Raw genomic sequence first — 56,625 nt, 5'->3', positions numbered from 1 at the left:
GGCCGCGCGGAAGCGGCTCTCGTGCTCGGTCAGATCCTTGCCGACGCGACGCGCCAGCGCCACTGCCATCAGGCTGATCACCAGCACCGACAGGCCGCCAACCATCAGCGTGGCGATCCGGACCATGGTGGCCATCCTCAGCAGCGCCTGCGAGAACGCCTGGGCCTGCACCTGCAGGCGGCGGTCGAGATCCCGCAGCTGCTGCAGGTAGCGATTGCGGTCGGCCACGGGCAGTTCACCTGCCGCATGCCTCCGTTGCAGCTCGGCGACCAGGGCCTGCACAGCCTCCAGATCACCATCGGTCTGCCGCCACAGTGCAGTGGCTTCGCGGAATGCTCCCAGGTCACGGGCGTAGCGGAACGAGAACACCAGGCGCGGAATATCGGCGCGCGCGTTGCCGCCCTGCAGGAAACCCTGCCGGGCCTTCTCCTCGTTCGGTACCGCCTGTTCCAGCGCCAGCCGGGCCTGCAGATCCCCCAACGGAATCCGCAGGGCCTGGCGCGCGTCATCCAGGTCCTGCGCATCGCCACGCGCCAGGTAGCGGCTCAGCGCAGCGGTCGCATCCTGCTGCCCTCGCGCCCAGTAGCCCTGGCCGGCAATCCAGGCCGTCGAGGCCGCCTGCAGTTCCTGGATCAACGCGGACAGCGCGACCAACCCGATCGCCATGCCCGTCAACAACGCAAAGCGCAATCCCAGGCCACGGGTCATCGGCACCCGCCGGCTCTGCTGGTCCGTGCCACTTCTACCCATCCCGGATCCCCCCGAATGTGCTGCGGTGACAACCTCCCTTGGAACCGGCCCAGCCTATGACCGGCAATGTGTTTGCCATGCGAAAAGGGGACGGAGGGGATTAAGTCGTTTTCGGCATAAGCGCACTGCCGGGCATAAACGACTTAATCCCCTCCGTCCCCTTTTCCAGGCCCATAACGGACAACGCCAGCCCGGAGGCTGGCGTTGTTCAGGACCGCAGGTGCGGCTTAGAAGCTGCGCGGGCCGCGCGGCTTGAAGCCGTCACGACGCGGCGGTCGGCTGTCGCGGTCACCGCCGCGGTCGCCACCGTGGCCACCCGGACCGCCCGGGCCACCGCGACGCGGGCCACCCGGGCCGCCCGGGCCACGCTTGTCGAAGCGCGGCTTGAACGGACGCGGGGCCGGGTTGGTGTCTTCACCCGGAGCCAGCGCACGCATCTGCAGCTGCTGGCCGGACACCCACACCTTCTGCAGGTGCGACAGCACGTCCGGCGGCATCTGTGCCGGCAGGTCCAGCAGCGAGAAGTCGTCGTGGATGTCGATGCGGCCGATGAAGCGGCTTTCCAGGCCAGCTTCGTTGGCAATGGCGCCAACGATGTTGGCCGGCTTCACGCCGTGCTGGTGGCCGACCGAAATGCGGTAGGTCTCCATGCCCTGCTCCGGCGCACCACGTGGCGGAACCTCACGGCGCGGACGCTGCTCGAAGCCACCTTCGGCGTCGTCGCGGCGCGGGCCACGCTCGAAGCGCGGACCACGCTCGTTGCGGTCGAAGCGATCGCCACGTTCCGGGCGGTCACCACGGTCGAAGCGTTCGCGCGGTGCGCGCTCTTCACGCGGGGCACGTACCGGCGGCTGCAGCAGGAACGGGGTGTCACCCTGCAGCATCTTGGCCAGCGCGGCAGCCACTTCAATGGCCGGCACGTTCTGCTCGTTCTCGAAACGCTCCAGCAGCTGGCGGTAGAAGTCCAGGCCACCGGCGCCGAGGGTTTCGCTGATGCGCGAGGTGAACTTGTTGATGCGGGTGTCGTTGACCGCTTCAACGCTCGGCAGCTGCATCTCTTCGATCGGCTGGCGGGTAGCGCGCTCGATCTGGCGCAGCATGCCCTTCTCGCGCGGGGTGGCGAACAGGATCGCCTCGCCGCTGCGGCCGGCACGACCGGTACGGCCGATGCGGTGCACGTAGCTTTCGGTGTCGTACGGGATGTCGTAGTTCAGCACGTGGCTGATGCGCTCCACGTCCAGGCCGCGGGCAGCCACGTCGGTGGCGACCAGGATGTCCAGCTTGCCTTCCTTCAGCATGGCGATGGTGCGCTCACGCTGGGCCTGCTGCATGTCACCGTTGATGGCGGCAGCGGCCAGGCCACGGGCCTGCAGCTTGCTGGCCAGTTCCTCGGTGCCGGCCTTGGTGCGCGCGAAGATGATCATCGCGTCGAACGGCTCGACTTCCAGGATGCGGGTCAGCGCGTCCAGCTTGTGCATGCCGCTCACCCACCAGTAACGCTGGCGGATGTTGGCCGAGGTGGTGGTCTTGGCCGCGATGGTCACTTCCACCGGGTCCTGCAGGTAGGTCTGCGCGATGCGGCGGATCTGCGGCGGCATGGTGGCCGAGAACAGGGCCACCTGGCGCTGCTCCGGCAGCTTCTTCAGCACGGCTTCGACGTCGTCGATGAAGCCCATGCGCAGCATTTCATCGGCTTCGTCCAGCACCAGCGTCTTCAGCTCGGACAGGTCCAGGGTGCTGCGCTCCAGGTGGTCGATCACGCGGCCGGGGGTACCGACCACGATGTGCACGCCGCGGCGCAGGGCCGACAGCTGCTGGCCGTACGGCTGGCCGCCGTACACCGGCAGCACGCGGAAGCCCGGGATCTTCGACGAATAGGACTGGAACGCCTCGGCAACCTGGATGGCCAGTTCGCGGGTCGGCGCCAGGATCAGGGCCTGCGGCTTGATCTGCTGCAGATCGATGTTGGACAGAACCGGCAGCGCGAACGCTGCGGTCTTGCCGGTGCCGGTCTGGGCCTGGCCCAGCACGTCGCGGCCTTCCAGCATCGCCGGGATGGTGGCGGCCTGGATCGGCGACGGGGTTTCGTAGCCGATGGCGGTGACCGCCTGCATCACGGGCTCGGACAGGCCGAGCTGCGCGAACTGCAGCGGCGCTTGGGAATCTTGGGACATGGGGAACTCCGAAGACACTGCCGTCTTCCTGGCAGTGCGATAAAAAAGGTGATGGTCCGCGCTTTGGGCGCCCTTCTTATCGCGTGCCCTGGCGCTGCTCGGTTGGAGGAGATTTCACTCGCTCAGAGCGGAATCATACCGCATTGATCCTGAACAAGGCGTACAGCTTGCCGTGCGCGTACCGTCATGCCCCAAGCTGGCGCACAATACGCGCCCTCTTCACCGGCCCGGCCGCTGGCTGCGCCCTTCCCCAGGAACCCCGCTCCATGCAGATTCTCGAATTCGACCTCGACGGTGACTACGTCGAACTCAAGCAGCTGCTCAAGCTGGCCGACCTGGTCACCAGTGGCGGCGAGGCCAAGATGGTCATCGGTGATGGCCAGGTGCGGGTCGACGGCGAAGTCGAACTGCGCAAGGCCTGCAAGATCCGCGCAGGCCAGGTGGTCGAGTTCGCCGACAGCCAGATCCGGGTGCTGGCCGCCGGCTGATCTGAACGGGCTGATCTGAACCGGTTCAGGCCACGCGCTGGGTCAGGTGCGAGGCGATCAGCTGCCTGAACGGTGCCACGCCCTGTGCCAGACGCAGGCCCGCCGCGCGCAGCAGCCGCGCCGGGCGGCGATCGTCGGTATACAGGCTGGCGATGGCATTGGTGGCCTCGTACAGCGGCCGCGACGCCAGCCGGTGACCCCGCTGGTAGCTGGCCAGCATGCCGGCGGCAGCGATGTCGGCACCGCGACGCTGCTGTTCGACGATGCCCTGCGCCAGCCGCTGCGCGCTGGCCAGGCCCAGATTGAAGCCATGTGCGGTGACCGGATGCATGCCCACCGCGGCATCGCCGATCAACGCCGAACGCTCGCCGACAAAACGGTGCGCATAGACGCCGACCAGCGGATACGCCTGCGGCGTCGCCACCGGCTGCATCCGGCCCAGGCGGCGTTCGAAGCAGGCACTGATGGCCTCACCGAAGGCCACCTCATCCATCGCCAGCAGTTCTTCAATCTGGCGCGGCGGCAAGGTGATCACCGCAGACGCCTGGCCCTCGTTGAGCGGCAGCAACGCCATCGTGCGGCCGTAGCCGAACCATTCCCAGGCAGTGTGGTGATGATCACGCTCAACCTGCATGCGGCACACCAGCATCGACTTGCCGAAGTCGCGCATCTGCGCGCCGATGCCGAGCATGCGGCGGGTTGCGGAGAAGCGGCTGTCAGCGGCGACCAGCAGGCGCGCATGAAGTTGGCTGCCGTCATCGAGTTTGACCACGTGGCCCTGCGCATCGGCCTGCACGCCCAGCACCTTGCGCCCGTCGAACAGCTCCAGGCCGTCCTGCCCCTGCACGGCATCCCATGCAGCGCGGCGGATCAGATGGTTGGGCACCAGCCAACCCAGCGGCTGACCGTCCACCTGGCTGCTGGCGAAGGTCAGCGCGAACGGCGAACCGCCATTCATCACCTTGGCATCGCGCAGTTCAGCGACTTCGGCCTGCGGCAGGCGCTGCCACAGCCCCAGCTGCTCCATGCTCTGCCGCGAGGCATGGGTCAGCGCGATCTCACGGCCATCGAAGGCGGCCTCGGCAAGGGCCTGGCGCGGTTGAACTTCGACCAGCCCGACCTGCAGGCCGCTACCGGCCAGCGCACGCGCGAAACACAGCCCCGCCGGTCCGGCGCCGACCACCACCACGTCCATCCTGCGCATGCGCGCCTCCTGCCGTTGATTCAGTCCGCGCCAGCATAGCGCCGCGCACCTGACCGGCCTTGATCTGGATCAGGCCGGGATCACAACAACGCGAACACCAGCGCCAGGATCGACAGCAGCGACACTGCCCAGACCAGGCTGCGCACGTAGGGCACGCCCGCGGCATACAGCGGCAGGTAGACCACGCGCGCCCAGAAGTAGGCCTGCGCCGCCAGCGCCGTGGTGTCGTTGCCGCGCCCGGCCACGACCACTGCGATGGCGGCGGCAGCGAAGAACGGGAACGTCTCCAGGAAGTTGGCCTGCGCACGCTGCAGGCGCCCGGCCAGCGGGCTGAGTGGCCTGGCTTCGCCATCACGCGCCGAGGCATTCCACTTCATCCCGCGCTCGCGGGTGACCACGGTGGAGGTAGCGAAGATGTAGACAAAGCCCAGCAGCACCGACCAGGCCAGCATCGTCAGTTCAGTTGCCATCGATCATCTCCTCAGGGTGCCGACGCACGCAGGCTGTAACCGGCCAGGCGCCACACCTGGTCCTCGTCGAAACGGAACGAGACGAGCTCGCGTACCGGCTGCGCGCTGTTGGCGAAACGGGTCGGGAAGCTGACGTTGATGTACAGCCCCTCCGGCACCGCGGCACCGGCGCTGTACTTGACCCGGGTGATGGTCGGCTGGCCACGCCCGGCCAGCGCGCCCAGGCGTGTGCGCTCGGCAGTCAACTGGCTGACGAAGGCGGCCTTCGGTACTGCACGGCGCGCGACGGCCGAAGCGCCATCCCACAACTCGCCTGCGCGGTTGGCATCGACCAGCTGCGCCGCCTTCACTGCGGCCGCGCCCATTTCCGCATCCTGCTTCTGCACCTGCGCCTGCTGCGCGGCAGTCAACGCCGGAGCGCCGGCCGTGGCCGGTTTCGCAGCCGCCGGCGATGCGGGTGCGGGGCGCGCGGGTGCCGGTGCAGGCGTGGCCGGCGCGGGTGCCTGCGCCAATGCGGTCAGGGGCAGCAGGGACAGCAGCAGGAGCACGCGCTTCATGGACACCGCCGGTTCTCGGGAAAGAACCGCAGTCTACGCCAGCGCGGTGAGCTGTTCGTCAGCGCGCGTGGGCGCTGCCTTCCACCGCTGCGGCATCGGCCTGCGCGGCAGGCGTGCCGGTGTCTGCTGGCGCCTGTTCGGCCACCGGCGGCGGCTCCGACGGTGCCGGCGGCAACGTTGCCACATCGATTTCCGACAGCGGGCTTTCTTCCGGGCACACCGCATCCGGGAAACCGAAGCGCTGCTTCAGTGCCTGGCCGCAGCTGTTGATCGATTCCATGTCGGCGCCTTCGCGCTTGCACTGCTGGTCGAAGGCGATCAGGAACGCATCCTTGCGCTGCACGAAGTCATCGCCGCAGGCGCGCATCTGCTTGATCCGTTCCAGATCGTCCTGCACCGCGTTGGTGCCATCCAGACCGTACTGGCGTAGTTCGTCCGGCGTCAGCAGGCGCAGGCTGCGGTTGGGCACCGTCATCATCAGATCGGCCACGCCCACCGCCACGCCGTTGCGCTGCAGGTAGTCCTTTACGTTGTCGTAGACCTCGTGCAGCTCGCGGTTGAGCTCGGCGCGCGAGGTCGCCTTGGAACTGATGCGCATCATGCGGTGGATGCCGACCTTTCCCGACAGCAGCCGGTTGTCACCAGCGGCCAGCACGAACACGCAGGCGCTGTGGCAGATCGAGCCTTCGCGCACCCAGATGGTCCAGCCCGATTCACCGATGCTGTCACCGGCGACGATCGCCGATTCCACCTGACCGCCGCTGGAGTCCAGATCGAGGATGCGCTTGTGGATCTTCTGTTCATCGGCGACCACGGCAAGTCGCCACATCATTTCGGCGAAGCCCGGATTGATCTTGCCGGCGTAACGCACCCGCATCAGGCCACGCTCGGCACACGGCGCCAGGGCCTGGGCAATCTGCTCGCGCTGCAGGCCCTCCAGCTCGACGCCATCGCCCGCCTCACCGGCGTACTCGGTACTGCAGCTGACCCAGGCGCGGCCATTCTCCAACTGCGCCTGCGGCCAAGGCCGATCCGCCCGGCTGCGCGGCGGCGCCGGCGGTGGCGGTGCGTCAGCCGCATTGATCGACACCATGTTCTCGCCATCACTGGCCGGCGCCCGCGCCGCCTTGTCGGCAGCGGTCACATTGCCCGGATTCTCCAGCTGACTGCAGCCCGCCAGGGCCAGGCACAACAGGGGCAACCAGCGAAATTTGGCGGACATCGGGCAACCGGGATTGATGGGAGCAAGAGGCACAGTCTACCCGTCCAGGGCGCGCATTCAGCGCGTGGCACTGAACCCCCTCTGACCCTTGGGAAAGTGTGTCGACCAAGGTCGACACCTACCAACAGCAAAAGCGTGCCGACCAACGGTCGGCACCCACCAACTGCAGCGACCAACTGTCAGAGGTGGGGCGGTGTGGGCTGACAGGACCGTTGGCGCCATGGATGGCGCCATCGAGCCCCCATGGACGGGTTTACGGCGTGTCCTGACAGCCCACACCGCCCCGCCATCCCACGGACTGCCAGCTTTTGATTGAGACGTTGACGTTGACGTTGCGGGTGCAGGGCTGCAAGCCCTGCCAGAACCCCCTCCAGCATCCATGTCCGAATCCGGCGAGTATCCCCGCCCGCACACGCCTAGACTGGCGCCATGGACACCGCCCTCGCCCTCGACACCGCCGCCTGCGACCGCGCCCGCCTGGCCCGCGACGCACGCTTCGACGGCGTGTTCTACACCGCCGTGCGCAGCACCGGCATCTATTGCCGCCCCGTGTGCCCGGCACCGCCACCGAAGCCGCGCAACATCGCTTACTACCCGACTGCGGCCGCTGCCGCGGCAGCCGGTTACCGCCCGTGCCTGCGCTGCCGCCCCGAGCTGGCACCGCAGGCGCAGCAGGCACTGGCCGGGCAGACCGTGCAGCGCGCACTGGCCCTGATCCATGGTGGCTTCCTGCAGGAACAGCCGGTAGCCGACCTCGCAGAGAAGATCGGACTCAGCGCGCGCCAGCTGCAGCGCCTGTTCGTCGAACACCTGGGCGCAACGCCAGGGCAGATCCACGCCACCCATCGGCTGCTGCTGGCCAAGCAGCTGCTGACCGAGACCACGCTGCCGGTGACCGACGTCGCGCTGGCCGCCGGCTACAACAGCCTGCGCCGTTTCAATACGGCCTTCCTGCAGGGCTGCGGCATGGCACCGACGGCACTGCGTCGCCAGCACCAGCCGCTGGCCGCCGACGATGGTTGCCTGGTACTGCGTCTGGCATACCGGCCACCACTGGACTTTCCACGCATGCTGGCCTTCCTGCGCAAGCGCAGCCTGCCCGGCATCGAGCTGATCGGCGAAGACAGCTACCAGCGCGTGCTCGGCACACCCGAGCGCCCCACCCTGCTGCGCGTCACCGCCGACCCGAAGCGCCCGGAACTGCGCCTGCAGCTGGGCGCGGTCGATCCGCGCCTGATTCCGGACATCGTCCGCCGCGTGCGTCGCGTGTTCGATCTGGATGCCGACCTGCAGCAGGTCCACGCCGCACTGGACGAGGAACCCTTGCTGGCGCACGGCATTGCCGAACGCCCCGGGCTGCGCGTGCCCGGCGGCTGGGATGGCTTCGAAGTGGGCGTGCGCGCGGTGCTCGGCCAACAGGTCAGCGTCGCTGCGGCCACGACCTTCGCGCGGCGGCTGGTGGATGCCTATGGCGCGCACCTGCCGGGCATGCCGCCGGAATTCGATCGCCAGTTCCCGGCCCCCGAGCTGCTGGCCGAAGCGCCACTGGAATCAATCGGCCTGCCACGCAGCCGCGCCGCCACCGTGCGTGCGCTTGCCGCCGCCTGTGCCAGTGGCGCGCTCGACTTCGGCCCAGGCCAGGCGCTGGAAGAGTTCGTTTCCCGCTGCGTGGCACTGCCCGGCATCGGTCCGTGGACCGCGCAGTACATCGCCTTGCGCGGGCTCGGCCAGCCCGATGCCTTCCCCGCCGGTGACCTGGTACTGCAGCAGGTGCTCGGCCACGCGCAGGGCCAGCGCCTGAGCGAACGCGCCACCGAAGCGCGCTCGCAACCCTGGCGGCCGTGGCGCGCCTATGCCGTGCTGCACCTGTGGCACCTGTCCGGCACTTTCGTTGGAGAACCGACATGACCCTGTTGTTCGATCGTTTCGACAGCCCGATCGGCGTGCTGACCATCGCCGGCGACGAGCGTGGCCTGTCCCATGTGCTGTTCCCGGAAAACCGCCACCCGGCACGCGGCCGAGACGACTGGCACTACGCGCCGGATGCGCTGCCGGAAGCACGCGAGCAGCTGTTGCAGTTCCTGCACGGCGAACGCAGCAGCTTTGACCTTGAGCTTGCGCCACGCGGCACGCCGTTCCAGCTGCGCGTGTGGCAGGCGCTAGCTCTGATCCCGTTCGGCCAGACCTGGAGCTACCTGCAGCTGGCGCAGCATCTGGGCCAACCCAGTGCGACCCGCGCCGTCGGCGCTGCCAATGGGCGCAATCCGCTGCCGATCATCCTGCCCTGCCATCGTGTAATCGGCAGCAACGGGGCACTGACCGGCTTCGGTGGTGGCCTGGAAACCAAGGCCGCGCTGCTGCGACTGGAACAACGCCAGGCCCCTCTGTTCGCCTGAGAGGTAGGTTTTCCGGCAGGGCTGCGCCCTGCACCCGCCGAATCACCGTCAACATCAACGTCAAAAGCGGGCTATCCGTGGGTTGGCGGGGCGGTGTCGGATTGCGGGGACGCCGCAAGTACGTCCTTGTAGGCTTGGCCGCGGCATCCATGCCGCGGACACCCCGCAATCCGACACCGCCCCGCCTTCGACAGGTTCACGCGGCTGCTGGTAACGGCGATTATTGGTACGCGCGGCTGTGGGTAGGTGTCGACCTTGGTCGACACGCTCTGGCCGCATCAGGGGTGGAATGAAATCGACGGGGTATGTCTGGTGAGGAGCCCCCTTGTTGTTCAAGGGCGCGCGCCGACAGGCGCGGGGATAAGGAAAAATGCGCGGACACGGCGCGCGATAGCGCCCCGTGTCTTGGGCGCGTCATTGCCCCGGCTTATCATGCGCGGATGACTTCCGTACGCCTGACCTGCGCGCTGGCGCTGCTGCTGCCATTGGCCGCCTGCACCACCGCGCCCGCCCCTTCCGCCTCCGCTCCCATCGCTGTCGCTGCGGCTGCGCCGCCGAAGCTGCTGCTGATCTCCATCGACGGCCTGCGCGCCGATGCGCTGGACCGCGGCCTGACCCCCAACCTTCAGCGCCTGATCGACGGCGGCGTGCGTGCACGCTGGATGACCCCGTCCTATCCGTCGCTGACCTTCCCCAACCACTACACCATCGTCACCGGCCTGCGCCCGGACCACCACGGCATCGTCAACAACAGCATGGACGATGAAGCCCTAGGGCGGTTCGAGCTGAGCAACCGTGAGGCGGTCACCACCAGCGGCTGGTGGGGCGGCGAACCGATCTGGGTCGGCGCCGAGAACGCCGGGGTGCGTTCGGCCACCACCTCGTGGCCGGGCAGTGAATCGGAAATCCGTGGTGTGCGCCCAAGCCAATGGCGCGTGTACGACGGCAAGGAACCGCTGGAACAACGCGCGGGCACCGTGCTGGACTGGCTTGCACAGACCGATGCCGACGCACCGCAACTGACCACGCTGTACATGGAACACGTCGACAAGGCCGGCCACAACTACGGCCCCGAATCGAAGCAGTATGCCGACGCCATCGTGCGCGCCGACCAGATCGTCGGCCAGGTGCTCGATGGACTGCAGCAGCGCGGCCTGGCCGCGACCACCAACGTGATCGTGGTCTCCGACCATGGCATGGCCAGCGTCCCGGTCGGCCAGGTGATCTCCACCGAATCAATGGCCGCCCCGGCCATCGCGCGCAACGTCAGCCAGGGCCAGTCGGTGGGTTTTGCGCCGTTGGCCGGTCACGAAGCCGCAGCCGAGCGCGCCCTGCTCGGTCGTCACGCGCACTACGAGTGCTGGAAGAAAGAGAACCTGCCGCCGCGCCTGCACTACGGCACCCACCCGCGCATTCCCGCCATTGTCTGCATGATGGATGAAGGCTGGGATGCCCTGCACCAGGAGAAGATCGCCAAGCGAGACCATCAGGATCGTGGCTCGCATGGCTACGACAATGCCCTGCCCTCCATGCGCGCGGTATTCGTGGCCAGCGGCCCGTCGTTCCGCCAGGGCCTGGTGATCGATGGCTTCGACAATGTCGACGTCTACCCGCTGCTGGCCGACCTGCTGCAGGTGCCGGCTGCACCGAACGACGGCAATCCGGAAACGCTGAAGAAAACCCTGCGCTGATCCGGTTGTAGAGCCGAGCCCACGCTCGGCTCGCCGGACAGGCATAAAAAAACGCGGCGCCAGGCGCCGCGTTTTTCGTTGAACCGGTCTGGGCCGGATCAGGCCTTGGCGACGGCCTTCTTCGCCACAGCCTTCTTCGCCGGAGCCTTGGCCACGGTCTTCTTGGCAACCGGAGCGGCGGCGCCTACGGCGACCTTGCTCGCGGTGTGCGAACGGGCGTTGCCGTAGCTGGCGTTGTAGCGCTTGCCCTTGGCGGTCTTGCGGTCACCCTTACCCATGTCTTCAACTCCTCAAATGTGAAATCTGGTTACCCCGTACTGACACGGGTTCGGCGGGGCCGCCTTGCTGGGCGCCCCCGCGCACGATCGAAAATCCTATCACGGAGCGCCTAGTGCGCGCAGCTGGCGTCGTGCACGTGACCGTGGTTGAGGCGCAGGTTGACCAGATGGGCGACCCCCACCAGCAGGCCGCCGATGGTCATCACCACCGCGTGTGGCACCGCATTGTGGTGCAGCGGGTCGTACAGCACGCCGGCCCACAACGCGACCAGGCCGGGAATCAGGAAGCCCAGCGCACGCAGCGCACCGTGCCGGCGGTAGCCCCAGACCAGGCTGAACAGCCCGAGCAGGGTGACGAACACCACCAGCGCTTTTTCCACCCCATCGCTCAGCCAGAACGACAGGCCCAGCGACGGCGCCGCCGCCAGCAGCACGGGAATCACCGCGCAGTGCACCGCGCACAGCATCGAACCGGTGGCGCCGAAACGGTCTAGCAGGTGGCGCAGGCGTGAGGACAGGGACATGACTTCCAGCAGGGTCGGCGAATCGTTATGGAATAATATAACATCAATCCCCGACCCGCACGGTTTCCCTCCCCCTGTCCCGCTGACGGGATACGTGCGCCCAGCGATTGATACACTGTAACAAAGGACCCGCTCCATGCCCGCCCACACCCCGCGGTTGAAGCCGCATTCCCTCGCTCTGGCCCTCGCCGCCTTGCTGCCTTCGGTTGCCTTTGCCGCCGGCGATGACAGCGCTCATCGTGACCGCCACCTGACCGAACTGTCGTCGGTGCAGGTGACTGCCTCGCCGCTGCAGGGCGATGCCGAATCGCTGGCGCGCCCGGTCGAGGTGCTGGCCGGCGAACGCCTGGACGAGCAGAAGGCCGGCACCCTCGGCGATACCGTGGCCAAGCTGCCCGGCGTGCAGAGCACTTTCTTCGGCCCTGGCGTCGGCCGCCCGATCATCCGCGGCCAGGAAGGCCCGCGCGTGGCCGTGCTGTCCAACGGCATGGGCAACATGGATGCGTCCACGGTCAGTGCCGACCATGCCACCAGCATCGAGCCGTTCCTGGCCGACCAGATCGAAGTGCTGAAGGGCCCGGCCACGCTGCTGTTCGGCAGTGGCGCCATCGGTGGCGCGGTCAATGTGGTGGATGGCCGCATCGCCCGCGAGCTGCCGGAGCGCCCGCTCAGCGGCCGCGCCGAGCTGCGCGGCAATTCGGTGAACAACGAACGCAGCGGCATGTTCCGCCTCGATGGCGTCAGCGGCAATGTCGTGCTGCACGTGGATGGCCTGGTCCGCAACGGCGACGACTACCGCATTCCCGGCTATGCAGTGATCGACAGCCTTGAAGACCATCACGATCACGACCATGAGCACGCGGGCGAGGAAGGCGAAGAGCCGCGCCGCGGCCGCCTCGACAACAGCTCCATCCGCACCCGCGCCGGCGGCGTCGGCGCGACCTGGCTGGGCGACGGCGGCTACTTCGGCGTATCGGCCAGCACCTATCGCACCAACTACGGCATTCCCAATGGCGCGCACGTGCATGCCGATGGCGATGATCATGGCCATGACCATGACCACGGCCACGACCATGGCGATGAAGAGGAAGGCGGCGACGAGCATGACGTGCGCATCGACATGGTGCAGAACCGCTTCGAGACCAAGGCCGGCATCTACAACCCGGTCTCGTTCCTGAAGAACATCAATGCACGCGTGGCCTACACCGACTACGAACACGTGGAGCTGGAAGCCGGCACGCCGTCCACCCGCTTTACCAACCGTGGCATCGAGGCGCGCCTGGAAGCCGTGCAGCAGCAGATCGGCGGCTGGGACGGCGCGTTCGGCCTGCAGTTCGGCAACAGTGATTTCGGTGCCAAGGGCGAAGAGGCGTTCGTTCCGGATACCGGCACGAAGAACATCGGCCTGTTCGTACTGCAGGAAAAGCAGTTCGGCCCGTTCAAGCTGGAACTGGGCGGCCGCCACGACCAGGTCAAGCTGGACCCGACCGGTGACTACCGCCGCCGCACCTTCGGCGCCACCAACCTGTCTGCGGCCGGCATCTGGAAGCTCAACGATGCCGTTGACCTGCGCATCGGCGTGGACAGCTCTGAGCGTGCACCGACCAACGAAGAGCTGTATGCCGCCGGCGCACACATCGCCACCCGCTCGCTGGAAATCGGTGACGCCAACCTGAAGACCGAGCGCGGCCAGCGCGTGGAACTGGGCATCCACACCCACAGCGAACGCCTGGACTTCTCGGCGTCGGTCTACCAGACCAAATTCAAGGACTTCATCTACCTGGCCGACACCGGCGTTACCGAGGGTCTGCCGGTCCGCGCCTGGACGCAACAGGATGCGGTGTTCCGCGGTGCCGAAGCCGAAGCGCTGGTGCATCTGTTCGAAGGCGGCGCCGGTGATTGGGATCTGCGCGTGTTCGGCGACTACGTGAAGGCCAAGCTGGATGGCAGCGGCAGCCGCAACCTCGACATCGCCGTGCCGCATGGCGACCACAACCACAACTACAGCGTGGAGCTGGCCAACACCGGCTACCTGCCGCGCATCGCCCCGGCCCGCGTCGGCGCCGACCTGCGCTGGTCGAAGGACGGCTGGCGCGCCTCGGTCGGTGCGGTCCGCTACAGCCGCCAGAAGGATGTCGCCCAGAACGAAGCGCCGAGCGACGGCTACACCCTGGTCGACGCGCATCTGGCCTACCGCTGGGATCGCAACGCGAGCAACAGCTACGAAGTGTTCCTGGATGGCAGCAACCTGACCAACCGTGAAGTGCGCCCGCACACCTCGCTGCTGCGCGACTACTCGCCGCTGCCGGGCCGTGGTGTCGCATTCGGCATCCGCGCGTTCTTCTGATCGCGTAGTGGAGTCGGATCCCATTCCAGAGGAATGGGTTCTGACCCCAGCCTCAGCCCACGCATGGCGTGGATCCAATGCAAGCAGATCCGATGGGGGCCTTCTGGCCCCCATCTCTTTGTGCAGCATCCATCACGCATTCGTCACAAAGATGTGCGTACCACAACAAGCGGACAATCCCGTCACTCAAAGTCTCGCCAATCGGACACTTTTGTCCGAAAATAATTCCATGACTGCCCAACGTGCCGATGCTGCTGCCCGCCGTGCCCTCATCCTCGACGCCGCCGATCATGTGTTCGGCCAACACGGTGTCACCGCCCCGCTGGACCTGGTGGTCGAACGCGCCCAGGTGGGCCGCGCCACCCTGTACCGCAACTTCCCCGACCGCACCGCGCTGATCCAGGCACTGCTGCAACGTACGGTCGACCGTATCCGGCGCCAGGTCGAGCAGCTCGGCGACCGCGACGATGCCCTGTTCGAGGTGTTCGAGGGCATGGCCCAGCGCATCATCGATTCGCCGGCACTGGCCGATTACTGGCGCGCGGTGGATTCGGACGTGCCGGCCATGCGCACCGCGCGCGAGACCGTGCGCGATCTGCTGGAAGCACCGATCGCCCGTGCCAAGGCCGCCGGCCTGTGCCGGGCCGACCTGGAGAAGACGGATATTTCACTGATCTCGGGCATGCTGGGCGCGGCCCTGCGCGGCAAGACCCGCGACGAGCGCGCCCACCTGGCCGGGCGTGCCCTGCAGCTGCTGCGCGGGGGTCTCCAGGGAGCAACCAGCGAGGCCCGCTGATGGTCCAGCCGTATCTGAAGCCGGTTCCGGATTGGGAGGAGCACGAGAAGCCGACCATGCCGGGTTCGGCGTCGATGCCCTGGCATCCCCCCTATCGACGCGTGGCCTATGCACTGGTGTCGCTGCTGGTGGCGATCACCGGTGGCCTCGGCAATGCGCTGGTCACCGCCAACCTGCCCTTCCTGCAGGGCCAGCTGGCACTGACGCCGACCCAGGGCAGCTGGCTGGTGGCGGCCTATGCAATGGTCAACGTCACGGCCAACCTGCTGGCCTTCAAGTTCCGCCAGCAGTACGGCATCCGCCTGTTCGCCGAGATCGGCCTGGGCCTGTACGCAGCACTGGCGGTGCTGCACCTGTTCGTTGGCAGCTTCGAGACCACGATGCTGACCCGTGCCGCCAGCGGCTTCGCCGGCGCGGCCTGTTCGACACTGGGCACGCTGTACATGCTGCAGGCGCTGCCGCGCCGCTTCACCGGCAACCTGCTGGTGGTTGGCGTGGGCCTGTCGCAGCTGGCGGTGCCGATTGCCTGGATCGTCTCGCCAGGCCTGGTCGATACCGGCCAGTGGCACCAGCTGTACTCGTTCGAAGCCGGGCTGGCCCTGTGCGCGTTCGCGGCAGTGGTAGTGCTGAAGCTGCCGCCCGGCATCCAGGTGAAAGCCTTCGAGCCACTGGACTTCCTCACCTTCGCCCTGCTTGCGCCGGCTGTCGCGCTGCTGGTGATCGTACTGGCGCAGGGCTACACCCGCTGGTGGCTCAACACGCCATGGCTGGGCTGGGCGCTGGTCGCCTCGATCGTGCTCTCCACCACTGCCTTCATCATCGAACACTACCGGCGCAATCCGCTGCTGCAGATCCGCTGGCTGTCGAAGCTGCCGGTGCTGCACTTCATCGTCGGCGCGTTCCTGATCCGCTTCCTGACCACCGAGCAGTCCTATGGCGTGGTCAACCTGATGCGCACGCTGGGCATGGGCCCGGACCAGATGCGCCCGCTGTTCGTGGTGATACTCGCAGGTGTGGTCACCGGCATCGCCGGTGCCTCGCTGACGTTCGGCCCGAAGCGGCTGATCGCGCAGCTGCTGATGGCGATCCTGCTGTTGGGCGCTGCCGCCTTCTTCGATCAGCACCGCACCAGCATGGATCGACCGCACGATTTCTATGTCAGCCAGTTCCTGGCCTCGGTCGGTGCCGGCATGTTCATGGGCCCGTTGATCATGCTCGGCATTTCCGCGGCGCTGAAGCAGGGTGTGGACCACATGATCACCTTCCTGGTGACGCTGTCGATCACACAGACGCTGGGCGGCCTGGCCGGTTCGGCGGTGCTGGGTACCTTCCAGCTGCACCGCGAGCAGCTGTACTCCAGCGCGTTGACCAGCCAGCTCGACCCGGCCGACCCGGTGGTGGCGCAGCGCCTGCGCCTCCAGCAGCAGCTGTACAGCGCACAGATCACCGACCCGGTGCTGCGCAGCGCGCAGGGCAGCGCGCAGCTGGCGCAGACCACGCGCCGCGAAGCCAACGTGCGTGGCTTCAATGATGTGTTCACGCTGAGCGGCTGGCTGGCGATCGGCTTCCTGGGCTGGTTGCTGCTGCTGTCGCTGCGCACCGCCGTGCTCAAGCAATGGCGCAAGCGCCACCCCACTTCCCCCGCTGCGGTCACGCCGGCCGCGCCCCGCTGAGTCCTCCTCCATGCCTCCCGTCCCGCCCCGCCCCGACGACATCGACGCCGACAACGTCACTCCACCGCCGCCGACCGATGCGGCGCCTGCGCCCACGCCCGCGACACCGGCTGCCGCGCCGAAGTACCTCAAGCCCAGCGCGCGCAGCGTGGTGGTGATGGTGGTGGTGGCCTTGCTGGGCATTGCGCTGATCCTGCGCGCCTGGCACCTGTGGCCGTTCACCAGCAGCGTGATGGTGACCGACAACGCCTATGTGCGCGGGCAGATCACGGTGATGGCGCCACAGGTGAACGGCTACGTGACCGAAGTGCTGGTGAAGGACTTCCAGCACGTAAGGGAGGGCGAGCCGCTGCTGCGCATCGATGACCGCATCTACACGCAGCGTGTCGCCCAGGCGCAGGCAACGCTGGACAGCGCACGTGCGGCACTGGCCAACTCGGACCAGTCGCAGGCGCAGAACCGTGCGCAGATCGCCTCCGCACACGCCACATTGTCGGCCGGCCAGGCCGAGCTGCAACGCTCGCGCAACGAGCTGAAGCGCTACGAGGAACTGGCCGCGCAGCAACTGGTGTCGGTCAACGACCGCGACAAGTTCCGCACCACCCAGACCTCGGCACAGGCCAGCGTGCAGCAGTCGCAGGCGCAGATCCGCATCGCCGAGGAAACGCTGGTGTCGACCCAGGTGGCGCGCAAGAGCCTGGAGGCCCAGGTGGAAAGCGCACAGGCACAACTGGAACTGGCGCGCATCGACCTGGCCAACACGGTGATCCACGCACCGCGCGACGGCCAGATCAGCGAAGCCAGCGTGCGCGTGGGCCAGTACGTCGCCGCCGGTTCGCAGCTGCTGTTCCTGGTGCCTGACACGCTATGGGTGGTGGCCAACTACAAGGAAGGCCAGACCTGGGGCATGGCGATCGGTCAGCCGGCCACGTTCTCGGTGGACGCGTTCCAGGGCCAGGTGCTGCGCGGCCGCGTGCAGGAGATCGCACCCGCCACAGGTTCGGAGTTCAGCGTGCTGCGCCCGGACAACGCCAGCGGCAACTTCACCAAGGTGGTGCAGCGGCTGCCGGTGCGGATATCGATCAATGAAGGTCAGACGCTGGCCGCGCAGCTGCGGCCCGGCATGTCGGTGATCGTGCGGGTAGATACCCGGTCCAAGCCGATGGACTAGGGTGGAGACTGCTGACTGCCTTCACCCCATTGATCCGCTACCGTTGCGGATCTGGATCAGGATCGCTGGAAGACGATGAAATTCACGACACTGGCCAGGCGGGCGGCCAAGGACATGCTGGAAGCGGAAGATCTGATCGCCTTCGTGCAGGAGCACGGCGCCGAAGGTGGCGAGGAAATTGAGCGGCTGCGGATACTGCACGGTTGGCCGGATGATGGCCTGCTGGGCGATGGTAGCCGGGTCGTACCGTTCGGCGGCTGGGCCAAGGCCTGCACCGCCTGGGGACGCCAGGGCGTGGAAGGCCTGCGCGATATGCTGGGGGACCCCCAGCTGGCAGTGTTCGCGCTCGGCACACTGGCCGATGTGAGTGGCCCCGCCGCCGTTGCCATCCTGCTGGACTTTGCCGAACGCGCTGACTGGTCGCGTGCGGGCACACCGCGTGATCTGCCCTGCCAGGCGCTTTACTGCCTCAATACCGCGCTTTCGGGGAAGACCGGCGTTGAGGTTACACCCGGCATGCAGGCGTCGATGCTGCGTATCGCCAAGCTCATCTGGGACGCCAGGGTGCCCAATGTGCATTTCCTGGCGCAGGCACTGTATTTCGTGCGCCGTGCCGACCCGGTACCAGCGCTCGCCTGGGTCGAGCAGTTGCGGGTGGACGACCCTGTGCTGGTCGACGCACAGCGCAGCGTCCTGAAGCGTCTGAAAGAGCACGCCGCCCGGGACTGAGCGAGCGGCCCAGTCCGGGTACGCGCCGCGACTCAGCCCGCGCAGCGCGCGCAGAGGCCGTGCACTTCCAGGGTCTGCGCCTGCGGCTGGAAGCCCAGCTCCTTGGCGCGCTTCTCCAGCTGGGTGACGATCTCGCGGTCTTCCAGTTCCACCGCGCTGTGGCAGCTGTTGCAGATCAGGAACGGCACCGAGTGCGCGGCACTGCTGGGATGGTGGCAGGCCACGAAGGCATTCACCGACTCCAGCTTGTGCACGAAGCCATTGGCCATCAGGAAGTCCAGCGCGCGGTACACGGTGGGCGGGGCATCAGCGCCCACGCCCTTGCCGTTGCGCACCCATTCCAGCAGCTCGTAGGCCTTGACCGGCTTGCCGGCCTCGGCGATCAGCTTCAGTACATTGGCGCGGATCGGGGTCAGGCGCAGCCCGCGTTCGCGCGAGACACGCTCGACCACCGCCACGAAATCCGACGCGTCGTGGACGTGGTGGTGCGGGGCGGTACAGGCAGTGGCGGTCTTGGCGGGCATGCGTGTTCTCCGGTTCGGGCCTGGCAAGGATGCCTCAGGCCGTTGCTACCTTGGTGATGGCCACATCAATGCGTTTCAAGGCCTGCTCGCGGCCGGCCAGGTACACGGTATGGGAAATGTCAGGACTGACCTGGGTACCGGTGATGGCCACGCGCAGCGGCTGGGCGACCTTGCCCATGCCGATCTCCAGCGCGGCGGCCGCGTCGTGCAGGGCGACGCCCACCGATTCGGCGGTCCACTCCGGCAACGCTGCCAGCAGCTCGCGGGCCTTGCCCAGCGCCACCTCGGCACCGGCCTTGAAGTGCTTGGCCACCGCCGCTTCGTCGTACTCGGTCAGCGGCTGGTACCAGACCACCGCCTTCTCGGCCATTTCCTTCAGGGTCTGCACGCGTTCACGCAGGGCGACCACCACGTCCTCCGGGGCGGGGCCGGCGGCCACGTCCAGGCCCAGCTTCTGCAGCTGGTAGACCAGGTGCGGCACGATCGCGGCCACATCCTCGGTCTTCAGGAAGTGCTGGTTGACCCAGCCCAGCTTGGCCATGTCCAGGCGCGAGGCCTTGGAGTTGCAGTCCTTCACGTCGAACAGGTCGATCAGCTCCTGGCGGCTGAACAGCTCCTGGTCGCCGTGCGACCAGCCCAGGCGGGCCAGGTAGCTCAGCAGCGCATCGGGCAGGTAGCCGGCGTCCTTGTACTGCATCACGTCGGCCGCACCGGTGCGCTTGGACAGCTTGGCGCCCTGCTCGTCGAGGATCATCGGCATGTGGCCGAACTTCGGCACCGGCGCGCCGATGCCTTCGTACAGGTTGATCTGGCGCGGGGTGTTGTTGATGTGGTCGTCGCCGCGGATGACCTCGGTGATGCCCATGTCCCAGTCGTCCACCACCACCGCGAAGTTGTAGGTGGGGTAGCCGTCCGGGCGGAAGATGACCATGTCATCCAGCTCGCTGTTGGCGATCTCGATGCGGCCCTTGATCAGGTCGTCGAACACCACCGTGCCTTCCAGCGGGTTCTTGAAGCGGATGACGCGGTTCGGGTCGTCCTTGCGTGGCAGGCCCAGTTCGCGTGCAGCGCCGTTGTAGCGCGGCTTCTCCTGCTTGGCCATGGCGGCCTCGCGCATCGCGTCCAGCTCTTCGCGGGTCTCATAGGCGTAGTACGCCTTGCCGTCGGCCACCAGCTGCTCGGCCACTTCCAGGTAACGGGCGACGCGGTCGGTCTGGTAGATCGGGCCTTCGTCATAGTCCAGGCCCAGCCACTCCATCGCCTCCAGGATCGCGTCGATCGCGCCCTGGGTGCTGCGTTCACGGTCGGTGTCCTCGATGCGCAGCACGAACTCGCCGCCACGGTGGCGGGCCTCCAGCCAGCAGTACAGCGCGGTGCGGGCACCGCCGATGTGCAGGTAACCGGTGGGGCTGGGGGCGAAGCGGGTGCGGCAGGTCATGGACGGCTCGAGGAACGGGAATCCCCCGATTTTACCAGCCCACCGCCCCCGACGGAAAAAGGGGACGGAGGGGATTAAGTCGCGATTGCCCAGCCGCTGGGCCTGCAACCGGGAAACGGAGGGGAGAAACGACTTAATCCCCTCCGTCCCCTTTTACGGTTCTACCTTGCGCGGGAAGGACTGCTCGCGCATCGCGGCGTTGTAGGCGAACGAGGCGACGATGGCTGCGGCCTGCTTCAGGTCTTCCGGTTCGGCGTGGTCCCAGGTGTCCAGGTGGCTGTGGTGGACGTTGGTGAAGTAGTCCAGCCGGTCCTGGATGAACTGGAAGCCCGGCAGGCCAATGCGGTCGAAGCTGATGTGGTCGGTGCTGCCGGTGTTGCGGGTGGCCACAGTGGTGGCGCCGACGTCGTGGAACGGCGCCAGCCACGATTCGAAGATCGGCATCGCCGCCAGGTTTTCCTGTGCATAGATGCCACGGAAGCGGCCAGAGCCGTTGTCCATGTTGAAGTAGACCTGGAACTTGCCGTAGTCGCGGGTCTTCTGCAGCGCGCCGGTCGGCTCGCGCAGCGAGGCCGGCAGCGCCTTCTGCGCCGGATCGGTGGGTTCCGGGAAACGGCCGAAGTGCTTGGCCACATAGGCCTGCGAGCCGATCAGGCCCTGCTCCTCGCCGCTCCACAGCGCCACCCGGATGGTGCGCCTGGGCTTGGCGCCGGTGGCCTTGAGGATGCGCATCGCTTCCATCATCACCGCCACGCCGGCCGCGTTGTCGGCCGCACCGGTACCGCTGTGCCAGGAATCCAGGTGCGCGCCGATCATCACCACTTCATCGGGCCTGCTGCTGCCACGGATCTCGGCCAGCGTGTTGTAACCGGGCTGGTCGGCCTCGTCGGTGAAGCGCGCGGCCACATCCACGCGCAGGCGCACGGTCTGCTTGGCCTCCAGCGCGCGCACCAGCGGATTGAAGTGCTCGCTGATCATCGCCAGCTCGGGAATGCCCACCGACTCACCGGCCTTGCGCGAGCCGCCGCCGGCAACGCGGATGATGCCGTTGTCCCAGCTGCTGATGCTGATCGAGGCCAGCGCGCCTTCTTCCACGAAGAACGCATTGACCTTGGTCGCCAGCTGCTGGCGTTCCTGGTATTCCTTGACCCGCTTCGCACGCTCGGCGGTGGCGTCCTTGTCCTTGGGCAGGGTGAACTCCTGCAGGCCCTCCAGCGAGGTAGCGTCGTGGCGGTGCGAATCCGCCTCGGTGCCGCGCTTGTACTCGCGCGCCTCGCCCAGCAGCAGGATCTTGCCGCGCAGCTTGCCGCGGTACTTCTCGATGTCCTCGGGCTTCTTGATCTCGACCTGCACCAGTTCGCCTTCAACCGGTCCCTTGGTGCCCGGCGTCCACGCCTTCGGCAGTGCATGCAGCGGCTGTACACGGTCCCCCAGCATCTCCACGCTGGCCGAGGTGAACTCCCAGCCGCGCCCGAAGTCGTCGAAGGCTTCGTCGTGGACGTTGTCCAGCTTCCATTCGTTGAACTTGCCGCGGGTCCACGCATTGGCGCGGCCCATCGCCGGCGAGTTGGTCAGTCGCGGGCCGATGCGTTCGGTGAGGTAGCTGAAGGTGTCCATCACCTGCGAACGGTGGAAGGCCTCCTGGCGGATGCGGCTGACCATGTCCAGGTCCACCGGCTCGCGCTGCTGCGCGCCTGCATTGCCACCCATCGCCAGCGCTGCGGCCAGCATGCCCCACTTCAACACATCGCACCCCTGCCCTTCGGCTCGATCATCAACCCATCGAGTCTAGCCAGCAGGGGCGCGCCGATACCGTCCCATCGGTCATGGACAGCGACAGTAGATCCAGGCCATGCGTGGATGAACAACCGAATCACCCACTCCATCCCAGCCACAACTGCGCCCGTTCCGGCAGCAGCAGCAACCAGTGCCGCCGGTCGATGCTGCTGCAGCCGTACACCGCCGCGTGTGCCGGCCAGCCATCCGGAAGGCCGCCGATACCGATCTCGGCCAGCGCCTCCGCCCCGGCCTTCCATGGCCGGTAGCGCGGCACCCGGCCTGCCACCGCGCCGCGTCCCTGCCGCGCGCCCTGCAGCCAGCGCAATCCCTGCCCCCGCAATCCCTCGCAGGTCACCGCCGCCAGCTGGAAGCGGACCAGGCCGGGGGCGATCCGTGCCCCCGGCAGGGCCGCCAGCACGCCATGTGCCTGCAGCAGTGCATCCACTTCCAGCAGGGCCGGAATGCCCTGCCGTGCCCGTTGCCGCAATCCCTGGCGCCAGCTCATGGCGTACTCCTTACTTCAGTTCCGCGCCAAGCGCGTACCAGTCCACCCGGCGGGTCACCCACATCGCCAGCGCCAGGATCACGAACAGCAGCAGCGAACCCATCAGCAGTGCGTTGTTCTCCGACACCAGCAGGCCATACAGCGCGCCATACAACACGGTCAGCAGCGCAGCGAAGCCGAGGCCGCGCTTCCAGTGGCCCAGCACGTTGGCCAGGTACACCGCCTGCAGGCCGATACAGGCCACCGCCGAAACCAGGTAGGCCTTCCAGAACGCGATGTGCTCGGACAGGCTGATCAGCAGCAGGAAGAAGATCGCCAGCGCCAGGCCCACCATGAGGTACTGCAGCGGGTGGATGCGCAGTGACCTGATCAGCTCGAACAGGATGAAGCCAACGAAGGTGAGCAGCACGAACAGCACGCCATATTTCGAGGCACGGTCGGCCTGGGTGTAGGCATCGACCGGATCAACCAGCGACACCGTCACCGCCTGCGACTCGACCGCACCATCATTGCGCAGCTGTCGCTGTGCATCGGAGGCCAGCGAAGACACCGCCCAGCGCGCATCGAAGCCCTGTGCGTCGACGCGACGTTCGTTGGGCAGGAACGCACCGCTGAACGACGGATGCGGCCAGCTCGAACGCAGTGCGATCTTGGTGTCATCGCCCACCGGCACCACCGACAGCATGCGGCTGCCATCCAGGCGCAGCTCGAGTTCGACGGTGCTGGCAGCCAGCGTGCCGCCATGGTCTTCGGCGAATCCTGCCACCGGTGCATGCAGACCGCGACCCACCTCGCTGGCCGCACCAACCCCCGGCAGCAGGCGCAGCTGCTTGCCATCCACGCGCAGGTTCGGCGTACCGACCAGGCCACGCACATCGGAAATGCCCACCGCCACATACGGCTGGCCGTAGCTGCGGCCGGCCTTCACCGGATATTCGTCTGCAGCGAACGTCGCCTTCATCTGGCCGTTCCAGCTGTATACCGGCACCTTGAACAGGCCGACCTCACGCTGGCTCGGCAGCATCTCGCCGCCCACCTCCAGCGACGCTGGCATCTGCAGCCAGTGCCCCTCGGTGACCTGCACCTCGGTCTTCTTGACGCCCAGCGGGTCGACCAGTTCAACCTGCTTGCGTTCCACCCACGGCACCACCCGCACCGGGCCCACCAGCTGCTGTGCACCGGCGCGGCTGTCGGCCACCCGTGAGAAGGCCTCGTCGCGGTACGCGCTACGTTCGTTGATGACCCCGCGGATCATCGTCAGCGGCACCAGCAGCAGCAGGATCAGCCCGCCGACAATGGCGAACCGCAGCAGCATCTTCAGGGATTTCATGGTCCATCCTCGTTGGAGAGGGCTGCAGGATGGACCGCCGCGGTGAGCAGGGTTTGTGGCGAATTTGAAGCGAGTGTGAAGTCAGCGGCGCGGGCGCTGGCCTGGCACACCCAAAGGCAGCCACAGGCTGGCCACGGTGCCGCCGCCCTCGCGGATATCCACGCTGGCGCGCCCATCATGCAGGCGCGCGACCTCCTGCACGAAGGGCAGGCCCAGGCCAGAGCTGCGACGCCCGCTGCCGGGCCGCGCCAGCGAATAGAAGCGTTCGAACACCCGCTCACGCGCGTAGTCGGGAATGCCGGCGCCACGGTCGGCCACCTGCAGGCGCACGCCCTGCCCGTCCACCTCGGCCTGCAGCGCGATCTCCGCGCCGGCCGGCGAGAAGGCAATCGCGTTGTCGATCAGGTTGTGCAGTGCCTGCCGCAGCAGGTAGGCGTCGCCTTGCACCCGCAGGTCGGGCACGCTGCCGATGCGGACCTGCACGCCGGCCGCCTGCGCACGCACCTGCGCGGCCGCCGTCGCATCGGCCAGCAATGCCGGCAGCGCGATCGGGTCACGCGTCTGCAGCCAGCCGTGCTGTTCCACTTCGGCCAGCGCCAGCAGCTTGTCGATGGTCTCGGTCAGCCGCTCCTGCTGGTCGACGATGCTGCGCGCGAAATGCACGCGATCGGCTTCCGGCAGCGGCTCCTGCAGCAGTTCGGCGGCACCGCGGATCGCCGCCAGCGGGCTCTTCATCTCGTGCGTCAGCGACTGCACGTACTGCTCGACGTAGGCCTTGCCCTCCAGCTTGCGGCGCATCGTTTCCAGCGCCTGGCCGAGATCGCCGATCTCGTCGCGACGGCGCCGTGGTGGTGGCACCGGTTCGCCCGCGCTGACCGCGCGTGCATAGCGGCTGAGCTGACCGAGGCCCGTGGTCAGCCACATCGTCACCAGCACGCCGACCAGCGCCGACAGCCCGATCAGCCACGCACCGCGCTCGATGATGGCGCGCTGGCTGGCGGCGATGAACGGATCGATGCTGCGGTTGGGCTGGGCCAGGCTGAGCACGCCGATCAGCGTGCGGCCGTCGGCCGGGTCGTACACCGGCGCCGCCACATGCATCACCGTATCGCCCTCTTCGCCGGCAATCTCGGGGCTGGAACGTGCGCCGTACTCACCGCGCAGGGTGCGGTAGACATCATTCCAGCGCGAGTTGTCGCGGCCGAGATCACGGCCCAGCGAATCGTAGATGACGATGCCCTTGGCGTCGGTGATGGTCACCCGGTAATCCAGCGAGCGCTTGGGGAAACGCCAGACCATCGCCTTCAGGTCGCGCTGCCGCGCCTTGGCCAGGTTGCGGGTGAAGCTGCCGCTGCGGATGGTGCCGTCCTTGACGTCGGCGGCGGCCATCTCGGCCAGCACGTTGGCCGCATCGACCAGGGTCGATTCCATCGCCTGGCGCACACCGGGCTTCACCTCGTTGACGAACACGCGCATCACGAAGAACGCGGCGATGCCGGTGATCAGGAAGAAGCCGAGGAACAGCTTCAGTACCAGGCGCATCGGCTAGACCTCCAGCGCGTAGCCGAGGCCACGGTGGGTGCGGATCGGGTCGTCGCTGGCACCGGCCGCGCGCAGCTTGGCGCGCAACGTCTTTACATGGGTGTCGACGGTGCGGTCGGCACTGTCGGCACTGCTGTCCCAGCCCCGGTCCATCAGCTGCGCGCGGCTGAGGATGGCACCCGGGCGCTGCAGCAATGCTTCCAGCAGTGCGTACTCGTAGCGGGTCAGGTCCAGCGCCTGTCCGCGGAAACGGATGCGCCGGCCCTCGCGGTCGATGGCGAACGCGCCATGCTCCTGCCAGCCCGCATCGGCGCTGGGCGCTGCGACGGCCGGCGCCGCACGGCGCAGCCGCGCACGCACCCGCGCCACCAGCTCGCGCGGCGAGAACGGCTTGGTCATGTAGTCATCGGCACCCAGCTCCAGGCCGAGCACGCGGTCCACCTCGTCGTTGCGGGCGGTCAGGAAGATCACCGGCAGCTGCGCCTCAGGGCCCGGCAAGGCGCGCAGCCGGCGGCAGACCTCGAAGCCACCGAGGTCGGGCAGGCCGACATCCAGCACCACCACGTCGATGCCGCCGGCCTGCAGCCGCAGCAGAGCCTCACCGCCCAGCAGGCAATGGCTGGCGGCATAGCCTTCGCTGCGCAGCGCATAGAGCACGGTTTCGGCGATGGCGGCTTCGTCCTCGACCACCAGGACATGGGCAACAGGAGCTGTCATGGCGCGCAGCATAGCCGCTGCGGCCGCCGCCCCGTACACTGCCGCCCATGAACTATCGCCACGCCTTCCATGCCGGCAACCACGCCGATGTGCTCAAGCACATCGTGCAGCTGGCCCTGATCGACAGCTTCAAGCGCAAGGACAGCCCGTTCTTCGTGCTCGACACCCACGGCGGCGCCGGCCGCTACCTGCTGGCCAGCGAAGAGAGCCGCAAGACCCTCGAGGCTGAATCCGGGATCATGCGGCTGATGGCCCAGCCCAAGCTGCCGGAGGTGGTCGAGCGCTATCTGAAGGCGGTGCAGGCCGATAATCCGGTGGGCGCCCTGACCAACTACCCGGGCTCGCCGCTGCTGAGCGCGCAGGCGATGCGTGCGCAGGACCGCATGGCGGTCTGTGAGCTGCAGGAAGCCGAAACGGCCACGCTGAAGGCTCTGTTCGCCCATGACAGCCGCGTCGACGTGCGGGCGGGCGATGGCTATGCGCTGCTGCGTTCGCTGCTGCCGCCGAAGTTCAACGGCAGCAAGATCGGCCGTGGCCTGGTGCTGATCGACCCGCCCTACGAAGCCCAGGATGCCGAATACCAGGCGGTCCTGGCCGCCCTGGCCGAGACCCTGGCGCGCTGGCCGCAGGCCACCTGTGCGGTATGGTTCCCGATCAAGCAGCGCCGCACCATCCTGCATTTCCTGCGCAAGGCCACCGCCCTGCCGGTGAAATCGGCGATGACGATCGAGTTCCTGGTGCGCCCGGACGACTCACCGCTGCGCCTCAACGGCAGCGGCATGCTGCTGCTCAACCCGCCCTGGCAGTTCGACCGGGTGGTCGGCCCGGCCCTGCCGGCGCTGCGCCAGCACCTGGGTGAACCCGGGGCCAGCACCCGCCTGGATTGGCTCAAAGCACCCGAATAACGGCCTTCACGAGGCTGTACCGCCGTGAGCCTTTCGTTCACGGAATGCAGCCCCGGTGATGCCACAATCGATGGACCACCAAGGAATCACCCGGTATGGCCACTCGCAACCGCATGCCGCCCTGGCATGAGATCTTCAAGGCTCCCAGCGGCCACGAGCTGCTGATCCGCCCCATCCGCCCGGAAGATGGCGCACCGCTGCAAGCGGCGTTCAGCCTGTTCGGGCCGGAAGAAATCCGTGATCGTTTCCTGCAGGCGGTGACCGAGCTGTCGCCGGAAACCACCCAGCGCCTGACCCACCCGAATCCCAAGACCGAGATCACCCTGGTCGCTGCCGAATCCCTGCCCGCTGGCGAAGCGGTGGTCGGCGCGGTCGCCCGGGCCTCGATCATCCCCGGTACCCGTGAAGCCGAGTACGCGATCCTGATCAGCCGCTTCCTCATTGGCCAGGGCCTGGGCCGGCAGCTGATGCGCAAGCTGGTGAAATGGGGCCGCGGCAAGTACCTGGACCGCCTGTACGGCGACGTTGCCGCTGAGAACGAGCCGATGAAGCAGCTGGCCGCCTCGCTGGGCTTCAAGCCGGTCCCGCACCCGACCGGTGCCGAAGGCCTGGTGCGGATGGTGCTGGAGCTGGACAACTGAAGGATGCGCCGGGCGTGCCCGGCGACGCATGCTTCAACAGTCGAGCAAGCTCGACTCTACGGGATGCGCCGGGCTCTGCCCGGCGACGCCTCCCGGTAGTGCCGGCCGCTGGCCGGCATTCCCATACCCCAACGGCACATGAGGCTGCCGGCCAACGGCCGGCGCGGCCCACCGGGCTTCGATCGGGCTTCTGCTAAAATCCGGGGTCCATGTCGCGTACCTCATACCCCGCCCCGCCGCTGCCGCGCGCCGGCCAGCTCCGCGCCTGGTGGCGCGCCCCCGCATCGCCGACCGCCCTGGCCTGGTACCTGGCCCAGGCCGCGCGTGCGCACGACGCCCCGCTGCTGGTGATCGCCCGTGACAACCACGGTGCCAACCAGCTCGAAGCCGACCTGCACACCCTGCTCGGCGGTGACCCGGCCCTGCCGGTGGTGGCCTTCCCGGACTGGGAAACCCTGCCCTACGACCGCTTCAGCCCGCATCCGGACATCATTTCGCAGCGCCTGTCCGCCCTGCACCGCCTGCCCACGCTGAAGCGCGGCCTGGTGATCGTGCCGGTGCAGACCCTGCTGCAGCAGCTGGCCCCGCGCAGCTACGTGATCGGTGGCAGCTTCGACCTGAAGGTCGGCCAGCGCCTGGATCTGGAAGCCGAGAAGCGTCGCCTGGAAAGCGCCGGCTACCGCAACGTGCCGCAGGTGATGGACCCGGGTGACTTCGCCGTGCGCGGCGGCCTGCTCGACGTGTACCCGATGGGTGCCGACGAGCCGCTGCGGGTGGAGCTGCTGGACGAGGACATCGATTCGATCCGTGCCTTCGATCCGGAAAGCCAGCGTTCGCTGGACAAGGTCGAGGCGGTGCACATGCTGCCTGGCCGCGAAGTGCCGATGGACGAGGCCAGCATCGCCCGCGTGCTTGCCACGCTGCGCGAGCGCTTCGATGTCGATACCCGGCGCAGCGCGCTGTACCAGGACCTGAAGTCCGGGCTGGCCCCGGCCGGCGTCGAGTACTACCTGCCGCTGTTCTTCGAACGCACCGCGACCCTGTTCGACTACCTGCCCGACGGCAGCCTGCCGGTGGTCTGCGCCGGTGCCGGCGAAGCCGCCGAGGCATTCTGGGCGCAGACCGGTGAGCGCTACGAACAACGCCGCCACGATGTGGAACGGCCGCTGCTGCCGCCGTCCGCGCTGTACCTGTCGCCGGAGCTGCTGCGCGAGCGCCTGAACGATGCCCCGCGCATCGAGGTGTGGTCGGCTGACCATGCGCGCATCGCCGACGCGCACGCGCTGGGCGACCAGCCGCTGCCGCCGCTGCCGGTGGCCGCGCGCGAGGCACCCGCTGGCGACGCGCTGAAATCCTTCCTCGGCCACTATCCGGGCCGGGTGCTGCTCGCCGCCGATTCGCCCGGCCGACGCGAAGCCCTGCTGGAAGTGCTGCAGGCCGCCGAGTTGAAGCCGCCGGTGGCGGCCGACCTGCCCAGCTTCCTCGCCGACGATGCGCGCTTCGCGATCGCGGTGGCGCCGCTGGAGGATGGCTTCGCGCTGGACGATCCGCGCATCGCGGTGCTGACCGAGCGCCAGCTGTTCCCCGAGCGCGCCGGCAGCACCCGCCGCACGCGCCGTGCCGGCCGCGAACCGGAAGCGATCATCCGTGACCTCGGCGAGCTGACCGAAGGCGCGCCGATCGTGCACGAGGATCATGGCGTCGGCCGCTACCGTGGCCTGATCGCGATGGACGTCGGCGGCATGCCCGGCGAGTTCCTCGAAATCGAATATGCCAAGGGTGACCGGCTGTATGTGCCGGTCGCCCAGCTGCACCTGATCAGCCGCTACTCTGGCGCTTCGGCGGAAACCGCGCCGCTGCATTCGCTCGGCGGCGAACAGTGGAGCAAGGCCAAGCGCAAGGCCGCCGAGAAGGTGCGCGACGTCGCCGCCGAGCTGCTGGAGATCCAGGCCCGCCGCCAGGCGCGTGCCGGCCTGGCACTGCAGGTGGACCGCGCGATGTACGAGCCGTTCGCCGCCGGTTTCCCGTTCGAGGAAACGCCGGACCAGCTGGCCGCGATCGACGCCACCCTGCGCGACCTGGCCAGCAGCCAGCCGATGGACCGCGTGGTCTGCGGCGACGTCGGCTTCGGCAAGACCGAGGTGGCGGTGCGTGCCGCGTTCGCCGCCGCCAGTGCCGGCAAGCAGGTGGCCGTGCTGGTGCCGACCACGCTGCTGGCCGAACAGCATTACCGCAACTTCCGCGACCGCTTCGCCGATTACCCGCTGAAGGTCGAGGTGCTGTCGCGCTTCAAGACCACCAAGGAAATCAAGGCCGAGCTGGAAAAGGTCGCCGCCGGCACCATCGACGTCATCGTCGGTACCCATCGCCTGCTGCAGCCGGACGTGAAGTTCAAGGACCTGGGCATGGTCATCGTCGACGAGGAGCAGCGTTTCGGCGTACGCCAGAAGGAAGCGCTGAAGGCGCTTCGCGCCAACGTGCACCTGCTGACCCTGACCGCCACGCCGATTCCGCGCACGCTCAACATGGCCATGGCCGGCCTGCGCGACCTGTCGATCATCGCCACGCCGCCGCCGAACCGGCTGGCGGTGCAGACCTTCATCACCCAGTGGGACAATGCGCTGCTGCGCGAAGCCTTCCAGCGCGAGCTGGCGCGCGGTGGCCAGCTGTACTTCCTGCACAACGACGTGGAAAGCATCGGCCGCATGCAGCGCGAGCTGTCCGAGCTGGTGCCGGAGGCGCGCATCGGCATCGCCCACGGGCAGATGCCGGAGCGCGAGCTGGAAAAGGTGATGCTGGATTTCCAGAAGCAGCGCTTCAACGTGCTGCTGTCGACCACGATCATCGAGTCGGGCATCGACATCCCCAACGCCAACACCATCATCATCAACCGCGCCGACCGCTTCGGCCTGGCCCAGCTGCACCAGCTGCGTGGCCGCGTCGGTCGTTCGCACCACCGCGCCTACGCCTACCTGGTGGCGCCCGACCGCCGCTCGATCACCCCGGATGCGGAAAAGCGCCTGGAAGCGATCGCGTCGATGGACGAGCTCGGTGCCGGCTTCACCCTGGCCACGCACGATCTGGAAATCCGCGGTGCCGGTGAACTGCTGGGCGAGGACCAGAGCGGGCAGATGGCCGAGGTCGGCTTCAGCCTCTACACCGAGCTGCTGGAGCGCGCGGTGCGCAGCATCAAGCAGGGCAAGCTGCCCGACCTGGATGCCGGCGAGGAAGTGCGCGGTGCCGAAGTCGAGCTGCATGTGCCGGCGCTGATTCCGGAAGACTACCTGCCGGACGTGCACACCCGCCTGACCCTGTACAAGCGCATTTCCAGCGCGCGCGACAGTGATGCGCTGCGCGAACTGCAGGTGGAGATGATCGACCGCTTCGGCCTGCTGCCGGATGCGGCCAAGCACCTGTTCGCCATCGCCGAGCTGAAGCTGAAGGCCAACACCCTCGGCATCCGCAAGCTGGACCTGGGCGAGAACGGTGGCCGCATCGTGTTTGAGTCCAAGCCGAACATCGACCCGATGGCGGTGATCCAGCTGATCCAGAAACAACCCAATCTCTACGCCATGGAAGGGCCTGACAAGCTGCGCATCAAGCACCCGCTGCCGCTGCCGGAAGACCGCTTCAATGCGGCCCGCGCCCTTCTGACCACCCTCGCCCCGGGTTGATCGCCCCCCCGAACACCCCGCACCGGTCCCCACCCGGTGTGGGCGGATGACCATGTTTCCTGACGCCGTACCCGCCCCCGACCTGCTGCACGCGCAGGCCTGCCTGATCGATGCCCTCTCGATGTCGCTGCAGATGCGCGACGCCTACACCCGCCACCACTGCGACCGCGTTGGCCTGCTCGCGCAGCGCCTGGCCACGCACTGCGATCTCGACGCCGATGCCTGTTCGCAGATCGGCCTGGCCGCGCGCTTCCATGACATCGGCAAGATCGGCATCCCCGACGATGTACTGCTGACACCGCGCCGGCACACCGACGAGGAACGCGCGATCATGCGCGAGCATCCGGTGCGCGGCGAACACATCTTCCTGGCCACCGGCCGCAGCGATGCGGCACCGGTCGCGCGGCTGATTCGCGCCCACCATGAAGCGTTCGATGGCAGCGGCTATCCCGACGGCCTGCGTGGCGAGAGCATTCCGCTGGGCTCACGCATCGTCACCGTTGCTGATGCCTACGATGCCATGACCAGCGTGCGCCCCTACCGCGCAGCGATGGAACGCGAGACTGCGTTGCGCATCATCGACGAGCAGTCCGGCGGCCTGATCGATCCCTATGTGCTGCAGCGCTTCCATCGCATGCTGGCGCAGGAACCAGCGCTGGCCTGAGATCCGCCGGGCATGGCCCGGCGCTACCGATCAGACAAACAAAAGGCCCGGCATTCGCCGGGCCTTCTGCATCACGCATCACGGATGATCGATTACCAGATCACCACGCGCTTGTCGTCGGCACGCACCATCGCGTCACCGGCCTTGCACCGGAATGCAGCGGCATACGACGGCATGTTCGACGGTGCGCCGTTGGCACGGAAGTTGGCCGGGGCGTGCGGGTCGGTGTTCAAGCGGACGCGCAGCTCACCATCGGTGAAGTTGCGGCGCCACACGGTGGCCCAGTTCATGAAGAAGCGCTGGTCCTGGCTGTGGCCATCGACCTCCACGTTCGCCTTCGGGTCTTCCTTCAGCGCCATCTGCAGCGCGTCGTAGGCCACGGTCAGGCCACCCAGGTCGCCGATGTTCTCGCCCAGGGTCAGCTTGCCCTTCACGAACACGCCCGGCACCGACTCGTAGCCATCAAACTGTGCGACCAGCTGGTCGGTACGCTCGGTGAAGGCCTTGCGGTCGGCGTCGGTCCACCAGTTGTCGAAGTTGCCGTTGGCAGCGAACTGGCTGCCCGAGTCATCGTAGCCGTGCATCATCTCGTGGCCGATGACCGCACCGATGCCGCCGTAGTTCAGCGCCGGATCGGCCTTGGCGTCGAAGAACGGCGCCTGCAGGATCGCCGCCGGGAACACGATCTCGTTCTTGGTGGCGTTGTAGTAGGCGTTGACGGTCTGCGGGGTCATGCCCCACTCGGTCTTGTCCACCGGCTTGCCGATCTTGTCCAGCATGTAGCGATAGTTGAACGCACGTGCCGCCTGCATGTTGCCCAGGTAGCTGTCACCGTTGGTCTGCAGGCCGGTCCACTCACGCCACTTGTCCGGGTAACCGATCTTCGGGGTGAAGCTGGCCCACTTTTCCAGCGCCTTCTTCTTGGTTTCTTCGCCCATCCACGGCAGCTGCTCCAGGCGCGCCTTCAGCGCCACCGAGAGGTTCTCCACCAGGTGCTGCATGGCCACCTTGGATTCGGCCGGGAACACGGCGTCGACGTACAGCTGGCCCAGGGCTTCACCCATGCCGCCGTTGACCGACTCCAGCACGCGCTTCCAGCGCGGCTGCATTTCCTTCTGGCCACGCAGGGTGGTGCCATAGAAATCGAAGTTGGCCTTCTCGAACTGGCTGCTCAGGTACGGCGAGGCGTCATCGATGGTGTGGAAGCGCAGGTAGGCCTGCCAGGTGCTGGCCGGCACGTCGGCGAGCATCTTGTCCATTTCACCGAAGAAGCCCGGCTGCGCCAGCGAGAACTTCTGCGCGGCCGGCACCTTCAGGGTGTCGAACAGCGCGGTCCAGCTGAAGTTCGGGGTCAACTTGTCGGCGTCAGCCGCGCTGAGCGGGTTGTAGCGCTTGGCCGGGTCACGCATCTCGATGCGCGACATCGAAGCCTTGGCCAGGCGGGTTTCGAAGGCCATCACGGCCTTGGCCTGCTCGGCGGCCTGCGCCGCGTCCACACCGGACAGGGTCAGCACCTGTGCGATGTAGGCCACGTAGGCGTCGCGGATCTTGGCTTGGGCGTCATCGAAGTAGTAGCCCTTCTCCGGCAGACCGAGGCCGCCCTGGCCGACATAGGCGATGACGTTGGCCGAATCCTTGTAGTCGGCATTGGCGAACAGCGAGAACAGCACGCCCTTGCCCTCGGCCTGGCTGTCACGCAGGTACTGGGTGATGGCGGCGGTATCGTTCAGCGCGGTGATCTTGTCCAGCTGCGGCTGCAGCGGCGCCAGGCCGGCGGCTTCGATCTTGGCTTCATCGTTGCCGGTCTTCCAGATGTCACCGATCTTGGCTTCCACCGAGCCGGCCTTGGCCTGGCTGGCCGCGGCCTGCTGCACCAGTGCGTGCTGCACTTCCAGCGAACGCTCGCGCAGGATCTCGAAGCTGCCCCAGGTGGTCTGGTCGCCCGGCACCGGGTTGGCCTTCAGCCACTTGCTGTTGACGAAACCATTGAGGTCGGTACAGGCCGAAATGGCCGGATCCAGATCGGCGCTGTTGAGCGAGATCAGCGGCGTCTTGATCTGCGACAGGTCGAAGGCCGGCTTGGCGTCGGCGCTGGCCGCCGGCGCGATTTCATTCTTGCCACAGGCCGCCAGCGAGGCAGCGATGGCGATGGTCAGGCCCAGCGGGACCAGGTTGCGGACGTTCATGAGGCTCTCCTGCGGGTAATTTCACAGGGTAGCCGGGGAGGCCCGCGGCGGGGACCGCCAAAGGTCACAGGACGCGCTTATGTAGAGTCGAGCCATGCTCGACTGCTCTCCGTCCCGGGTTTATTGTCCTTGCGGCAAGAGGCCAACAGCAGTCGAGCATGGCTCGACTCTACAAAAAGCGAAGGCCGGCTTGCGCCGGCCTTCTGTTTTATTTCGCCTTGCCCTGGTTGGCCACGGCTTCAGCGGCCTTGCGCGCTGCTTCCGGGTCGCCCAGGTAGCGGAACGACTTCACCGTCAGGTCGTCGTTCAGTTCGAACAGCAGCGGGATGCCGGTCGGGATGTTCAGCTCGAGGATTTCCTCGCGCGAGACGTTGTTGAGGTACTTGTACAGCGCGCGCAGCGAATTGCCGTGGGCGGTGACCAGCACGGTCTTGCCGTCCTTCAGCTGCGGCGCGATGGCGTCGTGCCAGTACGGCAGCACGCGGTCCAGCGTGGTGGCCAGCGATTCGGTGCCCGGCAGCGCGTTGCGGTCCAGGCCAGCGTAGCGGCGGTCATGGATCGGGTGGCCCGGATCTTCCAGGTCCATGGCCGGCGGTGGGATGTCGTACGAACGACGCCACACCTTGACCTGGTCCTCGCCGTGCTTGGCGGCGGTCTCGGCCTTGTCCAGGCCCTGCAGGCCGCCGTAATGGCGTTCGTTGAGGCGCCAGGACTTGTTCACCGGCAGCCAGTCCTGTTCCAGCTCGGCCAGTGCACCCTGCAGGGTGTGGATGGCGCGCTTGAGCACGGAGGTGTGGGCAACGTCGAACTGCAGGCCTTCCTCGCGCATCAGGCGACCCGCGGCGGCCGCTTCCCGGCGCCCCTGCTCGGTCAGGTCGACATCGACCCAGCCGGTGAAGCGGTTGTCCAGGTTCCACTGGCTCTGGCCATGGCGCAACAGTACGAGTTTACGGGTCACTGCAGGGTCTCCAACGCGAGGAAAGACAGGCCGCCATTGTAGCCCCGGCCGCCGCTCACCGGGCCGTGGCACCACGCATGCGATGCTGTGACCAATGAATACGGTGATCGACCCCGGGCGCTGGGAAGGCAGCGTCGCCGCTGCACGCGCGCAGCAGCTCCAGCTGGCCGGCCGCGTGGAGCGCCAGGACCGCCTGCCACGCAACGTGCGCTGGCTGGCCGGGCTGGATGTCGGCTTTGAAGACGATGGCGCCATCACCCGCGCCGCGGCGGTACTGCTGGATGCGAAGACGCTGCAGCTGATAGCGCAGGAAGTCGCGCGGATTCCCACGGTGATGCCCTACATCCCCGGACTGCTCAGCTTCCGCGAGCTGCCGGCACTGCTGGCCGCGCTGGCGCTGCTGCCGCATACGCCGGACCTGGTGTTCGTCGATGGCCATGGCATCAGCCACCCGCGACGATTGGGCGTGGCCGCGCATCTGGGCGTGGTCACCGACCTGCCGAGCATCGGCGTCGCCAAGTCGAAACTGGTGGGCCGGTTCGTCGAACCGGGTGCCGAGGCCGGTGCGCATACGCCGCTGCTGGACGGCGATGAGCAACTGGGTTGGGTGCTGCGCAGCAAGATTCGCTGCAAGCCGCTGTTCGTGGCCGGTGGCCATCGGCTCAGTGCGGATACCGCGCTGGACTGGGTGCAGCGCACGCTGCGCGGTTACCGGCTGCCGGAGCCGACGCGGCTGGCAGACCGGCTGGCCTCGCGACGGGGTAGAGTCGACTGCTAGTTGTGATCTCTCTGTAGGTTGTTCATCCGGGACATCTTTGGAAAATGGCGGTTACCACACCTTTCCAGACCCCAAAGAGCCCGGATGAACCACCATAAAAATGCCCGTTTGACCGTCCATAGTCGAGCACTTCTTGTTCACCGCATTCTTCACGAGGGCCTGCGCCCGGAAGAAGCAGCTCAGGCGTGTGGCGTCAGCGTGCGTACGGCTTACAAATGGCTGGGCCGATTCCGGGAGTTGGGGCCATCGGGCTTGGAGAACCGCAGCTCAAAGCCTCACCAGACGCCGCACGCCACACCGGAGCTGGTGGTCGAGCAGATCAAGGAACGCCGCCGTAAGCGGCAGACCTACCTGACCATCTCCAAGGCACTGGGGGTCGGCCACAGTACGATTTCAAGGCTGATGCGCGCCCACGGCCTCAATCGGCTGTGTCAGCTTGATCCGCCCAAGGAGGTCATCCGATACGAATATGATCAGCCAGGAGGGCTGCTGCACCTGGACATCAAGAAGCTGGGCAACTTCCAGCGGCCAGGGCACAGAACCGATGCCAAACGCCGGGGAAACGCCGCGGGCGGTGGCTGGGGCTACGTCCACGTGGCCATCGACGATCACTCCCGAGTGGCCTTCAGCAGCGTCCACCCCAACGAACAGGGCGAAACCGCCTGCCAGGCGTTGCTGGGCGCTCTGGAGTACTACGCCAGCCTGGGAATCACCTTCAAGCGGATCCTGACCGACAACGGTGCCTGCTATCGCTCCACCGCCTTTGCCAAGCTGCTCAAATCCCTTGGAATCAAGCACATCAGAACCAAGCCCTACACGCCGCGGACCAATGGCAAAGCCGAGCGCTTCATCCAGACCAGCCTGCGCGAGTGGGCCTACGCCTGCGAGTACGCATCCTCGGACCAGCGCAATTCCATTCTGAACCAATGGCTGCACCACTACAACTGGCACCGTCCCCATATGGCGATCGGCGGCCAGCCACCTATCTCCAGAGTGCCGCTGAACAACGTAGTGGGTTTACACAACTAACAGTCGACTCTACCAAGCCGGCTTCATCCAGGCGGCTTGACCCGATCGACGCCCCTACATCCTCGTTCAGCGATGCACGTGGCCGCGGTGGCCCTGCGCGTCCTCGCCGTGGTCATGGCCTTCATGGCCCTCGTGCTCGCCGCCCTTGGCCGGCGCCGGCTCACCACAGGCTTCGCCGCAGTGGTCCGCTTCGATCTGCAGTGTCACGTGCTCGATGCCGAAGTCATCGTGCAGGCGCCCGCCCAGATCACGACGCAGCGCATCGGCATCGGTGCCGTCGCGCATCACGATGTGCGCGGTCAGCGCCGGGGTGCTGGAGGCCAGCGCCCACACATGCAGGTCATGCACGTCCAGTACCGCAGCGTGGCCGGACAGGCTGTCGCGCACCTTGGCCACGTCCATGCCCTTGGGCACGCCTTCCAGCAGCACGTTGATCGCCTCGCGCATCAGCACATAGGTGCGCGGCAGTACCCACAGGCCGATCAGCACCGCCAGGATCGGGTCGATCGGCTTCCAGCCGGTCCACTTGATCAACAGCGCGCCAGCAATCACGGCCACCGAGCCGAGCATGTCTGCCCACACTTCCAGGTAGGCACCCTTCACGTTGAGGCTCTCGCCGCTGCCGGCCTGCAGCAGGCGCATCGAGATCAGATTGATGACCAGGCCCGCCGCGGCAATCACCAGCATGCCCGACGAGGCAATCTCCTGCGGCTCGCGGAAACGTCCAATGGCCTCCCACAGGATATAGCCGGCGACCACGAACAGCATCGCGCCATTGATCATCGCGCCCAGCGCTTCCAGGCGTGCATAGCCGTAGGTGCGGCGCGCGTCCGGCGGGCGCCGGCTCAGCCGCACCGCGACCAGCGCGATCATCAGCGCTAAAGCGTCGGTAGCCATGTGCGCCGCGTCGGACAGCAGCGCCAGGCTGTTGGTCCAGAACGCGCCCACCACCTCGACGACGAGGAAGGTGGAGGTCAGGCCGAGCGCCCACCACAAGGGTTTCTCGTGGCGGATCTCGGATGGCAGGTGATCGTGGTCGTGGCCCATGGCAACAGCTCCTTTGCGATGGGAGGCAGGCTACGCCGGAGGGCGTTGGGAAACTATCACGGTGTTTATAACATTGCAGGCCACGCGGTCCCTCACCGGGCATGACCCGGCGCTACCGGAGCGCGGCCGGCAACGCCAGGCCACGCCTGGCGGACGCAGCGGACCGACGTCCGCCTGCGGTCAGAACCCGAAGCGCAGGCTGGCCCAGTACGCGCGGCCCGGCTCGTTGTAGGTCGCCGCGCCGGCATCGCTGCTGTTGGCCTCGCGGAACAGGCGCTTGTCGGCCAGGTTGTTGACGCCGAAACCGAAGCTGACCGTCTCGGTCACCTTGTAGCGCGCGCTCACGCCCCAGATGTTGTACGCACCACGGTCCTGCAGCGCGATCGACGGATCGCAGGTGCCGGTGCAGCGCGGATCATTGTTGATGTTGGTGGTGGCCGGCTTCTGCTTGCCGTAGAAGGTGCCGGTCAGCAGCAGCGACAACTTGTCGGTGGCCTGCCAGTCCAGCATCGTGTTGACGGTGTACTTCGGAATCACCGACAGCGGCTGGCCGGTGCTCTTGTTCTCGTTCTCCACCATGTAGGTGAAGTTGTTGCTCCACTTCAGGCGGTTGCCCTGCTCGCCCAGCAGCGGGACCACCAGGTTGCCTTCCAGACCCTGCACGATCGCCTTGGGTGCGTTCTCCCAGCGGAAGATGCGGCCCTTGGTGTCGGCGGTCAGCCCGATCTGGTTGTACCCGGCCTGGATCTTGTCCTTGTAGTCGTTGTGGAAGTAGGTCAACGACGCTTGCCAGCCGCTCTGCGGTGCCCACTCGATACCCAATTCCTTGTTCAGGCTGGTTTCCGCCTTCAGGTCCGAGTTGCCGCGCATGTAGCAGCCGGCGCCCAGGCTCGGCAGTGCATTAGGGCAGCCATTGCCCCGGGTGTAATACAGATAGTCCGGATTCGACTGGTACAGGTTCGGCGCCTTGAATGCACGGGCGATACCGCCCTTCACCACCCAGTCGCTGTTGATGCGGAACTGCGCGTTGAGGCTGGGGCTGGTGTTGTTGCCGAACTGGCTGTGGTGGTCGAAGCGCAGGCCCGGGGTGACGATCCAGCGCTCGCCCAGGTAGATGTTGTCTTCCACGAACACGGCGGTGGTCTGCGCGTCGGACTTGCCGCGAGCGCGATCGGCCGACAGCCCCGGGATGCCGCCGCCGCTGCTGCTGGACTGGCTCATCGAGTACGGGTCGGTCAGGCGGCTGTCCAGGTATTCAAAGCCCAGCGTCCAGATGTTCTCGGCACCACCCAGCGTGGTCGGGAAACTGACTTCGCCGTCCAGCTGGTAGTTGCGCAGGCGCGAGGTCGACCAGTCGGTGCCGTTGAAGCTGCCCTCCGGGCCACCGGCCAGGCCTTCGTTGATGCGTGAGTTGTTCACCGCTTCCACTGCCGCGGTCACCCGAGAGGTCACATCGCCCCAGCGGCCGCGATGGGTGATCGCGCCGGTGTTGCGGTACATGCGGTTGGTCTCGGCCTGCTGCTCGGCCAACGCCCCCAGATCGATCGGTGTCGAGGTACCGGTGGTGCTGACCGCGCGGTCGCCAGCATAGATGTTGCCCTGGCGACTGGTGCCTGCTTCGAATTCGACCACCTGGTTGGCGGTCACGTCCCAGCGCAGCAGCGCGTTGACATCGCGGTTCTTGACGCCCTCGCGACCGGCCGGCGGCACCGCGTTCGGATTCGCCGCGAAGTCACGGTTGAGTTCCAGCGAATCGGCGTCGGTCTTGTTGAGATTGCCGTACAGGCGGAACGACAGGGTGTCGGTCATCGGCCCGCTCAGCTGCAGGCCGACGCGCTCGCTGCCGCCTTCGGCGCTGTGCTCGGGCACCAGGCCATACAGGTCGACCGCGCCGGTCAGGTCGCCGGTCGGGCGCTTGGTGATGATGTTGACCACGCCACCGGAAGCACCCGAGCCATAACGTGCCGCTGCAGGGCCGCGCAGCACTTCGATGCGCTCGATCATTTCCGCCGGCACCCAGTTGGTATCGCCCCGGGTATTGCGCTCACCGCTGCGGCCCATGCGCACGGCATCACGCGCACCGATGCGCTTGCCGTCGACCAGGATCAGGGTGTTTTCCGGGCCCATGCCACGCAGATCGATCTGGCGGTTGTTGCCGTACTGGCCCGACGCACTGTTGCCGGTCAGGTTGACGCCGGGCATGGTCCGCAGCAGCTCGGCGATGTCGTTGGCCGGCGGGCGCCTGGCGATGTCCTCTGCGGTGATGGTCGAGGTACCCAGGGCCTGGCGCGCGATCTGCGAGGCGGTGACGTGCACCGTGTCGATATCGGTTGCGTCGGTTTCGGCGTGGGCGGTCAGGGCGCTGCCGGCCAGCAGGGCGGCAACGGCAAGCGCCAGCGGGCGCGGCGAAAGGACAACGGCAGGGGACATGATCAGGACCTTCTGGCAGGGCTACGGGGCCTCTGGCAAAGGGCTTGAGGCAACGACGAGGGGGAGGCGGAGCAGTCCTGCAGCAGGCACCTGCAGCCCGTTCCGTGCGCGCATTCTCCCATCAATGCGATTGATTCTCAAATGCGTTCACTCATTGCCGCAGCGGCGCCGATGTGGTTTGCGCACCGTGCAACCCTGCACCGCGCGTAAACTGGCCGGCTAACCCGCCATCAACCGTATGCCGCCGCGGCCGATACCCGTGGTTTGCCGTACGCAGTCAGAGATCGACGTGGAACCACCCCAATTGGACGATGCCAGCCAGCCGCTGGCCGAGGCCTGGCAGCAGTGTCTGCTGCAGGCCGGCCCTGCCGCCACCGCGCTGCTCAAGGCCGCTGCTACCGATGCCCCACCCGCGCTGGCCCAGCGCTTTTACGAAGTACTGCTGCAGGACACCCGTGCGCGCCGTTTCCTGTCCCACGACCAGGTCAAGCAGCGCCTGCAGCCGGCCATGCAGCGCTGGCTGGCGCAGCTGCTGACCACTGATGCCAGCGGCATCGCCAACACCGTGGCCTCGCAGCGGATCATCGGCGACGTGCACGCCCGCGTCGGCATTCCGGTCGACCTGGTTACCCGCGGTGCGCGCGTGCTCAAGCACGAACTGTTCGTGCGCCTGCGCGACGATGCACCGGACAGCGACACCGCATTTGCCGCCATCGACTGCCTCAGCGCGATCATGGATATCGCCATGGAAGGCATGACCCTGGCCTACACCCACGCGCGCGAGCGCTCCACCCGTGCCGACGCCGCCTACCGGCTGTTCTCGCTGGTACAGAACGTCGGTACCGAACGCGAGCGCCAGCGCGCACTGCTGCTGGACTGGGAAAACGCCCTGCTCTACGCGTTGGCCGGCCACGTGCAGGCCAGCGACAACGCCAGCCTGGCTACCTCGGAGTTCGGCCTGTGGTTCACCCACAAGGGCATCCCCAGCTTCGGCGAAAGCAGCGAAACGCAGCAGGTGGGCCAGTTGATGGCCCGCATTGATGGCCACCTGCAGCGCGCGAGCGGCGATGCTCCGGCGCAGCGACTGGCGGTGCTGCCGGCCATCCGCGAGGACCTGGCCGCCATCCGCACCCTGATGACACTGCTGTTCGAGCGCATCGGCGAACTGGATGCCGGCAGCGACGCGCTGACCAACCTGCTCAACCGTCGCTTCCTGCCCACCGTGCTGCGCCGGGAAATCGAGCTGGCCACACGCAACCGCACACCATTCTCGCTGCTGCTGCTCGACCTGGATCACTTCAAGGCAATCAACGACGGCCACGGCCACGATGCCGGCGACCGCGCGTTGCAGCACGTCGCCGGCCTGCTCGGCCAGCTCACGCGCGGCAGCGACTACCTGTTCCGCTATGGCGGCGAAGAATTCGTGGTGGTACTGGTGGCTGCCAGCGAATCGCAGGCGACCGTGATCGCCGAGAGCCTGCGGCGGCAGATCGCACAGTCGCCGGTGGCACTGGCCAACGGCCAGGTGCTGGCACTGACCGCCAGCATCGGCGTGGCCGGCCACGACGGCCATCCGGACTACGAGCGGCTGATGGCCCGTGCCGACGCGGCAATGTACGAGGCCAAGCGCAGCGGCCGCAACCGCGTGGTGGTGGCCAGTGCGGACCTGCAGGAAGCGCCGGGACGGCGCGCACTGCAGCGATGACGGCAGGACAGGTAGAGTCGACCGCGGGTCGACTATCGCGCGCACCGCGGGGTTTTTCGCACGCAGGGCGAAGAGCAGTCGACTGACAGTCGACTCTACTGACCGCCGGCACTACCGATACGGCCGCCGGCCGCTGCTTTCACCGCCACCATCCGCCACGCTGCCCACCAGAGCAGCGCCAGCAACGCGATGCCCGCCCCCAACAGGCATACCGCCGGCCAGCCATGGCGCGCCTGCATCCACGGCCCGGCCGCTGCACCGGCACCACTGCCCACCGCATAGAACAGCATGTACAAAGCCACCAGGCGTCCATGCTGTTCAGCCGGCGCGCGCAGCAGCAATGCCTGGTTTGATACGTGCAGTGCCTGCCCACCCAGGTCGAGCACAATCACGCCCAACAGCAGCAACGACAGCGACTGCGGCAGGCCCAGCAAGGGCCACCACGCAACCAGCATCAACAACAGCGCACCGACGCTGACCGGATGCGCGAAACCACGGTCCATCCAGTGCCCTACCCGCGCCGCCAGCAGCGCACCGATCACCCCGGCCAGGCCCAGTGCACCGATGGCGGCGGTCGACCAATGCAGCGGTGGCGCCGAGAGCGGCAAGGGTGCCGCCGCCCAGAACACATTGAGGCCGGCAAACAGCAGCAGTGCCAGCGGCCCGCGTTCGCGCAGCGTTCGATCGCGGCGCAGCATGCCCAGCATCGAGCCCAGCAGCTCGCGCCAGCGTGGGGGAACCGACGGCACCGGTACTGGGGGCAGGCGCCGCCACAGCAGCGCCGCCAACCCCGCCACCACCATCGCTGACAACAGGTAGACCATCTGCCAGCCAAAGGCCGCCGCCACCGTACCGGACACCACGCGCGCCAGCAGCAGGCCGATGAACACGCCGCCCTGCACCACACCGACCACGCGACCGCGCTGCTCGGGCGGTGCCAGCATGGCGGTATAGGCGATCAGGCCCTGGGTCAGCGCCGTGCCCAGCAAGCCGGCCAGCAGCATGCCCGACAACAGCCAGCCCGCCGTGCGTGACGCTGCCAGCCACAGCAGCGCCAGCACCAATGCGATCAACTGCAGCCGCAGCAGGCGTCGCCGGTCACCACGGTCCGCCAGCGGCAGCAGGCCAAGCAACGCCAGCACGCTACCGGCCTGGGTAGCAGCCAGCACCGCGCCGGCCACGGCCCGGTCCAGCGCAAAGGCGCGTGCAAGCTGATCCAGCAGCGGCTGCGCGTAGTAGACGTTGGCGACGCTGGCGCCGGCGGCAACCGCAAGCAGGACCAGCAGCGGGCGGGGAAGCGATGTGGCACTCATGACGTGGTTGCAATTTGAAACTTGATGCAGGCTACTGCCATTGGTTTTAAACTGCAACCACATCAGAGAGGTCCACCATGCACGCCGACAGCCCCTGCCCCGTCGCCCGCAGCGCCGACCTGCTCGGCGACCGCTGGGCGTTGCTGGTCATCCGCGATGCCTTCGATGGCATCACCCGCTTTGGCGACTTCCAGCGCAGCCTCGGCGCGGCCCGCAACATCCTCAGCGACCGCCTGCGCCGGCTGGTAGAGGCCGGCATCCTGCAGCTGCAGCCGGCCTCCGATGGATCGGCCTACCAGGAATACGTGCTCACCGCCGCTGGCCAGGAACTGTTCCCGCTGCTGGTCGCGCTGCGCCAATGGGCGGAACGCCATCGCTTCGAGGCCGGTGAAGCCCATTCACAGCTGATCGAATCGGCGACGCGGCGGCCGCTGCCCTACATGCAGCCGCGCGGGCGCGACGGCCAGCCACTTCAGCCCACCGCCACCCGCGTGCGCAAGCTCAGGGACGGCGGGCGCGACACCTGATCCGCCCATTCGCGCACACCGACGAACACCCGCGCCGGTTAGCATCGGGTCTTTCCGCCACTGGATGCCGCCGTTGTCGCGCGATCGCCCTTCCCTGCTGACCGCCCTGCTGTTGCCGCTGCTGGCCTGCGCCACAGCAACCACGCAGGCCCGCGAGGTTGCCGCGCCCGCCGACCACGTGCAGGCCGATGGCCCCTATGTGTTCCGCCAGGGCGACCAGTTGCAGGCCAAGTGGATCTGCGACGACAAGGTCGAGTCGCACACGCTTGCCACGCAGGCCGCAGGTACCGACATCGCCCCGCGCTGCGGCTACGAGCACACGGTGCACGTGGCTGCCCCGAATGCGCCTTCGGTTTCCGTGCTGCCGGCCGTGCCGCGCATCGTTGCGCTGTCCGACATCCATGGCCAGTACGGGTTGCTGGTGCGCCTGCTGCGCGCCCACCAGGTCATCGATGCCCAGGATCGCTGGGCGCTGGGCAAGGACACGCTGGTCATCGCCGGCGATGTGTTCGACCGCGGCCCGCAGGTGACCGAGGCCTTCTGGCTGCTGTATGGCCTGCAGCAGCAGGCGGCCGCCGCCGGCGGCGCGGTGCACTTCGTGCTCGGCAACCACGAAACCATGGTGCTGTACGACGACCTGCGCTACGTCAACCCGAAGTACCTGCGCAGCGCGCAGCTGCTCGGCCGCAGCTACCCGCAGCTGTACGGTGCCGATTCGGTGATCGGGCAGTGGCTGCGCACCCGCCCGGTGCTGCTGAAGATCGGCGACACCCTGTTCCTGCACGGCGGCATTTCGCCCGAGGCAGTGCAGCTGGCGCTGGACCCGGCGCGCACCAATGCGGCCTACCAGGCGTCACTGGGCCTGCCAAAGGCCGAAGTAAAGGCCGACCCGGCCACCGCACCGCTGTATGACGGCAAGACCAGCCCGATCTGGTACCGCGGCTACTTCGATGGCCACCTCGACACCGCGGGGGTGCAGACCGTACTCGACCGCCTGCAGCTCAAACGCATCGTGGTCGGCCACACCTCGATGCCACACGTCAGCAGCTTCCATGGCGACCGCGTGATCGCCATCGACAGCAGCATCAAGAACGGCGAGAACGGCGAACTGCTGTTCATCGAGGATGGCAGGCTCAGCCGTGGCCTGCTGGACGGCTCGCGGGTGCCGTTGGCGCCAGGTGAGCCGGGCCTGCAGGACTGAATGAAGGGACAGCGCGACGGCACCGGGCGGCGGCGGCGCGCTCCACCTTCACCCGGTTTGCGGCTACCCTCGGCAGCCGAGAGAGGCCCACCCCGTCCATCCGGTGGGCCTGACCGTTACAGGAGCCCCCGCGCATGCGCGTTCTGATTGCTGAAGACGACCCGGATATCGCCTCCGGCCTGTGCGCCTCGCTGCGCCGGCAGGGGCACGTGGTTGACCACGTCGACAACGGTGCGCACGCCGACGCGGCACTGGGCTCGACCCAGTACGCATTGCTGGTGCTGGACCTGGGCCTGCCTCAGCTGGATGGCCGCGATGTGCTGCAGCGCCTGCGCCAGCGCGGCGATGGCCTGGCGGTGCTGGTGGTGACCGCCCGCGACGGCCTGGCCGAGCGCGTGCGCGTGCTCGACCTGGGCGCCGATGACTACCTGGTCAAGCCGTTCGCGCTGGACGAGTTCGAAGCACGCGTGCGTGCGCAGCTGCGGCGGGTCACCAGCAATGGCAACCCGGACCTGCGCATCGGCCGCCTGCGTATCGATCTGGCCGGGCACCGGGTGTGGATCGACGACCAGTCGCTGGAACTGACCGCGCGCGAGTTCGGCCTGCTGTCGGCACTGGCGGTACGCGCCGAGCGCATCGTGTCGCGCGCGCAACTGGTGGAAGCGCTGTGCGACTGGGGCCAGGACCTCACCGACAACGGCCTGGACATCGCCCTGCACCGCCTGCGCCGCAAGCTGCAGCCCGGCGGCATGGGCATCCGCACCGTGCGCGGGCTGGGCTACATGCTGGAAGACGCGCAGGACGACAGCGCCCCGTGATCAGTGGACCACCCAGCCTGCGCCGGCGCCTGCTCGCCTTCCTGGCGTTGCCGATGCTGGGCCTGCTCACCTTCAACACGATCCTGGCCTACTACGTTGCGCTGGACTATTCCAACCGCATCCACGACCGCAACCTGATCGACGACACGCATTCGTTCGCGCAGATGCTGAGCACCATGCCGGTGACCAGCGACCTGTCTCCGCAGGCGCGCTTCCTGATCGAGTACGACCCCGACGGCCATCGCTACTTCAACGTCGACAGCAGCCGCATGGGTACGCTCAGCGGCAATGCAGACTTCAGCCCGTACGCCCCTTCGCAGGACTGCACCGGCGTGCATCCGGCGCTGTACGACGGCAACCTCAATGGCCAGCAGGTGCGCATGGCCACCGTCTGCACGCAGGCGATGAACGATCCGCAGGACCAGCTGGCGGTGACCGTGGCCGAGAGCATGGCTGACCGCCGGCAGCGTGCGCGCGAGATCCTGATGATCATCATCCCGCTGATGACCATGCTGGCGCTGGGTACCGCAGCGCTGGTCTGGTTCGGCGTGACCTATGGCCTGCGTATCCTGACCCCGCTGAGGACCCGCCTGGCCCAGCGCCGCGGCGAACTGGCGCCGATCTCCGATGCCGACGTGCCAGAGGAGATCCAGCCACTGATCAGCACCATCGATGATCTGTTTGCCCGCCAGGCGGAAATGATCACCCTGCAGAACCGTTTCATCGCCGATGCCGCGCACCAGCTGCGTTCGCCGCTGGCGGGCATGGCCCTGCACGTGGACCAGGCGCTGGCACATGGCGACCCCGATACAGTGCGCGAGGCGCTGCAGCACATCCGCCGGCTCAACCAGCGCACCGCCCGGGTCAGCACCCAGCTGCTGGCACTGAGCCGGGCGCAGACCGTGCCCGATACCGTGGAGGCACTGGACCTGTGCGAGCTGGTACCGCAGTGGGTCGGCATGCGCGTACCGGAGGCGATCCGCGATGGCATCGATCTGGGCTACCGCGGCAGTCCCCATCCGCTGCGTGTACTGGGCAACGGCGCCATGCTGCAGGAAGCGCTGGACAACCTGATCGACAACGCCCTGCGTTATGCCGGCCGCAATGCAACCGTCACGGTGGGCGTGCACGCGCTGGACGACAATGATGTCGAACTGTATGTGGAAGACAACGGCCCTGGTGTGCCCGACGACGTGATGCCACGGCTGGGCGAGCGCTTCTTCCGGGCGCCGGGCACCGCTGCCAGCGGCACCGGCCTCGGCCTGGCCATCGCGCACGAGGCGGTGGAGCACTTCGGCGGCCGCCTGAGCTTCCTGAACCGCCCAGGTGGCGGACTGAAGGTCGCCATCACGCTGCCGCTGCTGAAGGCGCCCTGACCCGGCCCGGGGCGCTGAAAGGCTGGCGAAAATCGCGCTTGCGATCCTGCCATCCCCACTGCCGTCCCGGAGCCGCCAGGTGACCGAATCGCACGACTTCTTCCTCCCCGGTGGCCCACAGGGCGTGCTGCTGGTCCATGGCCTGACCGGCACCCCGGCGGAAATGCGCATGCTGGGCAAAGGGCTGAACAACGCCGGTTTCACCGTGCACGGCGTGCAGCTGCCCGGCCATTGCGGCAGCGTGGATGACCTGCTGGCGACCACCTGGGAACAGTGGTACCAGGGCGTGGAAGATGCGGCGGCAACCCTGCGCGGCAAGGTCGACCAGCTGTTCGTCGGCGGCCTGTCGATGGGCGCGGTGCTGTCGCTGGCACTGGCTGCACGTCGCCCCGAGTGGGTGTCCGGGGTCGGCGTGTACGGCGCCACCTTCCGCTATGACGGCTGGAACATCCCCGCCGTGGCCCGCTTCTCGTTCCTGCTGCCGTGGTTCAAGCGCTTCAACATCGGCCGCGACCGCATGTTCATGGAAGAACCGCCGTACGGCCTGCGTGACGAGCGCCTGCGTGCACAGGTCAGTGCCGCCATGCTGTCCGGCGACAGCGCCGCCGCCGGCCTGCCGGGCAACCCCTGGCACGCCCTGGCCGAAATGCGCGCGCTGAGCAACTGGACCCGCCGCCACCTGCACCAGGTCACCGCGCCGTGCCTGGTGATGCACGCCCGCGAGGACGACGTGGCCAGCATGGGCAACGCCGAGCTGGTGATGTCGCGGGTCAGCGGCCCGAAGGAACTGGTGGTGCTGGAAGACAGTTACCACATGATCACCATCGACCGCGAACGCCGCGATGTGATCCGCCGCAGCGCGCGCTTCTTCACCGAAATCGGTGAACGCACTGGCGTGCTCAAGGCGGTGGCCTGACATGGGGGCACTTGCCACGCTGCTGTGGCTGGCCAATGTCGTGCTCGATACCGGTGGCCAGCTCGCCTTCAAGGCCGCCGCCAGCGACCCGCAGGAGGGCGAAGGACTGCAGCGCTGGAAACACATGCTCAGCCGTCCCTGGCTGTGGATCGGCATCGCCTGCTACGTGCTTGAGTTCGTCGCCTGGATCGCGTTCCTGTCGCTGGTGCCGCTGTCCAAGGGCGTGCTGCTGGGTTCGATCAACATCGTCGCGCTGATGATCGCCGGCCGTTTCCTGTTCCGCGAGAAACTCACGCCGCTGCGGGTGACCGGCATGCTGCTGGTCACCGCCGGCGTAGCCGTGGTGGGGGCCGGCTCATGAGGCGCCTGTATGTGATCGGCTTCCCGCTGCTGATGGCGTTCGACACGCTGGCCCAGCTGTGCTTCAAGTACGCCGGTGACGCCGCGTTGCCGGTCGAGGCCAACACCGCCTGGCTGCTGCGCGTGCTGTCGCAGCCGTGGGTTTACGGCGCCATCCTCGGCTACGTGGGTGCATTCTTCACCTGGATGAGCCTGCTGCGCCATGCGCCGATCGGTCCCGCCTTTGCTGCCTCGCACCTGGAAGTGATCAGCGTGCTGCTGCTGTCGGCGTGGCTGTTGAACGAGCCGCTGACCCTCCACCATCTGCTCGGTGCGGTACTGATCGTGGCCGGCATCGTCTGCCTCGGCCGCGCCGAGGCGGACGACCCGCACAGCCCTGCCGAAAGCACCCCGTGAGCGCGCTGCGATGAGCCTGTTCGCGCGCGAACTGCCACCAACCGCCGGCCTGCCGATGCAGGCCAGCGATTTCCTTCCCGGTGGCGGCGACCTGCGTGACATCCTGGCCAGCCAGCTCGGCACACCGCCGCTGCAGCTGACCTGTTCCGGCACGCACGCGCTGCTGATCGCCCTGCGCACGCTGCGCAAGCGTGCGCCAAAGCGCGACACCGTGATCATGCCGGCCTATACCTGCCCGCTGGTGCCGATCGCGGTGCACAGCCTGGGCCTGCGCGTGCAGTTGTGCGATACCCGGCGCGGTCATTTCGACTTCGACCCCGGCCAGCTCAAGCGGCTGGCCGATGCGCGCACGCTGGCGATCCTGCCCACCCACCTGGGCGGGCGCATTGCCGATGTCGAGCTGGCCTGCGAAGTCGCCCGCAACGCCGGCACCTGGGTGATCGAAGATGCCGCGCAGGCACTCGGCGCACGGGTCGGCAACAGCAGTGTCGGCCTGCGCGGCGATATCGGATTCTTCAGCCTGGCCGCCGGCAAGGGCCTGAGCCTGCATGAAGGCGGCCTGCTGGTCAGCCGCGATGACGAACTGCGTGCTGCGCTGGCCGAACATGCCGTCCAGCACGTTCGCTCCAGCCTGCGCTGGGAGCTGCTGCGCAGCGTGCAGTTGCTGGGCCTTGCTGCCTGCTATCGCCCTTCGCTGCTGTCACTGGTGTATGGCAATCCACTGCGCAATGCGCTTCAGCGTGGCGATCTGGAAGATGCGGTCGGTGACATTTTCCCGCTGGATATCCCGCAGCACCGGGTCAGCCAGTGGCGGCAGAACATCGGCGCGCATGCCGCGCGGCGCTTGCCGGCATTCCTTCAGGCCGGTCGGCTGCGTGCGTTGCAGCTGCGGGTGCAGCTGGCACAGCTGCCCGCCGTTGAGGTGGTCGATGGGCTGGCCGGTAGCGGTGGCACCTGGCCACTGTTGATGCTGCTGCTGCCCAGCCAACGCGCCCGCGATGCGGTACTGAAGGACTTGTGGCCACGCGGGCTTGGCGCCAGCCGCATGTTCATCCATGCCCTGCCCGGCTACGCCTACCTGCGCGGCATCGTGCCGCAGGACGACATGCCCAACGCACGCGACTTCGCCGCACGCATGCTGACCCTCGGCAACAGCGCCTGGCAGACCCGTGAAGAGACCGCCGAAATACTGCGGGCACTGGCCCGCGCGTGACGCCAGGACGCACGGATGGAGTGCGCCCCGCGCATTCATCCATGCACCTTCCTGAACGCTTTCCGCGCCCTGCAATGCAGGCTTTCAACAGGAAAGGAACGAGAAAGGCTGCCTGCCTACATTGAGCCTGCCCCGGCATCGCGCCGGACGTTCCTTTCATCGACGGACCTGCCCATGCACTGGAGCATCCTGTGTGACTTCGACGGCACCATCAGCCTCGAAGATGTCATCGACTCGCTGCTGGAGAAATACGGCCAGCCGGGCTGGCAGGAACTGGAAGACCAGTGGAAAGCGGGAAAGATCGGCTCGCGCGAATGCATGCAGGGCCAGGTCAGGCTGCTGAAGCTGGACCCGGCCATGCTCGACGCCCACCTGGACCAGGTGCAGATCGATCCGGGCTTTGCCGCCTTTGTCAGCCGTGCCGAACAGCTGGGCGTGCCGCTGCGCATCGTCAGCGACGGCCTGGACTATGCGATCAACCGCATCCTCGCCAACCACGGCCTGTCGCGACTGCCGGTGGTGGCCAACCACCTGCGCTGGTGCGATGACCACTGGGAACTGGAATCGCCCTACCAGGCCGAAGGCTGCCGCAGCGGCACCTGCAAGTGCACCTGCGCTGCGCAGGCGCGCGCCAACGAAGCACCGCGTGTGCTGATGATCGGCGATGGCAGTTCGGATTTCTGCGTCTCCGAAGATGCCGACTTCGTGTTCGCCAAGCGTCGCCTGATCACCCATTGCACCCATGCCGGCATCGAGCATGCCGCCATCGATACCTTCCACGATGCAATCGCACTGCTGCCGCGCTTGCTCGATGGCAGCCTGCTGCAGCCACGTCGTATCGACGCCAGCCCGCAGCCCGCCGTACTGCCCCTGCTGCTGGCCACCGCCTGAGCACTCCCTTCCAAGCACGCCCCCGCTACCTCTTTCGAACGTCCTTCACGGAACCGAACTGCATGAACATTTTTGACAAGAACGCCGACGCCGCCGCCTCCGACGCGCAGCTGCTGGCCGACGAAGCCCGCTACAGTTCCTTCGGCGATACCGTCCACTACGTCGACCCGCCGAAGATCTTCCAGCGCGGCGAAGGCAGCTACATGTTCGACGGTGCGGGCGTGCCCTACCTCGACCTGCAGATGTGGTACTCGGCCTGCAACTTCGGCTACAGCAACAAGCGCCTGAACGACGCGCTGAAGGACCAGATCGACACCCTGCCGCAGGTCGCCAGCCAGTACCTGCACCCGACCCGCGTGCAGCTGGCCAAGACCATTGCCGTGGACATGCACGAGAAGTTCGGCCTCGACGGCCGCGTGCATTTCAACGTCGGCGGCGCGCAGGCCATTGAAGACTCGCTGAAGATCGTGCGCAACGCGCGTGGCGGCAAGAGCCTGATGTTCGCCTTCGAGGGTGGTTACCACGGCCGTACCCTGGGTGCGTCGTCGATCACCTCCAGCTACCGCTACCGCCGCCGCTACGGCCACTTCGGCGAGCGCGCGATGTTCATTCCGTTCCCGTACCCCTTCCGTCGCCCGAAGGGCATGACCCCGGAAGAGTATTCCGACCATTGCGTGTGGCAGTTCGAGCGCCTGTTCGAAAGCGAATACAACGGCGTGTGGGATCCCAAGGTCGGCCAGGCGGAGTACGCCGCGTTCTATGTCGAACCGATCCAGGGCACCGGCGGCTACGTCATCCCGCCGCGCAACTTCTTCACCGGCCTCAAGCGCGTGCTGGACAAGTACGGCATCCTGATGGTCGTCGATGAAATCCAGATGGGCTTCTGGCGCACCGGCAAGCTGTGGGCCATCGAGCACTTCGGCGTTACCCCGGACGTGCTGGTGTTCGGCAAGGCGCTGACCAACGGCCTGAACCCGCTGTCGGGCCTGTGGGCGCGCGAAGAGCTGATCAACCCGACCGTGTTCCCGCCGGGCTCCACCCACTCCACCTTCAACTCCAACCCGCTGGGCACCCGCCTGGGCCTGGAAGTGCTGAAGCTGGGCAAGGAAATGGATTACGAGCGCACCGTGCCGGAAAAGGGCGCGTACTTCCTCGATGGCCTGCGTGGCCTGCAGAAGCGCCACCCGGAAATCGGCGACGTCGACGGCCTGGGCCTGGCCCTGCGCGCGGAAATCTGCCAGACCGACGGCTACACGCCGAACAAGGAACTGCTGGACCGCATGGTCGACATCGGCCTGGCCGGTGACCTGCTGCACGACGGCAAGCGCATGGGCCTCGTGCTCGACGTGGGTGGCTGGTACAAGAACGTGATCACCTTCGCGCCGTCGCTGGACATCAGCTACGAAGAGATCGACCTGGCGATCACCCTGCTTGACCAGGCGCTGACCAAGGCCAAGGGCTGAGGTCCGATGCGCTGCCGGTTCCCGTGCCGATGGAAATGACGTCACGCGCATCCAGCACCGCGCTGGAACCGGCCGCGCTGCTGGAGGGCTTCCTGGCCCACCCGCCGCTCGGGTTCGAGGCAGGCCGCCTTCCCAGCGGCCTGCCGACCTTCCGTGCGCCGCTGGATCTGACCACCACCATGGACGACGACCTGCGCGGCAAGCTGCTTGGCCTGCCGCTGTCGCGCCTGTGGCGGCCCTGGATCATCTGGAAGACCCGCTTCGTCGGTGCCACCAGCACCGAGTACACCCCGCTGCCCGCGCACGTCGCACCAGAAGCATTGGCTGAGGACGTGACGCGTCACGCGATCGGCGATACCCGCCTGCTGGTGGTCAAGGACCTGGCCATCGATTCGCCGCTGCTGGACGACGCGGCCAACGCACACAGCGGTGCCTTCCTGCAGGCATTGCTGGCACGCGGCTTCGTCGAACTGGAAGGCATGCCGCTGGCCTGGGTGGCGATCGATTTCGATTCGATCGATGGCTATCTCGGCCGCCTGTCGTCTTCGCGCCGCAAGAACATCCGGCGCAAGCTGCGCTCGCGCGACGACCTGCAGATCGACTGCATCGCCACCGGCGATCCGGCCCTGGCCGACCCGCAGCTCCAGGCCGAACTGTATGCCTTGTACCTGGGCGTGTACGCGCAGAGCGCGGTGCATTTCGACCAGCTCGACCTGCCCTACTTCCAGCATCTTCTGGCCGACAGCCAGGGCCAGGGACGGATGTTCCTGTACCGCCACCAGGGCCAGCTGATCGGCTGGAACCTGTGTTACGTGCATGCGGGCAAGCTGGTGGACAAGTACATCGGCCTGGCCTACCCGCAGTCCCGCGAGCACAACCTGTACGCGGTGAGCTGGATGCACAACCTCGAATACGCGCTGCAGCACAGCCTGAGCCACTACGTGGCCGGCTGGACCGATTCGCGGATCAAGGCCGAACTGGGTGCCAGCTTCACCTCCACCCGGCATGCGATCCACGCCCGTTCCCCGCTGCTGCGTGCAGCCCTGCGCAGGCTGGCCCCGTACCTGCAGGGCGAACCGGACGGAGGCGGCTGAACGATGCCATTGCGTTCCCCGCTGATCCTGGACCTGGACGGTGGCGTGCTGCCGCTGCCCCAGGCGCAGACCCTGGCCCTGCCGCAATGGCACGATCCACTGCGCTTCGCCTGCCGCAATGCCACCCTGAACCGTTTCGCCACTGAAGTGCTGGCACCGTTGCCGGCCCAGCTCGGCACGGTAATGCTCGGCAGTGGCGACTTCCACCACCTCAGCCTGCCGCTGCTGCAGCGCATGCGCACGCAGGCGCCGTTCCAGCTGGTGGTGCTGGACAACCATCCGGACAACATGCGCTTCCCGTTCGGCATGCACTGCGGGTCGTGGGTGAACGCCGCCAGCAAGCTGCCGCAGATCTCGCACATCCACGTGCTCGGCATCACCTCCAGCGACATCGGCCTCGGCCATGCCTGGGAGAACCACTGGCGCCCGCTGATGAGCGGCCGGCTGACGTACTGGTGCATGGACGTGGACGTGGGCTGGGGGCATCGTCTCGGCATGGGCCACGCCTTCCGCCGTTTCGAGCATCCCGAAGCGCTGGTGGCTGCGTTCGCTGCCGAGCAGGCCAAGTCGCCGCAGCCGACCTACCTGTCGATCGACAAGGATGTGTTCGCCGAGGACGTCGCCCGCAGCAACTGGGACCAGGGCCGCTTCCAGCTGGAACACGCGCTGGTGGTGATCGAAGCGCTGCGTGCCGGCGGCCTGGTCGGCAGTGACATCACCGGTGAGGTGTCGCTGGCCAACTACCAGAGCCGCTTCAAGTGCTGGCTGTCGTCGCTGGATGGCCAGCCTGACGTCAGCGCCGAGGATCTACCAGTGTGGCAGGCGCGGCACCAGCAGGTGAACCGCGAACTGCTGGCGGCGATGGCTGCGGCGCCGACCGCCTGCTGACCGCGTCGGTCATGCCGGCCGTTGGCCAGCGTGGCTTCGGTAGTGCCGGCCGCTGGCCGGCGTGGCTTCGGTAGTGCCGGCCGCTGGCCGGCGTGGCTTCGGTAGTGCCGGCCGCTGGCCGGCGTGGCTTCGGTAGTGCCGGCCGTTGGCCAGCGTGGCTTCGGTAGTGCCGGCCGCTGGCCGGCAATGCCAACCAAGGTTGGCAACTACCAGACCCAGGCAGCGTCGGTCGTGCCGGCCGCTGGCCGGCAACCTCATTGTTCCCGGGCTCACGGGGATGCCGGCCAGCGGCCGGCACTACACTGGACGCCTGCCCCAGGAGCCCTCGCCATGCCCCAGACCGTCATCCCGCAGCTGCGCATGCGCCATGCCGATACCACCCTGCCGTTCTACGTGCAGGGGCTGGGCTTCGTGGTCGACTGGGAACACCGCTTCGAACCCGGCTTCCCGCTGTTCGCCCAGCTCACCCGCGACGGCCAGACGATCTTCCTCACCGAACACAGCGGCGACTGCGAGGTCGGCGGCGCGGTGTACTTCATCGTAGAGGACGTCGACGCCCTGCACCGCGCCTTCAGCGCCGCCAACGTGCCGATCGAGCAACCGCCGCATGACACCGAATGGGGCAGCCGCGAGATGCTGCTGGTCGACCCCGACGGCAACCGTCTGCGCTTCGCCACCCATCCTCGCGATGACGACTGACGCATGCGCCAGACTGCGGGCAATAGGCGGTCTACTCATGGATCGCCTGCCCGAGGGGCGCGTCGCGATTGCCTTGGATCTGCTGGATCGAAACGAGATCCCGATGGCGCTGGATCAGCTCTGTTCAGATATCGATGAATGCGGCATGGCACTCAGCCGCGCGGAGTATCTGCAACTGTGCGATCTCAACACGGCGCTGGGGCAACCTGTAGCGCCGGCAACGATGCGCCGCCTGCGGAAACTGGATGGAGGGTCGGCTTGAACGGGAATATATGAATCATATATGATCCATATATCCCTTTTCTGGTGTATCCCATGGGCATCGTCAACATCGATGACACCCTGCACGACCAGCTGCGCCGTGCCTGTACCGTCTCCAGCCGCTCGATCAACGCCCAGGCCAACTTCTGGATCCGGGTCGGCATGCTGTGCGAGCTGAACCCCACGCTGAGCTTCCAGGACATCGTCGCCAGCGAGCTGCGCGCGGCCGGCGTGCAGCCCCCGTTGCTGCCGCCGGGCCAGGTCTGAGCCGATGGGCATCATCAAGCGCCCCGACGAGATCGCGCTGATGGCCGAATCCGGCCGCCTGCTGGCGGAGGTGTTCGCCGCACTCGACCACCTGCCGCTGCAGGGCCGAAGCACCATGGAGATCAACGATTTCGTCGAACGCATGATCGTTGATGAGCTGCAGGCGCGGCCGGCCAGCAAGGGCCAGTACGGCTTCCCGTACGTGCTCAACACCTCGATCGACAACGTTGTCTGCCACGGCGTACCCAGCACCACCGACGTGCTGCGCAACGGCCAGATCGTCAACCTCGACATCACCCTGGAGAAGAACGGCTACATCGCCGACTCCAGCACCACCTACCGGGTCGGTGAGGTCGACTACGCCGCGCGCAGGCTGGTGCAGACCACCTACCAGGCGATGTGGAAAGGCATTGCCGCCGTGCGTCCTGGTGCGCGCCTGGGCGACATCGGCCACGCCATCGCCCGCCACGCGCGCAGCCACGGCTACAGCGTGGTGAAGGAATACTGCGGCCACGGCATCGGCCAGGAGATGCACGAGGAACCGCAGATCCTGCACTACGGCCATCCCAACACCGGCATGGTGCTGGAAGAAGGCATGGTGTTCACCATCGAGCCGATGC

General features: G+C 67.3%; 52 protein-coding genes (2 of these 52 cut by a window edge). 32 read left to right on the top strand and 20 right to left on the bottom strand.

Features of this window, described 5'->3' with window-relative positions:
- Together ACZK5G_RS06995 and ACZK5G_RS06990 are read right to left on the bottom strand one after the other, a co-directional pair.
- A protein-coding gene (locus tag ACZK5G_RS06995; RefSeq protein ID WP_478465822.1) for a putative bifunctional diguanylate cyclase/phosphodiesterase crosses the window boundary here: on the bottom strand, window positions 1-750 show its beginning. 1,674 nt of this gene lie to the left of the window's left edge; the window shows 750 of its 2,424 coding nt (coding positions 1-750); the start codon lies at window positions 748-750; its stop codon lies beyond the left edge, outside the window.
- 227 nt (window positions 751-977) lie between these two features.
- Complete coding sequence (locus ACZK5G_RS06990) at window positions 978-2,924, bottom strand: DEAD/DEAH box helicase (protein WP_478465821.1); 1,947 nt, start codon at window positions 2,922-2,924, stop codon at window positions 978-980.
- A gap of 266 nt (window positions 2,925-3,190) precedes the next feature.
- Here ACZK5G_RS06990 and ACZK5G_RS06985 point away from each other — a divergent pair, with 266 nt between their 5' ends.
- Window positions 3,191-3,412, top strand: a complete 222-nt coding sequence (locus ACZK5G_RS06985; RefSeq protein WP_010486399.1) for an RNA-binding S4 domain-containing protein — start codon at window positions 3,191-3,193, stop codon at window positions 3,410-3,412.
- A 25-nt stretch (window positions 3,413-3,437) separates the two neighbouring features.
- On the opposite strand, the gene ubiM is transcribed toward ACZK5G_RS06985, so the two are convergent.
- The 4 genes from ubiM to ACZK5G_RS06965 form a co-directional block, all read right to left on the bottom strand.
- On the bottom strand, window positions 3,438-4,616 hold the full coding sequence (gene ubiM / locus ACZK5G_RS06980; RefSeq protein WP_478465819.1) for a 5-demethoxyubiquinol-8 5-hydroxylase UbiM: 1,179 nt from the start codon (window positions 4,614-4,616) through the stop codon (window positions 3,438-3,440).
- 80 nt (window positions 4,617-4,696) lie between these two features.
- A complete protein-coding gene (locus tag ACZK5G_RS06975) occupies window positions 4,697-5,086 on the bottom strand; it encodes an MAPEG family protein (protein ID WP_032128357.1) in 390 nt (129 codons plus the stop codon).
- Window positions 5,087-5,097: 11 nt separating this feature from the next.
- Window positions 5,098-5,643, bottom strand: a complete 546-nt coding sequence (locus ACZK5G_RS06970) for a DUF4019 domain-containing protein (RefSeq protein WP_032128358.1) — start codon at window positions 5,641-5,643, stop codon at window positions 5,098-5,100.
- A gap of 58 nt (window positions 5,644-5,701) precedes the next feature.
- Window positions 5,702-6,865 carry a COG3904 family protein gene (locus ACZK5G_RS06965; protein WP_032128359.1) on the bottom strand — a complete coding sequence of 388 codons (1,164 nt, stop codon included), beginning with the start codon at window positions 6,863-6,865 and terminating at the stop codon, window positions 5,702-5,704.
- Between the two features lie 429 nt (window positions 6,866-7,294).
- Here ACZK5G_RS06965 and ACZK5G_RS06960 point away from each other — a divergent pair, with 429 nt between their 5' ends.
- From ACZK5G_RS06960 to ACZK5G_RS06950, 3 genes are all read left to right on the top strand, one after another.
- A complete protein-coding gene (locus ACZK5G_RS06960; RefSeq protein WP_478465817.1) occupies window positions 7,295-8,773 on the top strand; it encodes an AlkA N-terminal domain-containing protein in 1,479 nt (492 codons plus the stop codon).
- The gene (locus ACZK5G_RS06955; RefSeq protein ID WP_012510484.1) at window positions 8,770-9,261 is read left to right on the top strand and encodes a methylated-DNA--[protein]-cysteine S-methyltransferase; all 492 of its coding nucleotides are present in this window, start codon (window positions 8,770-8,772) and stop codon (window positions 9,259-9,261) included. Before ACZK5G_RS06960 ends, ACZK5G_RS06955 begins: the two co-directional genes overlap by 4 nt.
- Before the next feature lie 440 nt (window positions 9,262-9,701).
- A complete protein-coding gene (locus ACZK5G_RS06950) occupies window positions 9,702-10,952 on the top strand; it encodes an alkaline phosphatase family protein (RefSeq protein WP_346485634.1) in 1,251 nt (416 codons plus the stop codon).
- A gap of 98 nt (window positions 10,953-11,050) precedes the next feature.
- On the opposite strand, the gene ACZK5G_RS06945 is transcribed toward ACZK5G_RS06950, so the two are convergent.
- Together ACZK5G_RS06945 and ACZK5G_RS06940 are read right to left on the bottom strand one after the other, a co-directional pair.
- Window positions 11,051-11,230 carry a 30S ribosomal protein THX gene (locus tag ACZK5G_RS06945; RefSeq protein ID WP_004150462.1) on the bottom strand — a complete coding sequence of 60 codons (180 nt, stop codon included), beginning with the start codon at window positions 11,228-11,230 and terminating at the stop codon, window positions 11,051-11,053.
- A gap of 110 nt (window positions 11,231-11,340) precedes the next feature.
- A complete protein-coding gene (locus ACZK5G_RS06940; protein WP_125895775.1) occupies window positions 11,341-11,754 on the bottom strand; it encodes a MerC domain-containing protein in 414 nt (137 codons plus the stop codon).
- 136 nt (window positions 11,755-11,890) lie between these two features.
- Between ACZK5G_RS06940 and ACZK5G_RS06935 the strand changes: the two genes are divergently transcribed.
- The 5 genes from ACZK5G_RS06935 to ACZK5G_RS06915 all read left to right on the top strand — a co-directional run bounded on the left by ACZK5G_RS06935 (window position 11,891) and on the right by ACZK5G_RS06915 (window position 18,470).
- Window positions 11,891-14,101, top strand: coding sequence for a TonB-dependent receptor (locus tag ACZK5G_RS06935; RefSeq protein WP_478465815.1), 2,211 nt, complete (start codon window positions 11,891-11,893; stop codon window positions 14,099-14,101).
- A 229-nt stretch (window positions 14,102-14,330) separates the two neighbouring features.
- Window positions 14,331-14,897: a TetR/AcrR family transcriptional regulator gene (locus ACZK5G_RS06930; protein WP_010483118.1), complete on the top strand. Its 567-nt coding sequence runs from the start codon at window positions 14,331-14,333 to the stop codon at window positions 14,895-14,897.
- Window positions 14,897-16,570, top strand: a complete 1,674-nt coding sequence (locus ACZK5G_RS06925) for an MFS transporter (protein ID WP_164079473.1) — start codon at window positions 14,897-14,899, stop codon at window positions 16,568-16,570. Before ACZK5G_RS06930 ends, ACZK5G_RS06925 begins: the two co-directional genes overlap by 1 nt.
- A gap of 10 nt (window positions 16,571-16,580) precedes the next feature.
- Window positions 16,581-17,741 carry an HlyD family secretion protein gene (locus tag ACZK5G_RS06920; protein ID WP_478465813.1) on the top strand — a complete coding sequence of 387 codons (1,161 nt, stop codon included), beginning with the start codon at window positions 16,581-16,583 and terminating at the stop codon, window positions 17,739-17,741.
- A gap of 114 nt (window positions 17,742-17,855) precedes the next feature.
- Window positions 17,856-18,470, top strand: a complete 615-nt coding sequence (locus ACZK5G_RS06915; RefSeq protein ID WP_478465811.1) for a hypothetical protein — start codon at window positions 17,856-17,858, stop codon at window positions 18,468-18,470.
- Window positions 18,471-18,502: 32 nt separating this feature from the next.
- On the opposite strand, the gene ACZK5G_RS06910 is transcribed toward ACZK5G_RS06915, so the two are convergent.
- From ACZK5G_RS06910 to creB, 7 genes are all read right to left on the bottom strand, one after another.
- A complete protein-coding gene (locus tag ACZK5G_RS06910) occupies window positions 18,503-18,994 on the bottom strand; it encodes a Fur family transcriptional regulator (protein ID WP_004150412.1) in 492 nt (163 codons plus the stop codon).
- A gap of 34 nt (window positions 18,995-19,028) precedes the next feature.
- Entirely contained in the window at window positions 19,029-20,432 is a 1,404-nt protein-coding gene (gltX, locus tag ACZK5G_RS06905; RefSeq protein WP_478465810.1) for a glutamate--tRNA ligase, read from the bottom strand.
- A 153-nt stretch (window positions 20,433-20,585) separates the two neighbouring features.
- Window positions 20,586-22,163, bottom strand: coding sequence for a M20/M25/M40 family metallo-hydrolase (locus ACZK5G_RS06900; RefSeq protein WP_478466498.1), 1,578 nt, complete (start codon window positions 22,161-22,163; stop codon window positions 20,586-20,588).
- 142 nt (window positions 22,164-22,305) lie between these two features.
- Entirely contained in the window at window positions 22,306-22,716 is a 411-nt protein-coding gene (locus ACZK5G_RS06895) for a hypothetical protein (protein ID WP_478465808.1), read from the bottom strand.
- 10 nt (window positions 22,717-22,726) lie between these two features.
- Complete coding sequence (creD, locus tag ACZK5G_RS06890; RefSeq protein WP_478465806.1) at window positions 22,727-24,046, bottom strand: cell envelope integrity protein CreD; 1,320 nt, start codon at window positions 24,044-24,046, stop codon at window positions 22,727-22,729.
- An 81-nt stretch (window positions 24,047-24,127) separates the two neighbouring features.
- On the bottom strand, window positions 24,128-25,588 hold the full coding sequence (creC, locus tag ACZK5G_RS06885; protein ID WP_329893065.1) for a two-component system sensor histidine kinase CreC: 1,461 nt from the start codon (window positions 25,586-25,588) through the stop codon (window positions 24,128-24,130).
- Between the two features lie 3 nt (window positions 25,589-25,591).
- The gene (gene creB, locus ACZK5G_RS06880) at window positions 25,592-26,317 is read right to left on the bottom strand and encodes a two-component system response regulator CreB (RefSeq protein WP_478465804.1); all 726 of its coding nucleotides are present in this window, start codon (window positions 26,315-26,317) and stop codon (window positions 25,592-25,594) included.
- Between the two features lie 35 nt (window positions 26,318-26,352).
- On the opposite strand from creB, the gene ACZK5G_RS06875 reads away from it, so the two are divergent.
- The 4 genes from ACZK5G_RS06875 to ACZK5G_RS06860 all read left to right on the top strand — a co-directional run bounded on the left by ACZK5G_RS06875 (window position 26,353) and on the right by ACZK5G_RS06860 (window position 32,189).
- Window positions 26,353-27,210 carry a 23S rRNA (adenine(2030)-N(6))-methyltransferase RlmJ gene (locus tag ACZK5G_RS06875; protein WP_024958156.1) on the top strand — a complete coding sequence of 286 codons (858 nt, stop codon included), beginning with the start codon at window positions 26,353-26,355 and terminating at the stop codon, window positions 27,208-27,210.
- A gap of 95 nt (window positions 27,211-27,305) precedes the next feature.
- Entirely contained in the window at window positions 27,306-27,851 is a 546-nt protein-coding gene (locus ACZK5G_RS06870; protein ID WP_004150340.1) for a GNAT family N-acetyltransferase, read from the top strand.
- Window positions 27,852-28,060: 209 nt separating this feature from the next.
- Entirely contained in the window at window positions 28,061-31,525 is a 3,465-nt protein-coding gene (mfd, locus tag ACZK5G_RS06865; protein ID WP_478465802.1) for a transcription-repair coupling factor, read from the top strand.
- Window positions 31,526-31,571: 46 nt separating this feature from the next.
- On the top strand, window positions 31,572-32,189 hold the full coding sequence (locus ACZK5G_RS06860) for an HD-GYP domain-containing protein (RefSeq protein WP_478465800.1): 618 nt from the start codon (window positions 31,572-31,574) through the stop codon (window positions 32,187-32,189).
- A 92-nt stretch (window positions 32,190-32,281) separates the two neighbouring features.
- Here the strand turns inward: ACZK5G_RS06860 and ACZK5G_RS06855 are convergent, their stop codons facing one another.
- A complete protein-coding gene (locus ACZK5G_RS06855; RefSeq protein ID WP_478465798.1) occupies window positions 32,282-34,375 on the bottom strand; it encodes a M13 family metallopeptidase in 2,094 nt (697 codons plus the stop codon).
- Between the two features lie 208 nt (window positions 34,376-34,583).
- Window positions 34,584-35,333 (bottom strand): 2,3-diphosphoglycerate-dependent phosphoglycerate mutase, encoded by a 750-nt coding sequence (gpmA, locus tag ACZK5G_RS06850; RefSeq protein WP_004150217.1) that lies wholly within the window; start codon window positions 35,331-35,333, stop codon window positions 34,584-34,586.
- A gap of 94 nt (window positions 35,334-35,427) precedes the next feature.
- On the opposite strand from gpmA, the gene nfi reads away from it, so the two are divergent.
- Window positions 35,428-36,111, top strand: a complete 684-nt coding sequence (gene nfi, locus ACZK5G_RS06845) for a deoxyribonuclease V (RefSeq protein WP_478465796.1) — start codon at window positions 35,428-35,430, stop codon at window positions 36,109-36,111.
- Between the two features lie 84 nt (window positions 36,112-36,195).
- Window positions 36,196-37,140, top strand: a complete 945-nt coding sequence (locus ACZK5G_RS06840) for an IS481 family transposase (protein WP_478466496.1) — start codon at window positions 36,196-36,198, stop codon at window positions 37,138-37,140.
- A 66-nt stretch (window positions 37,141-37,206) separates the two neighbouring features.
- On the opposite strand, the gene ACZK5G_RS06835 is transcribed toward ACZK5G_RS06840, so the two are convergent.
- Window positions 37,207-38,187, bottom strand: a complete 981-nt coding sequence (locus ACZK5G_RS06835) for a cation diffusion facilitator family transporter (protein WP_032127521.1) — start codon at window positions 38,185-38,187, stop codon at window positions 37,207-37,209.
- 180 nt (window positions 38,188-38,367) lie between these two features.
- Window positions 38,368-40,617 (bottom strand): TonB-dependent siderophore receptor, encoded by a 2,250-nt coding sequence (locus ACZK5G_RS06830; protein WP_121503876.1) that lies wholly within the window; start codon window positions 40,615-40,617, stop codon window positions 38,368-38,370.
- Window positions 40,618-40,906: 289 nt separating this feature from the next.
- Between ACZK5G_RS06830 and ACZK5G_RS06825 the strand changes: the two genes are divergently transcribed.
- The gene (locus ACZK5G_RS06825; protein ID WP_049399641.1) at window positions 40,907-42,322 is read left to right on the top strand and encodes a GGDEF domain-containing protein; all 1,416 of its coding nucleotides are present in this window, start codon (window positions 40,907-40,909) and stop codon (window positions 42,320-42,322) included.
- A gap of 95 nt (window positions 42,323-42,417) precedes the next feature.
- Here the strand turns inward: ACZK5G_RS06825 and ACZK5G_RS06820 are convergent, their stop codons facing one another.
- The gene (locus ACZK5G_RS06820; protein WP_478465794.1) at window positions 42,418-43,635 is read right to left on the bottom strand and encodes an MFS transporter; all 1,218 of its coding nucleotides are present in this window, start codon (window positions 43,633-43,635) and stop codon (window positions 42,418-42,420) included.
- Window positions 43,636-43,712: 77 nt separating this feature from the next.
- Here ACZK5G_RS06820 and ACZK5G_RS06815 point away from each other — a divergent pair, with 77 nt between their 5' ends.
- The 16 genes from ACZK5G_RS06815 to map form a co-directional block, all read left to right on the top strand.
- Window positions 43,713-44,162, top strand: a complete 450-nt coding sequence (locus ACZK5G_RS06815; protein WP_478465792.1) for a winged helix-turn-helix transcriptional regulator — start codon at window positions 43,713-43,715, stop codon at window positions 44,160-44,162.
- Between the two features lie 73 nt (window positions 44,163-44,235).
- On the top strand, window positions 44,236-45,363 hold the full coding sequence (locus tag ACZK5G_RS06810; RefSeq protein WP_478465790.1) for a metallophosphoesterase: 1,128 nt from the start codon (window positions 44,236-44,238) through the stop codon (window positions 45,361-45,363).
- A 134-nt stretch (window positions 45,364-45,497) separates the two neighbouring features.
- A complete protein-coding gene (locus ACZK5G_RS06805) occupies window positions 45,498-46,181 on the top strand; it encodes a response regulator (protein ID WP_014646433.1) in 684 nt (227 codons plus the stop codon).
- Complete coding sequence (locus ACZK5G_RS06800; protein WP_005412674.1) at window positions 46,178-47,557, top strand: sensor histidine kinase; 1,380 nt, start codon at window positions 46,178-46,180, stop codon at window positions 47,555-47,557. The genes ACZK5G_RS06805 and ACZK5G_RS06800 overlap by 4 nt, the downstream gene beginning before the upstream one ends.
- A gap of 79 nt (window positions 47,558-47,636) precedes the next feature.
- On the top strand, window positions 47,637-48,473 hold the full coding sequence (locus ACZK5G_RS06795) for an alpha/beta hydrolase (protein ID WP_010483180.1): 837 nt from the start codon (window positions 47,637-47,639) through the stop codon (window positions 48,471-48,473).
- Window position 48,474: 1 nt separating this feature from the next.
- Window positions 48,475-48,834 (top strand): EamA family transporter, encoded by a 360-nt coding sequence (locus ACZK5G_RS06790; RefSeq protein WP_012479558.1) that lies wholly within the window; start codon window positions 48,475-48,477, stop codon window positions 48,832-48,834.
- Window positions 48,831-49,229, top strand: coding sequence for a DMT family transporter (locus tag ACZK5G_RS06785; protein ID WP_032127526.1), 399 nt, complete (start codon window positions 48,831-48,833; stop codon window positions 49,227-49,229). The genes ACZK5G_RS06790 and ACZK5G_RS06785 overlap by 4 nt, the downstream gene beginning before the upstream one ends.
- Window positions 49,230-49,239: 10 nt before the next feature.
- On the top strand, window positions 49,240-50,442 hold the full coding sequence (locus tag ACZK5G_RS06780; RefSeq protein WP_107432640.1) for a DegT/DnrJ/EryC1/StrS family aminotransferase: 1,203 nt from the start codon (window positions 49,240-49,242) through the stop codon (window positions 50,440-50,442).
- Window positions 50,443-50,616: 174 nt separating this feature from the next.
- A complete protein-coding gene (locus ACZK5G_RS06775) occupies window positions 50,617-51,333 on the top strand; it encodes an MtnX-like HAD-IB family phosphatase (protein WP_478465788.1) in 717 nt (238 codons plus the stop codon).
- A 62-nt stretch (window positions 51,334-51,395) separates the two neighbouring features.
- The gene (locus ACZK5G_RS06770) at window positions 51,396-52,796 is read left to right on the top strand and encodes an aspartate aminotransferase family protein (RefSeq protein ID WP_032127529.1); all 1,401 of its coding nucleotides are present in this window, start codon (window positions 51,396-51,398) and stop codon (window positions 52,794-52,796) included.
- A gap of 29 nt (window positions 52,797-52,825) precedes the next feature.
- Window positions 52,826-53,890: a GNAT family N-acetyltransferase gene (locus ACZK5G_RS06765; RefSeq protein ID WP_478465786.1), complete on the top strand. Its 1,065-nt coding sequence runs from the start codon at window positions 52,826-52,828 to the stop codon at window positions 53,888-53,890.
- Window positions 53,891-53,893: 3 nt separating this feature from the next.
- Window positions 53,894-54,778 (top strand): arginase family protein, encoded by an 885-nt coding sequence (locus ACZK5G_RS06760; RefSeq protein ID WP_478465784.1) that lies wholly within the window; start codon window positions 53,894-53,896, stop codon window positions 54,776-54,778.
- A 330-nt stretch (window positions 54,779-55,108) separates the two neighbouring features.
- The gene (locus ACZK5G_RS06755; protein ID WP_134951308.1) at window positions 55,109-55,477 is read left to right on the top strand and encodes a bleomycin resistance protein; all 369 of its coding nucleotides are present in this window, start codon (window positions 55,109-55,111) and stop codon (window positions 55,475-55,477) included.
- A 37-nt stretch (window positions 55,478-55,514) separates the two neighbouring features.
- A complete protein-coding gene (locus tag ACZK5G_RS06750) occupies window positions 55,515-55,739 on the top strand; it encodes a MafI family immunity protein (protein WP_049399619.1) in 225 nt (74 codons plus the stop codon).
- A gap of 53 nt (window positions 55,740-55,792) precedes the next feature.
- On the top strand, window positions 55,793-56,005 hold the full coding sequence (locus tag ACZK5G_RS06745) for a ParD-like family protein (protein ID WP_005412680.1): 213 nt from the start codon (window positions 55,793-55,795) through the stop codon (window positions 56,003-56,005).
- A 10-nt stretch (window positions 56,006-56,015) separates the two neighbouring features.
- A protein-coding gene (gene map / locus ACZK5G_RS06740) for a type I methionyl aminopeptidase (protein ID WP_478466495.1) crosses the window boundary here: on the top strand, window positions 56,016-56,625 show its 5' portion. Its footprint extends 173 nt past the window's final position; the window shows 610 of its 783 coding nt (coding positions 1-610); its start codon is at window positions 56,016-56,018; its stop codon lies off the right edge, out of view.

It is taken from the genome of Stenotrophomonas sp. 62841_Sma (genome assembly GCF_056482945.1).
The sequence above is the reverse complement of the archived record's forward strand: the minus strand, read 5'-3'. Positions and strand labels throughout refer to the sequence as shown.

Excerpts from the sequence above, each read along its gene's own strand:
- ACZK5G_RS06745 (WP_005412680.1), top strand. The coding sequence starts at position 55,793 with ATGGGCATCGTCAACATCGATGACACCCTGCACGACCAGCTGCGCCGT.
- ACZK5G_RS06780 (WP_107432640.1), top strand. The coding sequence starts at position 49,240 with ATGAGCCTGTTCGCGCGCGAACTGCCACCAACCGCCGGCCTGCCGATG.
- ACZK5G_RS06815 (WP_478465792.1), top strand. The coding sequence starts at position 43,713 with ATGCACGCCGACAGCCCCTGCCCCGTCGCCCGCAGCGCCGACCTGCTC.
- ACZK5G_RS06855 (WP_478465798.1), bottom strand. The coding sequence starts at position 34,375 with ATGAACGTCCGCAACCTGGTCCCGCTGGGCCTGACCATCGCCATCGCT.
- ubiM (WP_478465819.1), bottom strand. The coding sequence starts at position 4,616 with ATGCGCAGGATGGACGTGGTGGTGGTCGGCGCCGGACCGGCGGGGCTG.
- ACZK5G_RS06955 (WP_012510484.1), top strand. The coding sequence starts at position 8,770 with ATGACCCTGTTGTTCGATCGTTTCGACAGCCCGATCGGCGTGCTGACC.
- ACZK5G_RS06775 (WP_478465788.1), top strand. The coding sequence starts at position 50,617 with ATGCACTGGAGCATCCTGTGTGACTTCGACGGCACCATCAGCCTCGAA.
- ACZK5G_RS06830 (WP_121503876.1), bottom strand. The coding sequence starts at position 40,617 with ATGTCCCCTGCCGTTGTCCTTTCGCCGCGCCCGCTGGCGCTTGCCGTT.
- ACZK5G_RS06970 (WP_032128358.1), bottom strand. The coding sequence starts at position 5,643 with ATGAAGCGCGTGCTCCTGCTGCTGTCCCTGCTGCCCCTGACCGCATTG.
- ACZK5G_RS06750 (WP_049399619.1), top strand. The coding sequence starts at position 55,515 with ATGGATCGCCTGCCCGAGGGGCGCGTCGCGATTGCCTTGGATCTGCTG.
- creB (WP_478465804.1), bottom strand. The coding sequence starts at position 26,317 with ATGCTGCGCGCCATGACAGCTCCTGTTGCCCATGTCCTGGTGGTCGAG.
- ACZK5G_RS06990 (WP_478465821.1), bottom strand. The coding sequence starts at position 2,924 with ATGTCCCAAGATTCCCAAGCGCCGCTGCAGTTCGCGCAGCTCGGCCTG.
- ACZK5G_RS06975 (WP_032128357.1), bottom strand. The coding sequence starts at position 5,086 with ATGGCAACTGAACTGACGATGCTGGCCTGGTCGGTGCTGCTGGGCTTT.
- mfd (WP_478465802.1), top strand. The coding sequence starts at position 28,061 with ATGTCGCGTACCTCATACCCCGCCCCGCCGCTGCCGCGCGCCGGCCAG.
- ACZK5G_RS06900 (WP_478466498.1), bottom strand. The coding sequence starts at position 22,163 with ATGCTGGCCGCAGCGCTGGCGATGGGTGGCAATGCAGGCGCGCAGCAG.
- ACZK5G_RS06925 (WP_164079473.1), top strand. The coding sequence starts at position 14,897 with ATGGTCCAGCCGTATCTGAAGCCGGTTCCGGATTGGGAGGAGCACGAG.
- ACZK5G_RS06760 (WP_478465784.1), top strand. The coding sequence starts at position 53,894 with ATGCCATTGCGTTCCCCGCTGATCCTGGACCTGGACGGTGGCGTGCTG.
- ACZK5G_RS06940 (WP_125895775.1), bottom strand. The coding sequence starts at position 11,754 with ATGTCCCTGTCCTCACGCCTGCGCCACCTGCTAGACCGTTTCGGCGCC.
- creC (WP_329893065.1), bottom strand. The coding sequence starts at position 25,588 with ATGCGCCTGGTACTGAAGCTGTTCCTCGGCTTCTTCCTGATCACCGGC.
- ACZK5G_RS06785 (WP_032127526.1), top strand. The coding sequence starts at position 48,831 with ATGAGGCGCCTGTATGTGATCGGCTTCCCGCTGCTGATGGCGTTCGAC.
- ACZK5G_RS06835 (WP_032127521.1), bottom strand. The coding sequence starts at position 38,187 with ATGGGCCACGACCACGATCACCTGCCATCCGAGATCCGCCACGAGAAA.
- ACZK5G_RS06965 (WP_032128359.1), bottom strand. The coding sequence starts at position 6,865 with ATGTCCGCCAAATTTCGCTGGTTGCCCCTGTTGTGCCTGGCCCTGGCG.
- ACZK5G_RS06875 (WP_024958156.1), top strand. The coding sequence starts at position 26,353 with ATGAACTATCGCCACGCCTTCCATGCCGGCAACCACGCCGATGTGCTC.
- ACZK5G_RS06870 (WP_004150340.1), top strand. The coding sequence starts at position 27,306 with ATGGCCACTCGCAACCGCATGCCGCCCTGGCATGAGATCTTCAAGGCT.
- ACZK5G_RS06930 (WP_010483118.1), top strand. The coding sequence starts at position 14,331 with ATGACTGCCCAACGTGCCGATGCTGCTGCCCGCCGTGCCCTCATCCTC.
- ACZK5G_RS06960 (WP_478465817.1), top strand. The coding sequence starts at position 7,295 with ATGGACACCGCCCTCGCCCTCGACACCGCCGCCTGCGACCGCGCCCGC.
- ACZK5G_RS06840 (WP_478466496.1), top strand. The coding sequence starts at position 36,196 with ATGAACCACCATAAAAATGCCCGTTTGACCGTCCATAGTCGAGCACTT.
- creD (WP_478465806.1), bottom strand. The coding sequence starts at position 24,046 with ATGAAATCCCTGAAGATGCTGCTGCGGTTCGCCATTGTCGGCGGGCTG.
- ACZK5G_RS06765 (WP_478465786.1), top strand. The coding sequence starts at position 52,826 with ATGGAAATGACGTCACGCGCATCCAGCACCGCGCTGGAACCGGCCGCG.
- ACZK5G_RS06945 (WP_004150462.1), bottom strand. The coding sequence starts at position 11,230 with ATGGGTAAGGGTGACCGCAAGACCGCCAAGGGCAAGCGCTACAACGCC.
- ACZK5G_RS06820 (WP_478465794.1), bottom strand. The coding sequence starts at position 43,635 with ATGAGTGCCACATCGCTTCCCCGCCCGCTGCTGGTCCTGCTTGCGGTT.
- ACZK5G_RS06770 (WP_032127529.1), top strand. The coding sequence starts at position 51,396 with ATGAACATTTTTGACAAGAACGCCGACGCCGCCGCCTCCGACGCGCAG.
- ACZK5G_RS06950 (WP_346485634.1), top strand. The coding sequence starts at position 9,702 with ATGACTTCCGTACGCCTGACCTGCGCGCTGGCGCTGCTGCTGCCATTG.
- ACZK5G_RS06910 (WP_004150412.1), bottom strand. The coding sequence starts at position 18,994 with ATGCCCGCCAAGACCGCCACTGCCTGTACCGCCCCGCACCACCACGTC.
- nfi (WP_478465796.1), top strand. The coding sequence starts at position 35,428 with ATGAATACGGTGATCGACCCCGGGCGCTGGGAAGGCAGCGTCGCCGCT.
- ACZK5G_RS06790 (WP_012479558.1), top strand. The coding sequence starts at position 48,475 with ATGGGGGCACTTGCCACGCTGCTGTGGCTGGCCAATGTCGTGCTCGAT.
- ACZK5G_RS06920 (WP_478465813.1), top strand. The coding sequence starts at position 16,581 with ATGCCTCCCGTCCCGCCCCGCCCCGACGACATCGACGCCGACAACGTC.
- ACZK5G_RS06755 (WP_134951308.1), top strand. The coding sequence starts at position 55,109 with ATGCCCCAGACCGTCATCCCGCAGCTGCGCATGCGCCATGCCGATACC.
- ACZK5G_RS06915 (WP_478465811.1), top strand. The coding sequence starts at position 17,856 with ATGCTGGAAGCGGAAGATCTGATCGCCTTCGTGCAGGAGCACGGCGCC.
- ACZK5G_RS06985 (WP_010486399.1), top strand. The coding sequence starts at position 3,191 with ATGCAGATTCTCGAATTCGACCTCGACGGTGACTACGTCGAACTCAAG.
- ACZK5G_RS06895 (WP_478465808.1), bottom strand. The coding sequence starts at position 22,716 with ATGAGCTGGCGCCAGGGATTGCGGCAACGGGCACGGCAGGGCATTCCG.
- ACZK5G_RS06805 (WP_014646433.1), top strand. The coding sequence starts at position 45,498 with ATGCGCGTTCTGATTGCTGAAGACGACCCGGATATCGCCTCCGGCCTG.
- gltX (WP_478465810.1), bottom strand. The coding sequence starts at position 20,432 with ATGACCTGCCGCACCCGCTTCGCCCCCAGCCCCACCGGTTACCTGCAC.
- ACZK5G_RS06935 (WP_478465815.1), top strand. The coding sequence starts at position 11,891 with ATGCCCGCCCACACCCCGCGGTTGAAGCCGCATTCCCTCGCTCTGGCC.
- ACZK5G_RS06860 (WP_478465800.1), top strand. The coding sequence starts at position 31,572 with ATGACCATGTTTCCTGACGCCGTACCCGCCCCCGACCTGCTGCACGCG.